Origin of the sequence: Chryseobacterium vrystaatense (genome assembly GCF_000737765.1) — a bacterium.
Classification (GTDB): Bacteria; Bacteroidota; Bacteroidia; order Flavobacteriales; family Weeksellaceae; genus Chryseobacterium; species Chryseobacterium vrystaatense.
This window is the reverse complement of the sequence record NZ_JPRI01000013.1, coordinates 1-57,671: the sequence shown is the minus strand read 5'-3', so window position 1 is coordinate 57,671 and position 57,671 is coordinate 1. Positions and strand designations below refer to the sequence as shown.

The following is a 57,671-nucleotide window of genomic DNA, read 5'->3' as shown; positions in this document are numbered from 1 at the left end:
CGCTAAAGGATCAGTTGCAAAATGCAGTCAAAAAGAAGAAAAAAGACGAACAGGATACGGTTGATAAAAAGATTAGAGCGTTTGAAAAGCAAAAAGAACTTTTTCACAGCCATCAGTTTTATCACCATCCTTCTTCAGGACAGTTTTTGACAGTTTATCAGGTCGCTAAAGATTATATAGTTCCGAATAATCACCACGATAATTTTTCAAAGACAGTTCACAGATATCATAATTTTCTCATAACATCATCTTTAAATTATCTTCATTCTTACAAATATTTTCATTACAATAACAAATCTTTAGATTATTGTTATTCTCAAGTCTATTCTGTAAGACCGCCACCCATAGTATAGAATAAAAAGGCATTTATTTTTTTCACATCTCAACAGACAATCGAGATAATTATTCTAATACTTTTATATGAAAAATAAAATATTTTTAATTCTATTATTAGTAGCTGTTAATTCAACACTAATTTTAGCTCAAAGCGCAGGTAAGTTATATCTGTCATCTGCAGGAACAGGGGTAGGCCGCGTTTATGATATTACGGGTAATACGCCATCAACTGTTCAAACCACATTGCCTGCTTCAATTACATCACCGGCATATTACAATGCAAATAACGGTGCATCTGTAAGTAATTTAGCAATTGGTTACGATACTACAGTCGCAAACCAACCGCTTGTTTTTATTAACTCCAATACTGCGGCAAACAGTCCAATATTAAAAAATGGAACTGCAACAGGACTTACCTTACCTGCTGGTCGTACTATTGGAGGTTTAGGTACCAATAATGTTTTAGGCAACAATTTCGGACAAGTTTTTGGTTTTAGCGGTAAAATCCTATACAGACTGTATCCAACTGTTTCTGCAGCTATTCCCATTACAGGTGATGCAATTTGGAATGCAAATGGTACTGGGGCTGCCGGCAGTCCTGTTTCAACTATTTTTGCAAGTGATACATTTTATGATTATCAGAATAATGTTTACACAATTCTTCAGCATCAGAATGGGACTACTTTTACCAGATATCTTTATAAAATAGCGATTAATGGAGCGGTAACCTCTGCTACAGCTACTCAAGTTGCGCAGATTACCGGACCGGTTGGGGTGAGAAATGCAACTGCAGATACAAGTACAACTACAAATGTTGGAAACATTAGAGGGAGTGCTTACTTGAACGGATTTGTATTTGTATCTTCAGGAAACGGAGATAATTCTGTTTTCATTTACCGTATAAATATTTCTACAGGATTATCGGAATATCTCAGTCAATACGCTTTAACAGGAATAAGCCTCTCAAATATTGACTTGGCATCGGTTGATTATTTTGTACCATTCACATTCAATTGTGGGGGAACAGCATTTCAGGGAGCCACTCCGTATAGGGCAGGGACTTCTTCTACCAGAACATTACGTATTCCTGTTTCAGATATTTATGGACCCGGAAACTATGTTATAAATGTAATTGGAACGGATTTTACAAATCCCGCACAATCAGTTACAGTAACTACGTCAACAACTTTCATTGATGTACCCATTACTTACAACGGGACAGGAGCTGCAGGATCAAGAACTCTTACCGTTGACCTGAATGGAAGTACAACAACATGTACTGTAACAGCGACGATAGAACCAGATACAGATATTGACGGAGTGGAAAACACCGTAGATCTCGATGATGATAATGATGGTATTACAGACTGTACAGAAAATGGTTTGGCTGCCGCATCATTCTTAAACAATTTTACTTTCGTCCCAAATAATAATGCTTCCGGAGTAAGTGCAAATATTGCACAGTTAACTCCGAATGCGGGCACACAAAGTGGTCAATACTGGTCAGTCGGAAAAGTAGATTTTACAAAAAGTTTTTCTTTTACTTTAGATGCATTTGTTGGAGAATTTGATGCGGGGGCTGACGGTCTAGCAGTTGTGTTTCAAAATTCTCCGGCCGGTACAGCCGCTATTGGAGGAGCAGGTATGGGGATGGGTGCAAAAGATATTGCTAACGGATTAGTGCTGGAATTAGATACTTATGATAATGGACCTGGTGTGGGAGATATTACTGCGGATCATGGCCAGATTTGGGATTCTGACAATCAGGGTGCCGGTCTTACAACTTCCGTTGATTTGGGTCAGTTGGAAAACAATGCCTATCATCCTGTGGTAGTTACATGGAATGCAGGTACGCAAACCCTATCATATACGGTTGATGGAATTACTGCGGGAACTCTTACAACTGCTAATTTTGCAAATACTTACTTTGGAGCGACTAAAGTTCGTTTTGGTTTTACAGCTTCAACAGGAGGGTCTACAAACGTACACCGAATAAGAATCAATGATTTCTGCAGTACTCCTATTGAGCTTGATACAGATAACGACGGGATATCGAATCACTTAGATACAGATTCAGACGGCGACAGCTGTCCTGATGCAATCGAAGGCTCAGAAAATGTAACCTATACGATGGTAAATTCTTTGACAGCTCCGACAAATCCAGGACAGATCAATGTAAGATTTAACGGAACAACAGCATACACGCCTTCTCAGATCATCAGTACTGCTACAGCAGCCAATGGTGTTCCTCAGGTTGTGAACAATGGTGCAAATAATAGCAATGCAAGTATTAGTCTTGTTGCAGGTGCAGCAGCTGCAGGTGTCGCAGATAATACAGGTACTTCTCCTGTTGCAGGGGTTGGTCAAGCTATTGGAAATTCCCAAAACTCAGCACTTAATGACTGTAAATGCTACAGAAATCCGACCACAACTTTAGGGACTGATAATGCTACGGTACACGGTATTACAGCATTTAACAGAGCAGGAGCAAATAATACAAACTGGCCAATGATCAGGAATAACGGGTGGACGGCTCTTGAAGCCAATACCAAAGCGTTTGTAATGAATAGAATGCCCGTTGCAACTACTACTGCCGGTGCTGTGATTGCTGGTGAGCCTGTAAATGCAGCGTTGACTGCTCCGGTTATAGCTGTTCCGATAGTTGGGATGACGTTCTATGATACAACCAATAACTGTATGAAAATAAATATAGATGGTACTCGAACGGGATGGAAGTGTTTTAACACGCAGTCTTGTCCTGAAGAAAATTAATTTTTAAAAATTGAAAAAAATGAAACTGATATATTCAATATTTTTAAGCCTTTCATGTGCGGCAATATACTCTGCACAGGTCGCCATAGGAAAAACAACTACACAGACGGGTGTTTCTTTAGAATTCGGAACAGGTAATAAGGGGTTGATATTGCCGTGGGTTTCGGCTGCAGCCAATGTAAGTTTAAATCCGGGAGCCACTGCGAGAGGCGGAGCTCTTATTTTTGACCGAAATGACAGCAGGGTTAAGCTTTCAAGAAATAACGGAACTTGGGTTGACCTTACGGTACGCACCACAGAATTACCTGCGGTAGGAGCAAATGTTGTAGTTACGGCTCCCATCCAGGCAAGTCCGGCTGTTGAGCAGTCCACTGCAAAAGCTCAGATTGGAGGTGTTTTTACGGATAACACTCCAGGAATTCTTGTGTTGGCTGATACCAATAAAGCGATGATTCCGCCTTTGGTGGCAGATCCTGCCAATACGATCAAAAGTCCTGCACCGGGAATGATTGTTTACGACACCGTTAAAAAGCTGTTTTGCGTTTACAACGGAACGGTCTGGTCTTACTGGAGAGCAGATAGCTAAAAGCGGATTAAATATTAAATTTTTACAACAACCACTTCATTATGAAGTGGTTGTTTATTTAAATTAAGCTGGTCCAATAACCCTAGAACTTTCCTAGTAAATTACGGCAATTAGTTACACTTATGTAATTAGTCTCATAAAATGATAATAACCTATGAACCAAAAAAGAATTTTAATTATTTTTCTAATTATTTCTATAATAATTGTATTATGTAATAATGTTTTTTTTAATGATATTTACTTTTGATAAAAATAAGTGTAAAAGTCATTAACTAAGTGTCAATTAAGTTCCACAGCTCAAAATTTTTTTCCATTCACATCAAAATAATTCAATATTTTTGGAGTTTTAAATTTAGATCACATTTTTAATTTTTATGAAAAAATCAATAGCTCTTATAGTTGCAAGTACTCTGTTCTTACAAAACTGCAAAGACGATTGTTATACCGTCCCTGAACCTACAGTTTTTGAATTTGTAAATTCTTCAGGCGAAAATCTGATTCAAAACGGAGTGCTTACCAGTAGCAACATTGTTGTACAGCAGGATAATGGAAATGGAAATTTTGCTGGAATTAATGTGGAAGTTCGTGATGATAAAAAGATTTTATTAAAAAATGTAGGTTTATTTGATGGTACGCGAAATTACAATGTTTATCTAACCTCGGATCCTATAAGAACTTTTAATTTTAAAATATCATCTAATCAACTAACGGGCGATTGTGATGGTTATGAAATTAATGAATTAACTATAGAAAATATACCTTCATCTGTTGATAATGGGTATTATAAAATAGTTGTTGATTAAATCAATTAGGTGAATTTTAATCATACATACTAGTTTTTCTTTTTCAAATATTTAGTTTTAGTGTTAGATGAGATTAAATTAAATCTCAAAAAACGATCAGTTCATTTTTTGAAACAATAAATCTACTGAATAATCTTGAGCAACACTACAAAATTATAGTTTTGTTTGGTTTCATTATTGCTAAGTTAGGATATGAGAAAGATTTTTTTGGTCGAAGACGATAAGGCAATTAGAGAAATTCTAGAGATAGTATTAACTTCGGAAAATTATGACGTACAATCTTTTTCCACTGCCAGTACTTTTAAGCAAAGAAATCTAACAGTAAATCCTGACCTCTACTTATTTGATGTAATGCTTCCTGACGGATCTGGAATTGATCTTTGCACTGAACTTAAAGAGGATTTCAATAACAAAGATGTTCCTGTTATCATTATGAGCGCCCATGCCCAACTGAAACAATTTAATAAAATCTGTCAGCCTGACGATTTCATCTCAAAACCTTTCGATATTGACCATTTACTTGCTAAGATTCAAGAGATTTTAGTTAAAAATTAAAAATCTTCGAAATCAAATTAATAGTTTATTAATTTGATCCCAAAAAGTTTATTACATTCCCATTTAAAAAATTGATAAATTTGCAAAAACTAGATTTTAATGAATATCCTTAAAAGGAATAATGTTACAATAAATGGAAAGGGTGAAAACGTTATTTTCTTTGCTCATGGTTTTGGCTGTGACCAAAATATGTGGCGTTATGTTTCCCCTGCATTTGAGGATCATTATACTACTGTTCTTTTCGATCATGTGGGTGCCGGAAATTCAGATCTTTCCTCTTATTCTTTTAAAAAGTATAGTCAGCTTGAAGGCTATGCAGAAGATATCGTTGAAATTGCAAAAGAACTAAAAATTTCCAACGCAGTTTTTGTCGGACATTCAGTAAGTTCAATAATGGGACTTATTGCCGCAAAAATGGCTCCAGAACTCTTCACAAAGTTAGTTTTAGTGGCACCTTCACCATCATACATCAATGACGAAAATTATGTAGGTGGTTTTAATAGGTCTGAAATTGATGAGCTTCTCGATTCATTAAACGACAACCATTTAGGATGGTCAGCAACAATGGCTCCCTTAGTTATGGGAAATCTTGACCGCAAAGAACTTGGAAAAGAATTAACCAACAGCTTTTGTAAAACCGATCCTGATATTGCTAAGCATTTTGCCCGCACTACTTTTTTAACTGATAAACGGGAGATTCTAGGTGATTTGGATGTTCCTGTTCTTATTCTCCAATGCAGTAATGATGTCATTGCTCCGATAGAAGTTGGACATTATATGCATAAGCAAATGAACGGAAGTAAATTGGTCATTATGAATGCAACAGGACATTGCCCTAATCTCAGTGCGCCCGAAGAAACCATTGAAGCAATAAGAGTTTTTTTAAATGACTAATAGCCAATCGAATAATTTTTCAGAGGATTTTGACGACTTTTTCGAATCTTCATTATGTGGATTTGTGATCGCTGATGGAAACGGGAAAATCACCAGAATCAATATGTGTGTAGCCCGTTGGCTCAACAGCAGTCCCGACCAGCTTACTGGAAAACGTATTTCTGATTTACTTTCAGTAGGTAGCAGAATATATTTTGAAACCCATCTGTGGCCGCTACTTCGCATACAGGGACACTTTGACGAAGTATCAGTTGAACTCACTGATACTGGAAAGGGGAAGTTTCCGGTTTATATCAATGGGTATGAAAGAAGAGACGAAAACAATAAACCTCTTTTTTTACGTTTCACCTTATTTCAGGCAACGGACAGACGTCTTTATGAGGAAAACCTACAGATGGCCAAAAAATTAGCCGAAACAAACTTAAATATTGAACAGCAACAGGCAGTCATTCGTGAACAATTTATTGCAGTACTTGGTCATGATCTTCGAAATCCGCTTGGAGGTATTATGAGTGCAGCTCAACTGCTGACAAGATCTGAATTAAGCGAACGCGACAAAAAGTTAATGAGTATAGTACATTCCAGCTCCAAAAGAATGTATGAAATGATTAACAACATTATGGATTTGGCTCGTGGCAGACTTGGCGGTGGAATTTCAATTAATCCGGTTACTGTTGATTTGGAACAGTTGCTCAATGAAGTAAGCAATGAATTAAAAGTTTCCTGGCCGGAAAGAATTATAGAATCTCATTTTAAAATTAATCATTCAATAGAATGTGATCCGGGGCGCATTTCACAACTGGTTTCCAATCTTCTTGCCAATGCTATAACTCACGGGGCATCTGATACTCCTATCATTCTTGATGCCGAAGCTAATGATGAATTTTGGGAAATTTCAGTCACGAACAGAGGTCAAAAAATACCGGAAGAAGCAATAAAAAACCTTTTTAATCCTTTTCACCGCGAAGGCACTGAATCGAATCAAAATGGTCTTGGACTTGGGTTATATATTTCATCAGAAATAGCAAACGCACATCACGGCTTACTATCTGTTACTTCAGACGAAAATAAAACATGTTTTACGTTTCGTGCTGTATTATAAAATTTTATATTGAGAGAAAGTTTATCAATAGATTCTGCAATATTTTTATAAAATCTCATCTCTTTTTTCATTCTTTACAATAGGGTTTGATGAAATTTGGTGAAATAGTATATTTTCAGATAATAATAAAATCTCAAAAAACGATTAGATTTTAAATTGCTGAATGTTTGGTGTGTTTTTAAAGTAGCAAGTTGCTATTAATCATTTAAATATATTAGTTATAATGATTATATAACTAAAACAATCTCAAAAAAATGATAATTAATTTTTTTACGAAGTATTAGGGATATAAATTGTATTTTAGGATTCATCAATTTAATTCTAAATAAAAATATTATGACTGAATTTACAAATAAATCTTTTGAATACACATATTTGGTGGCTGACTGTGAATATAAAATGAAGGTATTAATTGTATCTGCACCTGAAGATATTGAAATATCTAATATAGATACCGAAGAAGCAAATGGGTTTATCTTTAAAGTAGCTGTCAGCACTGAGCCACAAATTTCTCCAGAATATTTTGAAACGGCAAAACAATATGTTTTTGTCTTTGGCAGGGAAGGTGAGCATCGATTTGGTTATCTTGAAAATGGTAATCTAGTGGAGCCTGTTCAAAATCGCTTTATACAAGTTCTAATGCTAAACATACAGCAAATTCTTATGATTGCTGGGAATGAAGGACACTTTTTTGTCTGAATTTGGAAAAATGTTTTGACGAGTTTCAATGAAGAAGGTACAAACTGATTTAAAAAGATTAACAAATTAAATAGTCTCACAAAACGATGGCTTCTCTGGCTGAATATGAACGAGAGCTAATAAGAGAGAGAACTAACGCAGGATTGCAATCTGCAAGAGCAAGGGGTAGATTGGGAGGCAGGCCTAAGGGCTATAAAAAAGAAACAATTTCCAAATTGTTAGTTATGAGGTCTGTTTATAAAAATCCGACTTTGGCTCCGGAAGAAATTTATAAACCACTAGGCTTGACCAGAGCAACATTTTACAGATATGCTAAAATTCTTAACAATCATACGGATGAAGAAATAAAAGAAATGGGAATTAAAAAATAACTAATTTAAAATAGCTCCTTATATATGATGCATACTTACCGAGAAAGCAGATGTTAATAAAAATAATAAAAATAAATAAAAACGCATATCTTTGATCTAAATCACAACTAGCTGCAGCTAGCTATAAAATTTATAAATATGCCAAATGCTATTAATGTAACTCCTAAAAAATGGAGTAATATAAAAATTTTATTTGATGATGGAATATATTCTGTCATCTTTGGAAAATTTGAAAATACCCCTGATAAAATGGGTAAAAGATGGAATGACAACTACCCTCGACAAGGTTCGAGTGCAACATGGTACGTAGAATATGACAAATTTGTACCATCTACGATTCAAGCATTAATTCAATATTATGAAGCTAATCAGAGCAGAACTTCATCGGAAGATCAATATTTGAACGACTGCAGACAAATAATGAGTAAGCTATGAAAAATAAGCAGTATTTTAATGCTGCTTATTTTTTTGGTAAACTCGGTATTTTATTATCAGGGTAATCTTTGGCTACAAAAATATTTAAGCCATCATACCCAGTATGTTACTTTTAAGTTTGGTGCATATCCAATTTCACGCATAAAAATTGCGTGAACTTCTTCATGTACTTTTTCAATATCAGATTCCCGGGCAACTATGCAGTCGTGAAGCGTAAATAAAGGTATTTTCCTTTTATGTTTGACATTTATTTCACGAGCTATAATCTTTAACATAAAATAAGACTCTATTTGAAATAAGAGATAAGATAATCTTTTATGTACATGTGTGGTCTTTACTCCTTTTACCTTCATACTTTTAAATGCTTTTACAAATTTGTGTATAGTTGGAAATTCTTCAGAAAATATTGCTTGTTCTTGTTGATACTGAGAATTTTTTGCAAAAAGCATTGAAAGAAGCTTTCCCTTACTGTATTTTCTTAAGTCTATAATATCTCCATCAAAAGCTTTCTCATTTCTATTTTCATAGTCGGTTGCAAAGCCAGGCATATTTAAAAACTTAAACATAAAGTGATCATATACTTTATCATTTAATACAAGCTCCTTGAAATCCGCAACCTCTTTGCTAGAAAGGGATACAGAAGATTTTACTAACATATAAAGGGATTGTATGGCTGGGTTATTGATCTGGGATTGTACTGGTTTAGTTGTAGAAAGAGATAAAGAAGCCGAATTTACCGTTAAATCGAGCAAATATGATAGAAAAAAAGGGATTGAAGCCGATAAATCTACTTCTGCTAAACTTTCGTTGTCATATTTTAAGTGCTTTCTACATATCTTAGGAAAAGTAGTTATAGCGGTATGTAATCTGCCGTCTGTATTAGGTTTATGATAAAATGGGAAATATCCGTTTTTAAAGTCTACTACTTTTAATACGTTTGAAAGATATTTTTTATAGTTTCCAGTACTCTTGTAATCAACATAGATGTCTATTAAAGCAGATTGATGGTCAAGCTCAAACAATTTCAAATCAAAATAACCCCGTAGAAAATCAATTTTTTTCCTAACCTGATTATGTATAGTAACTTTTGTATTTTTCTGTATTTTTTTTACAAGCGCCTTCTCCCTAATGCTTATTATTTTCATCTGACCATCTCCCCAGTAATATTTTGGCAATCGATAAGAATAGGACCGGCCGGCTTCATAATTCATTCGATGTAACATTGGTCCTTCACCGTGAAAGCTCTCGTATAGATAATCTAAATGCTGTTTTGATCTCCTGTACAATCTCTGCATCAAAGTAGAAGCCCTTGGAATAAAATAATTAATTATTGCATTAATATCAGTGTTTTCATTTGTATTTTTTTTGAAGGATTCTCTGATTAACTCTGCTAAAAAGTAGTAGCAATAATCTTTACTGAATGCAAAATCTGGAGAGAATTTGGATAGTCTCTGCTCTAGATTTAGTGATGTTGGTATTGCTATGTAGTATTCTTCCATAATTTTTTTATGAAAAATACTAATTTCTGAAAACTAAAAAAAAAGATTTTATTATTTTTAATATTACCAAATTGGTAATATTTTTGTATATTTGTTTATGAGAATTATAGCTGTCAAAACGTTAAAATCATATATCGAAAAATTTTCAAAGTCGGAACAGCCTTTGTTAGCTTGGTACGATGAATGTTTAGCAGCCGAATGGAACAATCCAAATGAATTGAAAGTTCAGTATGGTAATGCATCTATAATTAACAGTAAGAGAGTGGTTTTTAATATCCATGGTAACACTTATCGACTTATTGTAGATATTGAGTATCGACTAAAAGTAGTATTTATCGTTTGGTTTGGTACTCATACAGAATATGATAAAATTGACGCTGAAAAAATTGAATATGTTAAAACTGATTAAAACTGAAGAACAATACGAAAGCTATTTAGAGAGAATTTATACCTTAATGCAAACAGATTTACAAGTTGACTCTAAAGAATCTGATGAACTGGAAATTCTTTCAATTTTAGTTAAAGGCTATGAAGAAGTAAATTATCCAATTGATAAACCGAATCCAATAGAAGCTATTAAATTTCGTTTAGATCAAATGGGTAAGGGAGAAGCATTTTTAAGTAAGATTCTAGGTGCTTCAAGAAAATCTGAGATATTATCTGGCAAGAGAAAATTAAACCTACCGCAAATAAGGAAATTAAGTCATGAATTACATATTTCAGCAGATGTACTAGTACAAGAATATTAGATAACCATCAACTCTACTGTAATTAGTAGAGTTTTTTAATAATTATAAATAGTCTGTTGGCTCTGATGAAATACATAAAACAAGCTATATTAAAATGAATTTAGCAGAATATATATTCTACTACAGCAAATAGATGAGCCTTTGATCCATATGAGATCTAAACCACTGTAAAACATATATTTAATTTTAAAAAAATCGTTTTGGATACACCTAAATATTTTAATTTTCCGATAACTCTTCTTAAGGGATTTCTAACAGATAGTAAAGCTTGTCTAGACAATGTTTCCTACTATTCACTATATCAGCATTCTATTAGCTTAGACCTTGGTGGAGAACTCGATAAATTCAAGTCTAGTGCATCATTTTATGAGATAAATTTACTTGACACGGAACTGGCATTTAGAGAAGGGCGTCGTTTATATGAAAATTCCCATAACGCCCCAAAGTGCGGCTTGAACCTAGATGTTTTTTTGGAATACCGAGATAATGAAAAATCAGAGTTTGAAAAAGTGACTTTGTTAGGCTTTTTAGCGATTAAAAGCATTTTAGGCAAAAAGACATATAGTAAAGTTGATAATAAATATTGGCTATCTAGAATGAGCGGAGAGTCTAAATCCAAGGAAATATCAGACTTAGACCCTAAGATCCAAAAATATAGCAACGAATATCAAACAAAAAAAATTAAAACTGAACTAAAACATAACTGGAGTTTAAAGACTTATAGTAGATATACACGAGGCTTCTACGTAAGTTTTAAGCTAGATTTAGAAGCTCTAATTTTTGAAGCTGAGAAAAAGCGTAAGACAGTGAAAGAAAAGCAAAGCAAGTTGGAGGAGAAGGCAATATTAGAAAAAGTGTTATCCAGATTAAATAAAATGATTTAGTTTATATTTTTAATTGATTATTTTATTATAACGACCTATATAAATATATTTTAATTAGATATTATAAAAATATATTGAAATAAAATATTTTATTATGTAGATTGGAAAAATTGTCGTATCTTTGTATAACAAAGAAAAAAATTATGAATAAAAAACAATCATCAGACGGCTTGTCTAAAATTGCCTCAGAAACTTTAAAAAATGCTAATGCATCTGATATTTCAAAAAGTTTAGCGGGATCGGTATTATCACAGTCGCATACTAACAACCAGACGAGTGGAAATATGGAAAGTGTTGCGTCAAAAGTTTTACAAAGTAATAAGTACAGCGAATTAACAAAGTCATTAGCTGCTTCTGTTTTGTCTCAGTCTAATGGTAAAAAATAATTAAAATATTAAAATTTCAACTTGAAATACGAATACTTTGAGTTGATAAAAGACAGAAGTCCTAACCTCTGACCGATAGGACTTCTGTAAACACTAGATGTAAAGTGGTTTTGTTAGAATGCAAACCACTTTTTGTGATACAAAAGTACTATAATATTTCTTTTTCACAAATTCGATTTCATTCTCGGGAATAATAGCTCCGCAAGCTGTTAAAATTAAACTTCATGCAGATGGAGCAATACTGCTATATATGACATAGGAGGTGCCTCAGAATGTATAATCAAATTTATAAAATCAATGTTAGTAGAAATTCAGAAAACTCAGTTTGAAGATTTGTTGAATAAATTATCAACAAATTTAAGTATTACCAGAACTCAGCATGAAGCAGCAGTGCAAAGTTACAAAGCTGTAGGTAAGTATTTGTCGTCGGAATCTTCACCTCTTGCAGATTATGAACCTTATGTAAAACCACAAGGTTCTTTTATTATTGGAACAACAATTCAATCTATTGAAGAAGACGGAGACATTGACTTAGATGTTGTTTGTGAGTTCAAAAGGAAAAAGATTAATTGGACACAATATCACTTGAAAAAGGCTGTGGGAGATCATTTGAAGGCTCATGGAACCTATGCGAATTTGTTGGATAAAGAGGGAAGAAGGTGCTGGACCCTGAAATATCGTGAAGAGGGTTTGGCCAATCAAAGGTATCATATGGATATTCTGCCAGCAGTAGTTGCTAATGGATATTCATTACTTCTTGAAAGCGCCTTCAATAATTTGACAAATGAAAATTACCAAGAGCTTCAGATTAGTATTACCGACAAAGAAAAAAGCAATTATTTTGTATCAACATTTCCTGAAGAGTGGTTGCAAAGTAATCCGTATGGCTACGCAAAATGGTTTATGAAAAGGGCTCTGTTAGTCGGTAATCAGTTCAAAAATTTATATTCCTTAAATGAGTCGGTAAAACCAACTCCGGATTACCAAGAAGAAAGGTTGCCGTTACAGAGGGTTGTACAACTTCTCAAAAGGCACAGAGATGTTTATTTTTCTAAGGAGCAAAATGATGATATTAGAAAACAAAAACCGATCTCTTGTATTATCACAACCTTAGCGGCAAGAGCATATAGAGGTGAATCTAATTTACTCGATGCCATGTGGGGTATAATCAATGGTATGAGTGATGAAATAGAATTCAAATACATACCTGAGTACGGAAAAGAAGTAGAATGGATATCTAATCCTGTAAATATTGCGGAAAATTTTGCAGATAGATGGAATGATGATAATTCTTACCGTCGAGACAATTTTTATCGTTGGTTAGAGCAGTTAAAAATAGATCTCCGCGATGCTGAGAATAAAACAGGTTTACAGAATATTTCAGAATCACTATCTTCTTCATTTGGGAAAAGACCGGTGCAAGATGCGTTTAATCAACTTGGAAATGAAATGAGAATATTGACCGAAGAAAATAAAAATACTATCAGCAGATCACTTGGTATAATTGGAATGGCTACAAAAGAGGTTAATGATATTACTAAAGTTAAACCTCATGATTTTTATGGATTGGATTAAACCGAGAAAACTGTCAGTTATAGAACAATTTGTTTCTTTAAAAAGATTATATCATGCAGAAGACTCAAAACTAGGAGCAAAAAGTTTTATATGGATAGGTTATTTGAAATCATCACCATTAGGAAATTCTTATAAAATAAAAATTATATTCGACAAAGATAATGGGCCTGATGTATTTGTAATTGATCCTGTCAAATTGCCTCTTGCTGAAGGAAAAACAAAATTAGAGCATGTTTATGATCAGCAGAAGCAAAGGCTTTGTCTTTACTATTTTGATGATAGAGGATGGAATAAAACGAAGTTGTTATCAAACACTATAATTCCATGGACCATAGAATGGTTATATCATTATGAAATTTGGTTAATAACAGGTGAGTGGCTTGGTGGGGGGAAACATCCAATCAAGAAAAAGTAAAGTTTAATTTGCAGAAGAAAAAGGTTAATTCAAATAATTATTTATAAAATATGAGTACAACATCTATCAATGCTAAAAATAAATATATGCTTTGGGCAATCTCTGGTGGGCGGTGCCAATATAGAGGATGTAATGAAATATTGCATACGGACATTTTAACAAAAAGAAACTTTAATAAATCTTATATAGCCCATATAGTAGCCGATGTGCCAGGAGGTCCAAGAGGTTGTGCTACAAGATCACCACTATTAGCAGATGATATCAAAAATTTAATGTTGTTATGCGATGCGCACCATAGGTTAATTGATAAGGATGATGTCAATGGTAATCCAGAAAGTTTACTTTTAGAAATGAAAGCAGAACATGAAAATCGTATTGCAAATGCCTGCAATATATCACCGGATAAGCAAAGCCATATTGTTACATTAAATTCAAATATTGGAACTCATACGCCCAATATCCATTATAGCATCATTAGTCAATCCCTATTGCCAGATTATTATCCAGCAGTTGCTTCTAATATAGATCTGGGTACCGTAAATACATTAAATAAAGATTGCGATACCAACTTTTGGAATATTGAGGAAGCAAATCTTCAGCAGAGATTTGATCGATTATTATTTCCCTTATTAAATAGCGGTGAAATAAAACACATATCTTTATTTGGTTTTGGTCCGATACCTATATTAATAAAATTAGGCACCCTATTAAATGATATTACTTCTGTAGACGTTCGTCAGAAACGAAGAAGTCCGGATACATGGAATTTTGATGATGATATAGAAACAATTTACAATTTTCCACCGACATCCAATGTAAAAAGGCAGGTTGCACTAAAAATAGAGCTTAGTGATAATATTGCTGATGAAAGAATTACCAGTATATTAAGTGATGATGTTTCAATATATAGTTTAAACATAGACCACCCAAACAATGATTTTGTAAAATCTAGAAAACAAATTATTGACTTTGGTAACAAGATGAAAGAAGCTTTTAGAGAAATAAAAAGAACTCATGGGCAAGATACCGTTTTAAATATATTTCCAGCTATGCCAATTTCATTAGCTGTGCAATTAGGAAGAGTTTGGATGCCTAAAGCAGATTTATCGATGAAAATATTTGATCAAAATTTAGCATTAGGAGGCTTTGTTGAAGCTCTTGAAATCAAACATTGTTAAAATATAACGACATTTTATATTAAAACTTAAATAATAATTATGACAACAACATATCATACAAATGGTAGAGTAAAATGGTCTTTAGGCACAGCTTATCATGACAATGGAAGAACAGCATTTTCATTGGGTACAGCTTATCATGATAATGGAAGAACAGCATTTTCATTAGGCACAGCTTATCATGACAATGGAAGAACAGCATTTTCATTAGGTACTGCTTATCACGATAATGGAAGAACAGCATTTTCATTAGGTACTGCTTATCACGATAATGGAAGAACAGCATTTTCATTAGGAACTTTCTACGATGAATATGGAAGGGTAGTAAATAATAAAAGCTTTAGCATTGCATTAGGAAAAGGTATTCAAATGCAAATTATTCCAACTATAAAAATTACAGTTTATGGGAGAAAAATTAATTAAAATAAAGTAGAAATGTTATATATGATGTATTTTCTTAGAGTGATAATAAGTCTCAAAAAACGATGGTCTACCTCAAAATAAAAAGTATCTAAACTTAGTTTTATATCGTATTTGCCTCGTATAAATAGTTTATCATCTATAAAAGTGTTATTGGTACGATAGTATTTATAGAATTCAAGATTATTATCAAAAAACTTTTTGAGCCTATTTAATTCTTCATTAAGAAATTTCTTAATTTGTTTTGCTCCATAAGGTTTTTTGGTTTCTATTTTATAAATGGTGTTATAAAAAATGAGCTTTGAAACAATCGCAGGTTTCTGATGTTTGAAAAAATGAATTTCTTCGGCTATATTCTTAAATCCTTTTTTTAGGACATACTCTTTTAAATCAGACAGATTTTGAACGATTAGTTTTATAATGGTTTCTATCTTTTGTATAGAGCAATCGGCATCACTCTCTAATTCCAGGATTGTTGTTTCCAATTTGTGGATCGATTTATTGAAATAATTTTCCATTCAGTTTCTGTTAAATTTTGATGAGAGATACACATACAAAAAGAGTATTTAATTTAACAATGCTAAAGCGTTTATTTCGAAGCCTATCCAAATAGCAACTTTATTCCGATGATTTGTTCGTCCCTCTTTAGCCTGTTTAGGTTCGTTTCATAAATTTGTTTGAATTTCAAAATAATTTATATTGCCCTTTCAGATTTTACGACAAAGCACATTTAAAAACGGTATCCGACTGGATTAACTGAATTTTAACCTAGGAAGAAAAATTTACTTTCCTTCCTAGGTGTGGTAATCATATGAGAAGTATGAGGGAACTCAATTTTTCAATGTTACTTTTATATAACAGGTATTAATTGAGTTTTCAGTCCGCAGTTTTCTGTTAATTCATAGAACAAGAAAATAATTTATCTTCCGTTATTCATTTGAGTACCCTGATTGGATTCTTCCTGTTTCTGATCATCATTTTTAATACCTCTTTCTTTGCGGGTCTTATTTTTGGAATCTGTCTTACCAAAATTGTAACTAAAGGTTAGCCCAAAAGAACGGAACGGGAGCTTCATATTGCTTTTTTGTGTATAGTCTGGTGTTAACACTTCCGTTTTAAAATGTTTGTTTTCAGTAAAAGGATCCGTTATATTCAATCCTATACTGGCTTTTTTATCCATAATTTCTTTTTTCAGGCCAATGGTCCACATACTGAACGAAGGTGAGGTTCCTTGGAAAGTACGCCTTGGGGAATTTACCATTAGAAACGTTTCTGCAGTAAATCCATCTCCTATTTTATAACTACCATTTATAAACGCTCGGTACATAAAATGGATTTTATCGGTTTCGGTGCTGATTCCGGTGTTAAACGGATTGCCTTTTGCTTCATAAGTAAACAAGCTGATATTACTTCTCAATGTTAAGTTTTTTATAGGTGAAAAAGAGAAAAACAGATTAGTTCCGAACGATTCACTCGTTCCGATATTGTCAAATGTGGTTAACGAAATATTTTGCCCTGGAGTTGTTGTATTGTCTATTTCGTTTACGCTTTCAATAACATCATTTGTTTTGCGGTAAAAAACAGCTACGTTGATCATCGAACGTTTTATAAAAGTAGAATAGCCTAGCTCAATATTATGTGAGAGTTCGGGTTTTAACTCCGGATTTCCCTGTTGCTGAACAATAGGATCGGCTGTATTTCTAAAAGGGTTTAAAAAAGACAAGCTTGGTCTTTGAATGCGTTGGTTGTAACTTAATTTTAAACTTGATGATTTGCCTAATTTTCTCGACACAACAGCACTTGGTAATACATTAGTATAATTATTACTAAAGGCATTGATGTCACCTACCGATTCTCCATCTAACTGGGTATGTTCTATCCGTATTCCGGCTTTCACTTGATAATGTTTGGCAAAATCAAAACCATAGGTCATATAACCTGCTACCACATCCTGGCTATAATCAAACTCATAAGAGCGATTATCAACCAGTTGGTATTCTCCATTGAAATCCTCTTTTAATAAAGACTTGCTGGTAATATCCCTCAAAATGCTTTTTGCACCTAACTCGAGAGTCGTTTTGCCAATTGGCTGTACATAATCTACCTGAAAAGTTAACTCGTCATTTTTACTCCTATTTTCTCCCTTTTCATTCAGGCGTGTACCTTGTTCAAAAAGAGTCAGATAATCTGTATTGTTATTATTTCTCGAATATTGACCTGAAAGCGTTAATTCTTGTTTAGGTTTTGCAAATTTCCGAGTATAATCTGCTGACCAATCAAAACCATTAAACGCAGATTCTTGATCGCGGTTTGATAGTAAAGTAGAAACTGTATTGTTTGGTGAGAAATATTGTGAAGTAGTATTTCCATCCATATTCATTCCAAATGTATTAGCAGAAATAGTTGTTGTAAACAGGTCTTTGTCTGTTAGATCATAATCTATTCCCAAAGATCCACGTAGTCCGGTACGAGTGGTTCTGTTTTCTCCCAGCTGTTTCAAAGTCGGTTCTCCAGAAGCTGTGTATTGTTCAAACTCATTGGTAATTGTTTGAGGCCACATTAAATTTCCTCCTAAATTAGCGACTATGCCAATTTTCCCTTTTTTCACGTTTAAGCTTGCATTCCCATTATTATGTCTGGTGCCGATTCCTCCCGAAACAGAGCCGTTTACACCAGGGATATCTTTCTTTTTAGTGATGATATTGATAATGCCAGAGGTGCCTTCGGCGTCATATTTTGCAGAGGGGCTCGTAATGACCTCTACACTTTTTATCTGATCTGCCGGAATCATTCTTAGTGCATCACCCATATTATTAGCCATCATACCAGATGGCTTTCCGTTGATCAAGATTCTGACATTTTGATCTCCACGCATCGAAACATTACCATCTATATCCACTGAAAGCATGGGGACTTTACGTAAAACATCTGTCGCATTGCCACCTGCAGAAGTTACGTCACGCTCAGCATTGAAAACCAATCGGTCAATTTTGTTTTCGATTATAGGTCGTTCGCCAGTAATTACAATCTCATCAAGCACGTTTGTGTTGATGCTCATCAATATTGTTCCCAAATTGTTGTCACCAGGCTTTAATGTGTAGTTTGAAAACACTTTTGGAATGTACCCTATAAAACCAATTGTAATATTGTATGTCCCCGGTTCTAAGTTTTCCAAAGAAAATTTTCCTTTCTCATCAGCAATAGTACCGGTTAATTTTTTAGCATCAGTAATCGGATGTACGGAAATGGTGGAATAATAAATTCCTTCTTTACTTATTGAATCTACCACGGTTCCTTTTATTATAGCTTTAGGGCTTTGAGCCCATACACTATGAGTAAGAGTTGTAAATAAAATTAGTGTAATAAATTGTTTTAATTTCATATAGATCTATATTTCGTTTTGCAAACTAAGCCTTTAGGGCATATTGTTTTTTTATGCCACAAACTTCCGAAAGCCTGTGTTCGCTCACAAAAATTATAGACGAAGGAGCCACTTTTGATCGTGAACTAGTATTATACTGCCTTATATAATTTGAGTAGATGAAAAAAAGAGAGGTATCATCCAAAAAAAGGATAATCTGTAAGAACAAAACATTGAAAACTACATTTTTTTCTAACAATTCTGAGTGAAAAATAAATTATTGAGGTAAGTCTGAAACCGACAAATACCTGGCAGTAAATTGATTAATTTCTTTGATTTTTATCTTTAATATAGACTTTGGTTACTTAATCCATAGATCCACAAATTGGTCATATTTATCTTTATAGGTAGCACCTACTGGGATTATTTTATCCCCGATTTTAACGCTGTTTTTTAAAAGTGCATCCACACGGGCAAAAGAAATAATATAGGAACGATGAATTCGGAGAAATCCACTTTTGGTGAGTTTCTCTTCCAACTTTTTTAAGCTCATCAACGAAAGCATAGGTTTAGCACCATTGACCAGATGAATTCTGATATAATCCTTGAGTCCCTCAATATATAAAATACTATTGATTTCCAATCGAATAACCTGTGAATCAACCTTTATAAATATAAATTGTTGGTTATCATATGATACAATATCAGCAGACTCGTTTCCTTGTTCGATTCGTTTTCTTACTTTTGAAATTGAAGTTATAAAATCTTCATAATCAAACGGTTTAAGTACGTAGTCAATAGCATCCACGCGATATCCTTCTAATGCAAATTCACTATAAGCTGTCGTAAAGATGATAAACGGTTTATGCTTACTGGCATCTGCTGCCAAAACCCTTGCAAGTTCCATACCGGTAAGATCTGCCATTTGAATGTCGAGCAGTAGTAATTGAACAGGATTGGATTGAATATAATTAAGAGCATCGATCGCATTGTCAAATTCAGCAACAAGTTCCAGAAAAGGTGTTTGTCTGACAAAGGAGCTAATCATATTCAATGCTAAGGGCTCGTCATCTACGGTTATACATCTAATTTTCATTTAAATCAATTTTAAGTTGCACCTCAAAGCCATCAACCTTATTTATTGCCAAGGAATACCTGCCAGGATAAATTAGTTCCAGCCGTCTTTCCGTATTCTGTATTCCGATACCATGGTTTTGATCATCATCCAACTTGTTGTCCACGATTTTTTCAAAAACTTTATTCTTTGTATAGAACACCAATGATTGATCTTTTTCTGTAATCCTAATGGTAATCGGACTATGTGTCTGTGTGCTGATGCCATATTTGAATGCGTTTTCTATAAAAGGCAAAAACAGCATCGAAGCAATTTTTTGATCAGGAGAGACGATATCCACCGAAAAATCAATTGAAACCTTCTGGGCAGATCGCATTTTCATCAATTCCAAATAATTGGAAATAAACTCTATTTCTGATGCAATAGTAGAAGATTGATTGGATGTGTTATATAAAACGTGCCGCATTATTTTCCCTAATTTTTTAAGAGCATTTCTAGATTGGTCAACATCTGTATAGGTCAAAGCATTTACCGTGTTGAGACTGTTAAAGAAGAAATGAGGGTTAATTTGTGATTTTAAAAACGAAAGCTCCATTTCTATCTTGTCTTTTTCTACTTGTAGGCGTTTATTCTTCTCATCTTGCCATTTTTTAATCAATATGCCAATAATATTGACACCAAGCACCAATATTTCAATCAAGAAAATATAGAAAAATACGGATAAATTGCCATGTCCCTGTTTTTTTTGGGTATTATGTAACCCAGCTATTTTTCTTATTTCCTCCGAAACATTGAGCAACTCATCCAACTTACTGAGAATTATAATAATCAATACACACGAAAGAAATAAAGTGAGATAGTATTGAAAATATTTTCTTTGGAAGAGTAATTTAGGTGCCAACCATTTTGTATTGAAATAAGTAAGTCCCAGCATCAAAATGAAAAAGAAAAATTGATTGACCCAATAAACAAAAGGCAATGCGATCCCATAAGAATGCGGAATCATAAGAAACAGTAATACTGCTAAGAGGGTTATACCCACTAAGGTTGTAACTGTATTTTGATTTCTTGTTATGATTTTCATAGGATGCTAAATTCCATTTTCTATTAAAAATTTACAAAATTTATCGACAAACTCACTGATTTTATGAGTGAGTATGCTATTTTGTTAAGTGAAGAAACTCCGGATACTTCACGTTTCAAAAATACACCTTCATGGTAAAAAATGAAAGATTGGTCTATTAGATTTCTTTCAAAGGTAGAAAAAATCTTCCTTTGCTTTTTAAACAAGACATAATGAAAGAGAATATCAAAGTGCTTATCTATTTAAGTGTATTTTTCTTATTATCAACACCTGCGATTGCTCAAAAAATGGGAAATGTTATCGGTACTGTGGAAGATATGGACACCCACGAGAGACTTATTGGAGTGAGTATTAGCGTTAACGGGACCTCGTTTGCTACGCTTACTGACAGTACGGGAACTTTTAGGCTTAACGTTCCTGTAGGCACCTATACGATTAACGCTTCCTCAGTGGGGTATCAAAAGTTTACACAATACAATATAGAAGTAAGCTCAGGCAATGACAGGATTATGCACTTTGAATTGCAACCGGAAGCGGCACAACTTGAAGGCGTTACAATCACAGTCAATAGAAGTGCTTCTGCAACTGCAACCGATATGATTACTCCTATGTCTGTCCAGAAATTGACATCTCAGGAAATAAAATCAAACCCCGGAGGAAATTTTGATGTTTCAAAAGTGGTACAAACGTTGCCCGGAGTCGGTTTAAGCAATGGTGTAGGTGAGCGGAATGATATTATCATACGTGGTGGTGCACCCAATGAAAACGTTTATTATCTGGATGGTATAGAAATACCAGTTTTAAACCACTTCCAGACACAGGGAAGTTCGGGAGGTGCACAGGGAATTTTGAACGTCTCGTTTATCGAGGATCTCAAACTGACAACATCTGCATTCGATTCGAGATACAGCGATGCATTGTCTTCTACCTTTGTTATCAATCAAAGAAACGGTAACCCCGATCGTTTGTCGGGAAATATTCGTGCAAGTATGACAGAAACCGCATTAACGCTGGAAGGTCCGCTTTCCCCTAAAACAACATTCCTGAGTTCTGTGCGTAAATCCTATTTAGGAATGCTGTTTAAAATGGTAGATCTCCCAATCCGTCCAGACTTTTATGATTTTCAATATAAAGTTAATCACAAATTTAATGATAAGACAACATTAACTGCTATTGGTATTGGAGCCATTGATAAGTTTGGATTTGCACCTACAAAGGAATCTACTCCCGAACACACTTATATTCTCCGTTCAACGCCTTATGTAAACCAATGGACTTATACCATGGGCTTTAATCTTAACAGAAAGATCGAGAATGGCTACATGAACTTCACCTTAAGTAGGAACATGTTCAATACAACATTGGATAAATTTGAAGACGAGAACAAAATTGAACAGAACAGGACTTTATTAATCGAATCAGATGAAGTGGAAAATAAGTTCCGTTTTGATTACAATAAGTTTGTTAACGGTTGGAAGTTTTCAGCTGGTTTGGATGCCCAATACGTAGGTTATAACGGAGATGTATTTAATAAAGTGTCTGCTGAGGTAAAAGATGAAGATGGCAATGTTGTAGCCCCAGAAAGAACCATCCAGTTCAACAGTAAGATCGACTTCTTCAAATATGGATTGTTTGCGCATGCTTCAAAACGTTTTCTGGATGACAGATTACTCTTATCGGGAGGTATCCGTACGGATATGAACAGCATGACCGAGACAGGAAATGATCCCTTGAAGACACTTTCTCCTCGTTTATCCGCTTCTTATCGTCTGAGTGACCAATGGAACTTGAATGCATCTGCTGGTACTTATTTTAAGGCACCTATATATACCGCATTGGGATATAAGGATGAAGCAGGTAATTTCATGAATAAAGATATGGACTATACCCGTTCAACTCATTATGTTCTGGGAACTGAGTTCTTACCAAAGAATTCACTGAGGTTCACATTGGAAGGTTTCTATAAGAGATATAGCGATTACCCTGTGTCTGAAACAACAGGAATTTCATTGGCCAATCAGGGAACTCAGTACGGATCGGTTGGTAGCGAACGCATATTATCGATAGGTATAGGAGAAACGTATGGAATTGAAGCTTTTATGCAGCAAAAGATGACTAAGAACCTTTTCTATCTGCTTAGTTATTCTTATGTAGTTAGTAAATTTTCGGGAGTAGATGGCGTATTAGCTCCTTCATCCTGGGATAACAGACATCTGTTTTCTGCAACTTTAGGGTATAAAATGAAAAATGACTGGGACTTGGGACTGAAGTATCGTTTTGCAGGAGGAAATCCTTATACACCATATGATCTGGCAGCCTCACAACAAAACTATTTGTTGCTGGGCCAGGGAATTCCAGATGCTTCCTTATTGAACCAGAACAGACTTTCCAATTTCAACCAACTGGATTTCCGAGTGGATAAGAAATTCAACTTTAAAAAGACATCGTTGGGCATATATCTAGATGTACAAAACTTATTGATGCAAAAAAATGAAACCAACCCGAACTTTACGTTTAAGCGAAACGAAGATAATACAGGCTTTGTGACTACCAATGGACAACCTATTACTGCTGATGGAAGCAACGCCATACCAGTTATTCTTTACAATAAAACTGGACATCCTTTACCTTCCCTTGGAGTAATTTTCGAGTTTTAACAGAAAAACATTTAATTAAAAATCAAAATTATGAACATTACGTTGTCAATTATAGTGGGAATGCTAATATTGTCAATTTCAGCCCCCTTTATTTCGGTTTATGCTGTTTCTCAAATTAAGAAAAAGAACCTTGATGTCCACGTCAAAATTCAAAAACGATTGTTCTGGACCTGTATTGTTGCACTGATTATTTTAGAAGTTCAAATAAGGGTTTCGGGTGGATCAGGCAGTCTCGTTTCTAACAGTAAATATACCGGGACGTTATTCTTTAATAGTTTATTGATTGCACATATCATAGGTGCGGTAATCACCTATATTTTCTGGGGAATTACTGTTTTCAGTGCTAATAAGAATTTGAAAAAGAAAAAAACATTACCAGGAAAATATTCGACAGTACACAAAAAGCTAGGTTACGGAACTATCATAGGTCTATTTTATACTGCTATAACGGCTGCTATTGTTTGTACCATGGCCTTCTTCTTGTGAATTTAATTTCTCATGAGAGAATGCGTAGTCCGTTAATTTTAAAGCAGTACAGGCAGAAACAGATGTTAAGGTCTCTTTTATTTATGCTATCACATTTATCAGGAGCAATATTCTTGTTGCTCATTTGAGAATATTTTTTGAATTTTGAAAAAAGTGACGGAAGTTAAAGGAGTGGAAAGATTTCTATCCACTCCTATTTTAACCCTAGAAAATCAAATGTGTAAACAATTCTTTCTGCTCGTTTAGATGCTGATAATTTATTTTTTTAGTTTTCATTTTTTGTTCCATACTATCTAAATCAGAACTGTATTTTAGTTCTACGCCAACAACAGCCGGACCTTCTTCGCGGTTGTTCTTTTTAGTGAACTGGAAATAAGTAATGTCATCATTTTCTCCTAAGACATCATTTACAAATTCTTTTAATGCTCCTGGTCGTTGTGGAAAGTTGATGATGAAATAATGCTTCAATCCTTCAAACATCAAGGATCGCTCTTTTATTTCTTCCATTCTTGTAATGTCATTGTTGCTGCCACTAACAATGCACACCACATTTTTACCTTTGATTTGGTCTTTATACGAATCCAAGGCTGCAATACTCAATGCACCAGCTGGTTCTACAACAATGGCTTCTTCGTTATATAATTGTAAAATTGTTGTGCAAACTTTCCCTTCAGGCACTAAGACGATGTCATCTAACGAATGTTGGCAGATTTCAAATGTTTTGTCGCCCACCCGTTTTACGGCAGCTCCATCTACAAATTTATCAATGTTCGTCAATGCAGTATTTTTACCGTTTTCCAACGATGTTTTCATAGAGGCTGCTCCTTGTGGTTCTATACCGATAAGGTTAGTTTCAGGACTCAATTGTTTAAAAACCGAAACGACCCCTGCTGCCAAACCGCCACCTCCAATTGGGAAGAATAAAAAATCAATTTTACATTTGCTGTCTTCCACAATTTCCAATCCTACAGTTCCTTGTCCGGAAATAACCAATTCATCATCAAACGGATGAACGAAAACTGCCTTATTCTTCTGGCTGAAAAGAAGGGCTTCGTTGTAGGCATCGTCAAAAGTATCACCTTTCAACACAACCTCTACATTTTCTTTTCCAAAGAGTTTTACCTGCTTTATTTTTTGTGCAGGCGTGGTAATAGGCATATAAATAACGGCTTTTATGTTCAGTTTTCTACACGCAAAAGCCACTCCTTGAGCGTGATTACCCGCACTTGCACATACAACGCCTAGTTTTATATCATTTTCGGAAAGCGAACTTATTTTATGATACGCTCCACGCAATTTGTAGGATCGTACAGGTTGTAAATCTTCCCGTTTCAAATAAACCTGAGCAGCAAATCGCTCGCTCAGGTTTTCGTTTTTCACAAGAGGCGTATGCACAGCCACACCTTTCAGGTTTTCGGCTGCCTCTTGTATTTTTGCTAAATGTATCATTTGGTTTGAGGTCTTAATTTTCGAACTTGCATTCCAGTTTGCCACAACTCACTTTGTTGTATTTCTTTGAGTTCTGCGTTGAGTTTTTCTCTGTAATCTGGCTTGCTGTTGGCTTCGATAACGATGGCTGCTTCTTTACCTGAAAGCACGTCATCATACAGTTCATTAAAAACAGGAGTGGTAGCTTCTCTAAATTTACCTTTCCAATCCAATGCTCCTCGTTGTGCAGTGGTACTGCAATTGGCAAACATCCAATCCATTCCGTTTTCGGCTACCAAAGGCATTAAACTTTGGGTCAATTCTTCTACAGTTTCGTTGAAGGCTTCACTTGGCGAATGTCCTCGCTGACGAAGCACATTATATTGAGCCTCAAAAACACCTGCGATAGCTCCCATCAAAACGCCTCGTTCGCCAGTCAAATCGCTGTATACTTCTTTTTGAAATGTGGTTTCAAACAAATAACCAGAACCGATAGCGATGCCTAATGCCAATGCTTTTTCTTCAGCTTTTCCGGTTGCATTTTGAAAAACGGCATAACTGGAATTTAAACCTTGCCCTTTTAAAAATAATGTTCTTAACGAAGTTCCCGAACCTTTGGGAGCCACCAAAAACACATCTACATCTTTAGGTGGCACGATACCTGTTTTTTCATGAAAAGTAACGCCAAAACCATGTGAAAAATACAGGGCTTTTCCTGTTGTCAAATTTTTTTTCATCGTTTCCCATGCTTGTATTTGCCCTGCATCTGATAATAAATTCATGAGTAAAGTGCCTTTTTCGCAAGCGGTTTCCACTTCGAAAAGAGTTTCATTTTCTACCCAACCATCAGCAAGTGCTTTGTCCCAACTCTTTGTCCCTTTTCGTTGTCCTACAATTACTTTTACGCCATTATCTTTCAAATTTAAGGCTTGTCCCGGACCTTGCACGCCGTATCCAATGACTGCAACAGTTTCGTTTTTTAATATTTCTCTTGCTTTCTCTAATGAAAACTCTTCTCGTGTTACGACATTTTCCATTACGCCGCCAAAATTTAATTGTGCCATTTTATATTGTATTATTTTTTTTAATTGATTTCTAATTCTTTTAAATAAGTACTTAATTCTTTCATTGGTTTGGTAACTGCTACTCTTCCTGAGCGGGCAAATTCCAGAATACCAAAGGGTTTCAATTTCTCAAATAAAACCTGTGTATCTGCTTTGTGCCCTGTTTTTTCAATGACGATAAAATCGGGATCTACGGTGAGAACTTTGGCACTATTTTCTCTAACCACTTGCTCTACATTGTTGGATTTAAGTTCTGTTGTTTTGATTTTATATAACGCAATTTCCTGATGTACTACTTCATTATCTTCGTGTACAAAGGCTTTCAGAACATCAATTAATTTGTCGATTTGCCCAACAACTTTATCTATTTGTTCTCTGTTTGTTCTCAAAACGATAGTGTAACGGTGCACATTTTTAACCTCTGTTTCAGAAGCGGTGATGCTGTCAATATTCAAATGTCGTCTTGTAAATATGATGGTGATGCGGTTGAGCATTCCGATTGTATTTTCCGTAAATATGGATACGGTAAATGTTTTGTTCATTGTTTCCATTTTATCCGTTTTATAATTATTGTAATCTTATTTCAGCTACCGAAGCACCTGTTGGCACCATCGGAAAAACATTATCTTCTCTGGCAACTTTCACTTCCAACAGGTACGCATTTTCTGTGTTTAAAAGTTGGTCTAATGCGTTGTTCAAGTCCTCCTGTCTTTCAACTTTTTGACCTTTGATGTTGTAAGAGGCTGCCAAAGCCACAAAATCAGGACTTTGAATGTCGGTAAACGAATATCTTTTTTCAAAGAACATTTGTTGCCATTGCCTCACCATTCCCAAATAACCATTGTTTAAGATGATGATTTTCACGCCGATATTATTCTGCATCATGGTTCCCAATTCCTGCAAGGTCATTTGAAAACCACCATCTCCAATGATAGCTACGACTTGTTTTTCCGGATTTGCCATTTTTGCTCCAATAGCGGCTGGAAGTGCAAAACCCATCGTTCCCAATCCGCCAGATGTAACATTACTTTTGGTTTGATTATACTGATAGAACTGTGCCGCCATCATTTGGTGCTGTCCCACATCGGTTACAACGATTGCATTGCCCTTGGTTTTTTGAGAAAGTAAATCAATCACCAAATCCATTCTCAGTTCATCTGAAAATTCCTTTTCTCTATTTTCTGAAAGTACCTGTAATTCCTTTTGCTTCGCTTGATGAAATTCATCCAACCAATTTTGATGAGTTTGTTTTTCTACCAAATCTGCTAAAACGGTTAGTGCTTCTTTGGCATCGGCTACAACAGGAGCATCGGCTTTTATGATTTTATTGATTTCGGCAGTGTCTATATCAACATGAACCACTTTTGCTTGTGTTGCATACCGGGAAACATCACCTGTAACACGGTCGTCAAAACGCATTCCCACGGCAAGCAACACATCGCACTCATTGGTTTTTACATTGGGTGCATAATTGCCATGCATGCCTACCATTCCAACAAATAAAGGGTGATGACTTGGAAAAGCTCCTAATCCCAAAAGCGTAGAAGCCACCGGAATACCCGTTTTTTCGGCAAAAGCCAATAATTCTTCTTCTGCATTGGAAAGCATAATTCCTTGTCCGACAATCATCAAAGGTTTTTTTGCCTCATTCAAAAACTTGGTTGCTGCTTGCACTTGATCTACATTCAATTTTGGCTTAGGTTGGTAGCTTCTCACCGATGTACACTTTTCGTAAGAGAAATCCAGTTTTTCAAACTGGGCATCTTTGGTAATATCCACCAAAACCGGCCCCGGACGACCAGACGAGGCGATGTAAAATGCTTTGGCTAAAGTGGGTGCTATATCTGCTGCTTTGGTTACCTGACAATTCCATTTGGTTACCGGCATCGAAATTCCCATGACATCGGTTTCCTGAAAAGCATCAGTTCCCAAGAGATGAGAAGCCACCTGTCCGGTGATGCAAACCAAGGGCGTAGAATCAATCAGGGCATCGGCTAAACCTGTAATTAAATTGGTGGCTCCCGGACCCGAAGTAGCAAATACAACCCCTGTTTTTCCTGAAGTTCTAGCATATCCTTGAGCTGCATGTATAGCACCTTGCTCGTGTCTTGTCAAGATATGATTTACTTCTTCAAGATGATGAAACAAGGCATCATAAATTGGCATGATAGCACCGCCTGGATAACCAAATATCGTTTTTACACCTTCGGCTTTCAGGCTTTGTATCACCGCTTCTGCACCTGTTATTTTTAATTCCGTTGTTTTCATTTTTTAATTATTTATCGGTTACACACCCCAATGAAGCACTCGAAACGCATTGTGCATATTTGTACAAAACCCCTTTATTTGCTTTCAATGGAGGTTGTTTCCATGCTGCTTTTCGTTTTTCCAATTCCTGTTCAGATACTTTTAAATTGATCGTATTATTTTTTGTGTCAATCGCAATCAAATCTCCATCATTTACCAAGGCAATTGTTCCACCTACAAAAGCTTCCGGAGTGATGTGTCCTACCACAAAACCATGCGTTCCACCCGAAAATCTACCGTCGGTAATTAAAGCCACTGAATTTCCCAATCCTGCACCCATAATTGCTGAAGTTGGTTTGAGCATTTCAGGCATTCCCGGTCCGCCTCTTGGTCCGCAATAACGGATTACTACCACATTCCCGGGTTTTACTTCTCCGTTTCGCACACCATCAATCACTGCATATTCATCGTCAAATACTTTGGCTGTTCCTTCAAAATAATCGCCCTCTTTGCCACTTATTTTAGCTACACTTCCCTCGGTAGCTAAATTTCCGTAGAGCATTTGCAGATGTCCATTTGCTTTCACTGGATTTTCCAATGGAAGAAATACTTTCTGACCTTCGGTTAAATCTTCCACAGCTTCCAAATTTTCAACAATTGTTTTTCCTGTAACAGTTAAACAATCTCTATGTAATAAATTGTGTTTCAATAAATATTTCATTACTGCTGGAACACCACCTGCTTCGTGCAAATCTTCCATGAGGTATTTTCCACTTGGTTTTAAATCTGCCAACACTGGAACACGGTTACTTACCTTTTGGAAATCATTCAAAGTCAATTCCAAATCCACCGAATGTGCCATTGCTATCAGGTGCATTACGGCATTGGTAGAGCCGCCCAAAACCGTTACCATGGTCATGGCATTTTCAAAGGCTTTTCGGGTCATGATGTCTTTGGGCTTAATGTCTTTTTCCAACAACACTTTGATGGCTTTTCCTGTATCAAAACATTCCATTTTTTTATTGCTGCTCAACGCAGGATTGGATGAACTGTAAGGTAAACTCATTCCCAAAGCTTCAATAGCCGAAGCCATCGTATTTGCTGTGTACATACCGCCACAAGCACCCGCGCCAGGACAAGCGTTTTTGATTATACCTTTGTAATCTTCATCGGAAATGGTGTTACTGAATTTTTTACCTAAAGCTTCAAAAGCTGAAACGATATTGACCGATTCTCCTTTCCATTTTCCAGAATGGATCGTTCCGCCATAAACCATGATTGCAGGACGATTTAATCTTCCCATGGCGATGATAGAACCAGGCATATTTTTATCGCAACCTACTACCGCCAATACAGCATCGTACCATTGGGCACTCACCACCGTTTCTATGGAATCGGCGATCACATCTCTGGAAACCAAAGAAAAACGCATACCGTCAGTTCCGTTTGATATACCGTCACTCACACCAATGGTATTAAATATCAATCCTACTAAATCCTCTTGTTGCACACCAGCTTTTACTTCTTTAGCCAAATCGTTGAGGTGCATGTTGCAGGGATTTCCTTCGTAACCCATACTCACAATTCCCACTTGTGCTTTTTGCAAATCGTCTTCGGTTAAACCTATTCCATAAAGCATGGCTTGTGCTGCAGGTTGGGTTTCATCTTGTGTGATGGTTCTACTGTATTTGTTGAGTGTTTTCATTAGTTTAAATTGAGCTGTTTTAAAGGTTCTCGTACCAAAAGTGAATAAGCATCTTGAAGTTTTTTACCTAAGGAATCATTCCAGTTTTTTGGAAATTGATAAGTGTCCACCGATAATATACCCACTACCTCGGCAGCCGTTCCGCAGTAAAAGGCACTATCAGCTTGAAAAAGATCTTCTCTGGTAAATTTTCCTTGATGCAGTTCCAGACCTAATTGTTCGGCTAACTCCAAAACAGTGGCTCTGGTGATGCCCGGAAGGATGTTTCCTAATTGAGGCGTGAATAGTTTTCCGTCTTTTTCAAAGAACAAATTTGCACCCGGACCTTCGGCTAAAAATCCATCGCTATCCAAAAGCAAGGCTTCGTCGAATCCATTGTCTTTTGCTTCGTTGGTTGCCAAAATCGAATTGACATAATGACCGCAGACTTTCGCTTCAATGTGGATGGATTTTGGATGTGGACGGCAATAGGAGGAAACCGTTAATCGTAGTAATTTTTCTCCCAAATACGCTCCCCAGTCCCAAGCGGCAATCATCACCGAAACCCTGGTAGGTTTTGACAAACTCATATTTTGTCCACAATACACCAATGGTCGGATGTAAGCATTTTTTAAATTGTTTTTTTCCAGTAACTCGTAAGTAGCTTGGACTAACTCTTGAACAGTGCAATCGAAAGGGATTTTTACCAATTCGCAGGATTTTTTCAAGCGTTCATAATGTTCTTCGGCTTTAAATACTTTAGTTCCATTTTTGGTTTCATAAGAACGAATACCTTCAAATGCACCGTAGCCATAATGAAGCGTTTGACTGTACAAATCGGTTGTAGATTCGTTAGCCTTTACAAATTTTCCGTCCAAAAAAAGGACTGTTTCGTTGTTTGAATACATATTTATTTTTTTTATTGAGTTGATAATTGATTTTTGGGAATAAAAAAAGCCTTTCCCGAAATGAGAAAGGCTTACAATTTGGCATAAAGCAGCATCTCTCACGGTGGCGAGCTAATAATAATGCTGATAATAATAGTGTTGTTATATGATTTCATTTTGTTCTTTTTAGTTTAATGTCAATAAAAAAAGCCTCCTGATTTCTCGGGAGGCTTTCAAATATATCTTTTAGATTATATCAAAATTATTCCTCCCCGGTATGTGAAATCACACCCGCAATAATAATAGAAGAAATAATAATTGAATTGTACATTTTTTTTCTGTTTTCAAGTGCAAATATAGCTAGTAATTTTTACACCCACAATTTTTTTATGCTTTTTTTAATGTGAAGTTTCTATGTGCTGGATACGTTGGAAAAAATAGCACATTGTAAGGTGGGTGTTAGTTGATCTGATGTCACTTACAAAATGCGAAGTATTAACAGATTTATTTTTATTTAATTCCATATCTATTTTTATATGTCTTTATGATTCAAACGATTAATTGACACTTATGTCTTTTTAAGTGTTAATAAGACATTTCAACAAAAATCAAATGTGCCAAATTTGGGTTGGCTAAAATTTTTCCGTGCCAGTGTTTGTCTTTAAGATATTTCTGTTATGTCTTGTTAAATTGCGCTTCTATTGAACCAAATGCTGTAAGTTTGGGTCATTCTTAATGCGTTCAATTTCGTTTTTAACAACATTCAGGATGTCTGATTTTATCTGCTTGTAATTACTCTCAATTTCCTGCTTCATTTTATCCTCGCCCTGCTCATTTACAAAAGACAAGATTTGCGGTATCTTTTGATAGGCTTCGGTTTCGGTAGCTACCTTTTCATTATCTACTACTATTTCAGCGTGAAATATCTTTTGCTCGATACGTTCATCGAAGTTATCCGATACAGAACCGACAAACATACCTTGTGTCAATGTTGAGATTTTGGATGCAGGTATCAGACTATCCAATTGCGTAGAAATAGAAGTTGATTTATCATTTCGGTTAATGGTCAAACTCTGGCGTTTTTGCAATACTTTTCCGAACCGTTCCGAAAGGCTTTTTGCCGTTTCGCCAACAACCTGACCACTAAAAATATTACCTACAGTATTTTGGATAACTTTAGCTTCCTTGTCTCCGTAATCCCGTATCAATTGAGAGAAATCCTGAAAGCCCAGACAAACTGCTACTTTATTGCTACGGGCGGTTGCAATAAGGTTATCCAGCCCTCTGAAGTAGATTGTTGGCAACTCATCTATGATAACCGAACTTTTTAATTGCCCTTTTTTGTTGATGAGCTTTACAATTCTGGAATTGTACAATCCCAATGCTGCGGAGTAGATGTTTTGTCGGTCGGGATTGTTTCCTACACAAAGTATTTTTGGTTCTTTTGGATTGTTGATGTCTAAAGAAAAATCATCGCCTGTCATTACCCAGTACAATTGTGGAGAGATCATTCTTGACAACGGAATTTTAGCCGATGCTATTTGTCCTTGCAACTGGTCTTGTGCGCCACTTTGCCACGCATCCATAAAGGGCGATAGGTAGTTTTCTAAATCAGGATATGATGTCAAAATAGTAAATACGTCCGAATACTTTTTGTTCAGTAATTCAATAGCGTGAGGAAATGTACAATACTTGCCATCCTCATAGATTTTCAGATACCAAATAATAGCAGCCAAAAGAATAATTGGGCTTTCCACGAAAAAATCCCCTTGCTTTTGTATCCACGACCTGTTGAGGTTTAGCATTATGGTATATGCTGCTTCGTAAGCATCTGAAATGTCCGTCATAAAGTCGGGATTGAGTGGATTGCAACGGTGGCTCTTACGTGGGTCGTCAAAGTTAATGACGTAAAATTTGGGCTGAACTTTGTACTTATCCCGATGCTTTAGTAAATGATTGTAGGCAATGGTTGAAAGGTCATCAAACTTGAAATCGTAGATGTACATACTGAAGCCTTTCTCTATCTGTTGCTTGATGTAATTGTTTACGATTGCATACGATTTTCCGGAACCCGGAGTACCCAACACGATTGATGCCCTGAAAGGATTTACGATGTTTATCCAACCGTTGTTCCATTTTCCTTTGTAGTAAAATTTGGTGGTAGGTTAACGGAATATTCATTTTCCATCAGCTTTGTTTCTTGCTGAAAGCTCTCGTTCTCATTATTAAAAACATCATCCATTAGGTTAGTACGGAGCAATCGGCTCATCCATACGCCTGCCATCAACAAGGCGATATACCCTAATGAGATAGTAAGGATATACAGAAATGTGCCTATTACCGGGGATAGCTTTAACAACGGTGTGTTCAGGAAGAATAGCACAAAGCCAACACCCAAAGCCACATAAATTTTAGACCAGGTTATCTTCTCATTCTTTACGCCCTTTGTTCCTAAGCAACTCAAAGCCAACAAAACCAAAGCGAATACTTTGGTATATAAGGTATGTGAAAACAAGCCCGCCGTTCTGTCGAAATTGCCTAGTATCTTGTTGATTACTTCCAACGTCCAGCCGCGTTCTAAAAAGAAACCGTAACAAAACCAATAAAGGTGCATCAGCACCAAAAGAATACTGACTGCCCGCATAAAAGCCATTATCTTGGCAAGCCCTCTTAAATCGTCTTCTCCCTGCATTATTTTAAGTTTTAATGTTCGGGCGTGAATTTAAAAGCTCTATGGAGTGGCTATAAGAATGTGGCGGTCAATGGCTGTGCGTGGCTGTGTTTTGTAAATTCCGGTGATATTGACCACCCAATTTCAATTCAAAGTGACCAGGTAATTTCGGTTTAAATTGACCACCCTTAATTTTGATAAAAACTCTTGTTTTTCATGTGTCAATTAGTATTCAAATATAATAAATAATTACTCCCTGTTAACTCCTCTCTTTTTTCTCATAGATTCGCCCTGGAGTTCCAGGCGGTGAGACTGATGGATAAGTCTGTCCAGAATAGCATCAGCAATGGTCTTTTCACCAATAATGTCATACCAGCCCTGCACCGGGATCTGCGATGTTACAATGATGGATCCGTTGTTGTGACGGTCTTCTATGATCTCCAGAAGGGTTATCCTGTTGGCACTATCCAAAGCCTGAAGACCAAAATCATCAAGGATGATCACATCCTGTCTTTGTATTTTTGCTAGTTCGCGCAGGTATGACCCGTCTGCTTTTGCCATTTTTAATTTGGCAAACAGCTTGGAAGTATTAAAATAACTGACCTTGAAGCCTTCGATACAGGCCTGGTAGCCCAACGCAGTTCCCAGGTAACTTTTACCCACACCTGTACTTCCTGTGATCAGGATGTTCTCATTTTTTTCTACGAACTCACATCCTGCAAGACGCATTACCAGATTACGGTCGAGATTGCGGGTGTCATCGAAGTTGACACTTTCAATACTGGACTTGTAATGGAACTTTGCATTTTTGATGCTTCGCTCTATGCGCCTGTTGTGCCTCTCATCCCATTCGGCATCGATGAGCATCGATACAAACTGGTCGAGGGTATAATGGTCTGTCCTTCCGCTTTCAATAGCGGTCTTAAAGGCATTGTGCATGCCGTAAAGCTTCATTTGCTTCATTTTGCTCACTGTCGGTTCGTTCATAACTGTTGGTATTAATGATAATATTGTTTTCCTCTGATGTTGCCGTGATCAGGCAGCTCCTGCTCCTTTTCTTCTTTTTCCGGATCGATCATCTGATCCAGATTGTTCTCCAATATCTTCTGCACGGTCTTAAAGCTGTAGATCTTAAAATCCAATGCCCGTTTACAGGCACCAATCAATCGTTCCCTGCCTACTTTTTTTTCGAAGTTCAGGATTCCCAGGCAGCTTTTGTAAGCCTGCTCGGGATGATTCCGACTGTCGATAATTTGGAGGATATATTCTCCCACTGCAGTATCAATACTGTTGGCCCAATCGATAAAGCGGGCAGCACTCCATCCAGCAACGAACTGGTGGGTGCTGGCTAAATGTTCTGTAATGGTCGTGTAGACATAAGGCTTGTAATTGCGTCTGTGCATCGCGATTCTGTTGTATTTGTAGTAGATCTCCACGGTGGAAGATGTATATAGGATCTTGATCTTCTTCTTGATATACTGGTAAGGAACACTGTAGTAGTTCTTATCCCGGCTCAACTGTACGTGCCCGTTCTGCATCACTGTTGCAAAGGATTGGTACCTGATCTCAAAACGACGCTCGGGCAGTGGGCGCAGCTGCTGCTTCTCGTCCTCTAAGAACAGCTCGTAGCGGGAGTAAGGACGTCCTGTGAGCTTGCGTTTGTTATGGGAGTCCAACAGATCCCAGATCTCACTATTTAGTTCATCCAGGCCGCAGGATCCCTGTTGAAGGTTGGCGTAGATTCTTCTGTACAGGATCTTTACCGCTCCCTCTACCAAGGATTTATCTCTCGGCTTGTAAGCCCTGGCAGGCAGGATGGTCGTTTCATAATGTTCAGCCAGATCGGCAAGGGTCTCGTTGATGGTGGGTTCAAAACGGCTGCTTTTGATCACTGCGGATTTTAAATTATCAGGAACGATCGCTGCTGGTGTGCCTTCAAAAAAGCGGATGGCATTTTCTACAGATCGTATAAAATCTTCCTTCTGCTGGCTCATAGAGGCTTCAGCATACGTGTACTGGCTTGCTCCCAGAATAGCTACAAAAAACTGAACTTCTTTAAGCTCCCCGCTTTCCTTATCAATAATGGAGAGTGTTTTTCCTGCATAATCGACGTACATCTTATCACCGGATTTGTGATTCATATGCATCACCGGGTTCACACGCTTGCCCCAAATCTTGTAATGATGCCGGAACTGTGAACTCTGAAAACCATCAGGATGCAGTACAAGATATTGCTCCCACATATGATGGATAGTGATTCCTACCTTTTTGAGCTCACGTTCCATCTTTGGGAAAAAATCGTACAGGGACTGTAGTTTGGGGCTGATGGACTCCACGGTGGTATTGGAAAACAAAAGTTCCAGCTCGGCATCTGTCTTGGCATTGATCGCATCAAGGTTTAAGCCCAGAATCTCGTATAACGAGATGTATTTCTTAACGGTATTTCTGGAAAGGGATAAATAGCTGCTTATAAATAACTTGCTCTTTCCATTGCTGTAGAATTTTATGACTTTTCTAATTTTACTCATGTCTGTTATTTTATTTGCCATGATCCGCTTTTTTTAACGAATGTATGACGCTAACATCATGAAAAAATCAAGTCGTTTTTATCTCAAATATAACCCAGATAACAGGTGGTCATTTTGGACCGGAAAGTGGTGGTCACTTTGCTCCGAAATCAGTGGTCAATTTACTCCGAAATTAGGTGGTCAATTTGACCGTCTTTTCCACGTTAAATCAAATAAAGTAATAGGGAATTTAAAACCTGAAAACACTTATAAAGTCAAAGTAAAATATTCGATTAATTATTTACAGCGTAGGCATAAAGTTGACAAAGATAGTTTGGAACATATTGAGACAATTTATTTAAACAGCGTTTTAGATAAAGAGTTAATGGAGGATGCCTATAATAACTTGAAAAAAGTTATAAAAAAGGAAGAAATGAAAATGACTGACATTACAGGGCTTAAATTTTTAGCAAGATGGCAGGAAGAAATTCAAAAGAGTTATGAAAAAACCTCGAATTTCAAGAATTTTCCGAAAGGATATCCTAAAGTTATTACCTCAGAATAATGCTGAATGTTTGGTGTGTTTTTTCTTAATCATGTTTTTTGACAGAATACTTTGCTGAATGTTTGAAGTTTTTTTGCTGAATGTTTGGTGTGCAATTGCTGAATGTTTGGTGTAAAGTATAACTTTTTCTTAAAATGTGTTAAAATATTTAATAGTTTGCTGAATGTTTGAGGTATAACTCAATATTTTTAGAACCGTTCCAATGCTATGAATACAAAAGGCTTACAGCTTCCCGTAAAAGTGATTTTTTTGTGCTGAATGTTTGGTGTGATAATTAGCCTTTTTTGCTGAATGTTTGAAGTGTATTTGCTGAATGTATGAAGTTTATTTGCTGAATGTATGGTGTCAAAAAACCTGTGAAACCCCATAAATAAAGGCTTTGCGACACTCCTAAAAGTTATATATAAAGACATTTTAAAGTTTAATATAAAAGGAAAGTTAGTGTATAGATATAAAAAGTCATAGATAATTTAAAAAAGTCCAAAGAGATAATAAACTTTATCTTAAATCGAGAGATTTTTTTTTAGTTAGGGGTCAGTCGACGAAAAGTAAAAAAAACAGGGTTAAGGATAAAATCTATCATATTTTTTGCTTTGAATAGATTTTATATATTAATCAGAAATTTTTGTTAATACCTAACACTATATGGCGTGGCAACAGTCTTTGTGTGTATAAACTCTCACTTATATTATTTATTGAGTATCTCTGAATACTGTTTGAATTTAAAAGATTATTGCCCTGAATAAAAATACTCATATTATACTTCTTTAAAGTATAGTTCGCTTTAATATCCCAAAACTGAGTAGTTTTTTGAGCTGTATTTCCAAATTTATAATATTCTACAAGAGACTCAATCCTAAACTGTGAATTTATAGTAAAATAAAGGTTCAAAAAACCTTTTTGATCTATGTATTTGTTAGAATTCACTTTCGAAGAAATAGTATTGAATGCCCATTCATAACCGCATTCATAGTTAATAAATTTTGTCCAGCCTGATTTCATTTCAAAAGCTGCCTTCCAATTGATAAATTTAGTTTTTATTAAAGGTTGATTATTTACACTATTTTCATAGCCCGATTGCATATAAGAGCTTAAAATACTCAATCTTGATCTTATAGGCTTTAAGTATTTTCTTAATTCTAAGCTTGCAGATAAATTGCTATTATTCTTTACCAAAATTGTTTGATTAAAAGTGTAATTAGGATTTACAATCATATTATTAGACAAATAATCTCCACTTTTGAAAAAATTAATATTGAAATTAAGATATTGAGACATTTGCTCTCCCACGTTGTAGCTAAATCCTAAATTACAATCTTGCAAAACAGCAAAATTTACATTGCTCTGTTTAAAGTTTCTGTTTCCCTGATAGATATAGTTAGTATAAACATCGTTGATACTGACTGTGGAAAATTTCCTTCCTGCATTCAAATTAAAATTTCCTATTTTTCTGTTTTGGTAACCAATATTTGCTAACGGAGAAACATAGAAACCATTCTGTTTATTTTGATTTAAATCAGAATGAATCATTTGATTTAAAATGGTAAAACCATAGCTCCAATTTTTTACTTTTTTGTTATATTTAATCTGAGCAAAAACATTATTCTGAACATAATCTGTATGATTAATAAACTCTGATTTATCAAAACTTATCGCTTCATTATTTGAATTAAAAATATGAAGGTTTGAGCTTAAAAAATCTTTTCTGAACTCGTTTCCTAACTGTAATTCCAGGCTGTGTTCTTCTGCATACTTTTTAAGATAAGAAAGTTTTAATCCCCCAAAATTCATTTTAGAATCAATAATCTGATTTATTTTTTGAGCATCAGGATTGTTTAGTATTTGAGAAAAAACATCATTTTCATCAGTAAAATCATATGGCCGGTTTTGAAAAATATATCTTGCTACTGCTACTAAAGCTTTGGATGAATCTATTTTCTTAGTGTAAGTCAATCTATTTTCGTTGGCAAAAAGTTCATTCTTTCCAATTTGATTATTCAACTGTTCATTAAAAAGAAAAATATTATTATTATTTTCATTTAAGGATGAAACTTTATTATAGAATTGTAAGTTTGAGTTATTTTTAAAGTCTTTTGAAAGTTCTACCTTCCCAACAATATTTCTGTTATTTTGCTTCCATATTTTATCCTCACTATTAATAAAATCTAAACCGTTAAAATTAAATTTATAAAAAGAATTGATATAGTTTCTATTTTCTATTTCATTAAAAATAGTTACAAACTTTAATTTCCAATCGGTTTTAAAATTATAAATATAATTAAGTGAAACTAACTTATCATTGTTAAAATTAGTGCGCTTATCATCAAACTGAAAGTTTTTTTGATGAAGATTAATTATTGATAGTGTGTTAATATTGGTTCCAACATTTTCAACATCATTATCCGAGCTTGGATTGGTTAAGTATTCTACACCCTTCATTTCATTTAAACCCAAATTATTGGCATTCAGAAGAAAATAGATTTTTTGTCTCTTTGTAAAGTTCATCAGATTGAGTTTTCCCTGTCGCATATCTTCTTTATAACTTGTAGAAGCTAACAAAACATTTCCAAACCACTTACCTTTGGCATCTTCTTTTAATGTAAGATTAAGGGCAATACTTTCTGAAGCTTCAATATTTTTGAGAAGCTTATTTTTTGAATAATTTTTAAGAACCTGAACTTTATCTAAAGGTTTGGAAGGCATATTTTGGGTAAGTGTCTGATAACCTCTTTCAAAAAGATCATCATTTTCTATCATCACCCTGGAAACCTCTTTATTTCCGAATTTTATTTTACCATCACTAAGAACAGTAATTCCCGGAAGTTTTTTTAAGAGATCTTCTACATTTTGCTCTGTTCCATTAGAAAAATTTTTAGCAGAATATTCTATAGTGTCTTTCTTAATCTTGATCGGCGAAGTTCTGCTAATAACTACTTCCTTTATTTCTTTTACTTTATCAGTCTCAAGAATAATGGTTTTAAAATTTTTGCTTTCACCTCTTTTAATTATAGAAACAGGGAATTTCTTAGAAAAATAGCCCATCGCAGAAATATTCAGATTAAAATTTCCGAATTTATCCGTATTAAGCAAAAAACTTCCGTCTTTATCACTAAAGACGAAAGTTATTATATTATCCTGTGAATCGGTAAGAATCACATTGGCTCTTGAAACCGCCTGTTTATTTTCTGACCATACTAAACCTTTTATCTCTGTTTGAGCAGAGATTTTAAGAAATAATATGATGAATAATAAACATAAATACTTCATTAAGGCTTTTTAGACTCTTCCCATTCGAAAGATTTTTCTATCTTAAAGTCTCTTTCTTTGGAAGAACTCACTACTATTGTTCCAGCTGGTCTATTTGCTTCAACTTTTGACTTAATATCTTTTAAGTAGTTATTTTCAATATTTATATATTCTTTATAATCAATGTACTTAGACTTTTCTTCAGGAAATGAGAAAAGAAGTTTAGAATTAATGTCAATTTTCTGTGGAAAATTTAATACAATCTTAGCAGCTTCATAGGTAAACAAGTTATCTTTATCTGAAACTTTTAAAATTACACCAGGTAATCCTCTAAACTTTAAAGGACCTAAATCAACTGGCAAATCGGTTGTAAAGTAAGCAATAAAATCTCTTCCTCTAAATTTCCCTAAAGCTTTATGACATTTATATCCTAAGATTATTTCCGTATCTTTCTGAATAATATTCCAATCAATTTTTTGATAGTTGTCTAACGTAAAAAGAATCTCCTTAGTAAAAGAATTATCTTTTATATAAAATTTTTTCTCATCCAGTGAATTTTTTATAATCTGGCTGCTCCTAATTTTTTCACTATTAGTCAAAAAATCATTCACTTCTTCCAAACTTCCTCTGTAGCTAAAAAAAATAGACCATTTATCTTGAAAAACAAGTATATTTTTTTCATAAATTTTTTCATTACCACCAGCATCATCTATGATTTTATTGTAAACAATAAAATTGTTCTGTGCTTTGAAAAAAACACAGAACAAAATCATAATAAATTTAATATATGCTGTCATTAATAATTTGCAGGGCAATCGCCAAATCCTGTCATCATTCTTGTTACTTTAATTAGTAACCCTCCTTCACCCGCTTCACTACAACCACTTCCATAAGCTTCGTATGATTCTTTAACTGTACCTACGTAATTTCCACAAGTATCGTATTGTCTTGTATGTGTTGCAATTGTACAAGAAAATAACACTCCATTCACATAGTTGTAGGTTGTAACTTGTTTTTTGTCTCCTTTTTCCTTCGTTACAACTTTTGTTTCCATTTTATGTTCAGAAACATTAGGTACTGAATTATTCGCTAAAGCAATCCCTGAAATTCCAACTGTTAAAAACAACGCTAAAATAGTTTTTTTCATAAATTTAATATTTAATGTTAGAATCCAAATATAGAAAAATAATTCATGCGAAAAAGATTTTTTTTCACTTTTTAATGTTCTACAACAAAGGGAGTTAACATAATATTAAAAGTTTATATTTGTCAATAATATTAATTTTAAGGTAAGTAATAATTATACTTTTCTTAGCGATCTAAACTCTCCTTTTTTAAGTTTGATACGTTCTTCCCAAACATAATCTCCGGTAAGGTGAATATGTTCCCATCCTAAAGGAGAAAGATATTGAAGTAACTCTTCATTAATCTCTTCGCCCTGTTCTTTCAGGTGCTGCACTGCTTTTTCAATATAAACAGTATTCCATAGAACAATAGCAGCAGTTACCAAATTAAGACCGCTTGCCTTATACCGTTGATTTTCAAAGCTCCGTTCTCTGACTTCTCCAAACCTGTTAAAATATACGGCTCTTGCCAAAGCATTTCTGGCTTCCCCTTTATTAAGTCCCGCAGTAACTCTCCGCCTAAGTTCCGGACTCATGTACCAGTCGAGCATAAATAAGGTTCTTTCAATTTTACCCAATTCCCGCAATGCTACTGCAAGTCCGTTTTGCCTTGGATAGCTTCCAATCTTCTTTACAATCAGTGAAGCCGTAACAGTTCCATTTTTTATGGAAGCAGCCAATCTTAGGATCTCATCCCAGTTTTGAATAATTTTTTTACTGTTAATTGTACCTCCTATATGTTCTGATAACGCAGAATAACCGGTAGATGCTTCAGGAATAAAAAGCTTCTTATCATTCAAATCTCTGATTCTTGGGGCAAATTTAAATCCCAATAACTGCATCAAAGCAAACACATGATCGGTAAACCCCGAAGTATCTGTATAATGTTCTTCTATCTGTACATCAGATTCATGATAGAGAAGCCCGTCCAAAACATAGGTTGCATCCCTTACTCCCACATTAATAACCTTGGTATGAAAAGGTGCGTATTGGTCGGAGACATGAGTGTAAAACTGAACTCCGGGACCGCTTCCATATTTAGGATTAATATTTCCGGTTCTTTGTGCATAGCTTCCGGTGGCAAAACGCTGACCGTCCGAAGAAGATGTTTTTCCTTCTCCCCAGTAAGAAGAAAATGGATGCGCGGATTGAACATTTATAATTTCCGCTAAAGCTGAAGAATACGTTTCATCGCGGATGTGCCACGCCTGAAGCCAGGAAAGTTTTGCGTAGGAAGTTCCCGGAGAAGCTTCCGACATTTTTCTTAAGCCTAAATTGATGGCATCTGACAGTATTACAGTGAGTAAAAAGTTTTTATCATTACTTTTATTTCCTGATTTCAAATGGGTGAATTGATCTGTGAAGCCCATCCACTGATCGACTTCTTTCAAAAGATCTGTGATTTTAATGAGAGGAAGCAAACTGTATATTTTTTTTCCTAAAACTTCAGCTTCTTCAGGAACTGTGTTTTCAAGAGGTTTAATCTTTATCCTGTCATTAATAATAGAAGAGTCCGGAAGTTCATTGCTTTCGATAAGTTTACAAACGATTTGTATTTTATTGGAAAGAAGTTCCATCCGTTCCGAAAGAAACTCTTCTACATTCAACGCTACGTCCAGAGGAACCCCATTCTGATCTCTCATTTCAGTAAATCTGTCTGAAGGAATAAGATAATCTTCAAAATCTTTGTACTGTCTTGAACCCTGTACCCAAAGATCTCCGGAACGCAGATGGTTCTTGAGTTCAGAAAATATACACAGTTCATAAAACTTTCGATCAATACCGTTCTCCGTAAATACAAGTTCTTCCCATCTTTTTCTTATAAAACTTGAGGGTAGCTTTTCCGGCAGTCTTTTTATTTTTCCTTCATATAAATCTATCAGAATATTTATTGCCTTTAGAATATCTTCTGCCACAGGAGCTGAACGGAGTTCCAATTCTTTCAAAAATTCTCCACCATATTTTTTGATCGTGAAATATTTATCGGATATAAAATAAAGTGAATCAAAATTTTGTTTAGCGGTTAAGTTCTTGGCTTCCAAAATACTTTGAGCCAGAGCTTCCCATGAAATAACCGATTCAACAGCATCGAAAGGATCTTCTCCAGTTTCTCTGGCATCAAGAAGTGCATTTCCAATTTTAAAAAATACACCGAGCTGTTCTCCCATGGATTTTCCGGATTCCTGCATTTTTTGAGCTTGTGTATTCTTGGCATATCTGAACAAAGAACCGATGATTTTATCATTCATTTCTATAATTTCATCGATAATAGAAGCTTTGGTTTCCAGAAGTATTGCGACTAAAGTTGCGTATCTCCGGGATTCTTCGAAATCCCTTAGATGTTGTGGTGTCATCTGCCTGCCTTCTCTGGCTATTTTCAACAACCGTGTTTGATGAATATCCTTACCAATATCTTTTGGAAGATCAATGTCTTTAATAGTTTTCAACCTCTTTATGTGCATCAATAAAAATTTTGAATTGACCGCCTGTGGGGATTGCTTCAGCCAATTTAGTTGACTGATGCTGCTTTTTTCCTGTAAGTTGAGAAGAGTATCTAATAACTGTTTTTGATGATTGGACAATACAGAACTCAGGGTATCATGAATTTGCTTTTCTGCATTAATTAAGGCTTCTGAGCATATTTTCTGTACAACAGATATTCTAGGTATCAATATTTTAGCATCTCTCAAAAATTTTACTAACTGCTGCGCAATTAATATTCCTTTATCTGTTTGTAAAGTAAATTTTGTTAAATTGAATAGAGAATCAGTATAGTAAGTTGAAGAGAAATTTTCATATCCATAGTTTTTTCTCAAAATATTTATATGATCCTGGCGAGTTTCAGCCAAATTATCATAATCCTTCCAGTGGCTTTTATCTATTTCTAGCTGATTACATAATAGATCCAATATTCTTTCATCTGGAATAAATACAGTAGGAATAATAATTCCGGGAAATTTCATGTAGCTAAGTAAAACTGATACTCTAATATGATTGGTTTTTCCTCTGCATGATGCCTTAATGAAAATTATATCGTCATCTGAAAGAGAATAGATCCTTATAAGTTCTTCTCCAGACTGAGGAATATTTATTAATGAAGTAAATTCTTGTTCTGTTATAGATTTTCTTAAAGCCATAAAATAACATTGTAAAAATGACCGTTTTCAATAAAGTTATAATTAAATAAAAATACATATTTATATTTTACTTTTTTATATAGAATAATTTAATATTTATACCTTTAATTTTAAAATAGCTTTTATGTCAAAGAATGTAGCTTATCTAAGGGTATCAACAGCTGACCAGGATCTTGAAAAAAATAAAGCAGAAATTTTATTTTTAGCGAATGACAAATCTTTAGGTAAAGTAGATTTTGTAGAAGAAAAAATCTCCGGAAAGATTCACTGGAGAAAACGTAAAATTGGTGAGATCATAGAGGATTTGCAAAAAGGAGATACTATCCTTTTAAATGAATTTTCCAGATTGGGACGAAGTATGCTTGAATGCATGGAAATTATTTCTATTGCGACAGAGAAAGGCATTAATATTTATACTGTCAAAGGAAACTGGCAACTTGACGATACCATACAAAGTAAAGTGATGGCAATGGTATTTTCTATGGTATCAGAGATTGAACGGGACTTGATTTCCAAAAGAACAAAAGAAGCGCTGCAGACAAAAAAAGCAAACGGAATTAAATTAGGTAGACCAAAAGGACCAGGAAAAAGTAAACTTGATACTCACAAATTGGAAATAGAAGCTTTACTTAAAAATGGTTCTACCAAAAAATTTATAGCAAAACGCTATAATTCGACTCCGGCGAACCTCCATAACTGGATAAAAAAAAATAAAATACAGGATTCCCCAAATTAGCTTTATAAATTTATCTATTAAAAATTAAATTTTAATAGATTTTATCCTTAACCCTGTTTTTTTTACTTTTCGTCGACCGACCCCTAAATGTTTTGACGATTAAAGCGGCTACAGCTGCCGGAACTATGGGTGGAACAAAAAGCGCGGTTGTTTTATCTGCAACTGATCAAACTTTAGTATCAAATGCTCCGCTTGGAAGTGCCTTAACACTGAATTTAGACTATACCATTCCAGCGGTGAAATCATCGTCTTCTGATATTTTAGGTAAACCAGCCGGAACTTATACACAAACAGTAACTTATACTGCGACGGCTTTATAATATTTTTTTTCATATTAATATTTTGTGATTTGGTGTATCAAAGGCTTCCTACAGGAGGCCTTTGATTTTGTATGTATCGATATCAGTATAGAGAAAATTCAAAATCCGGAAATAAGTATCTATTAGTTGTAGTAGAAGCATGTTTTTGGACATTTAAATCTAATTAATACATCACACCAAACATTCAGTAAATTTATTAAGCCGTTTTATATCTTTTTTAAAATTATCAAATTTCAAATACCTCTCCTCTCTTCGTTACTACGATTATCTAGTATATGAAATCTAACATCAAAATTATGATAATATACTAAATATTATAAATATATAAAATAAATTATTTTTAATATTTAATTATTCAATAATTAATATTATTTTTCCTTTTTACCTCTGAATAAAATAATTCTTAATATGGTAGGCTATTTTAAAAATTTATATAGCATTTAAGCTAAAGCTTTATTGGAACTGAAATTAAGATTGGTTATAATATAGTAAATAAAAATGGTTAATAAAATAGATTATTTTATTAATTGTGAATATAAGTTTATTTGCTATATTTGATAATTGTAATTATTTAATTTATGTCAGTTATTTCAATTATTACTCAGAAAGGTGGTGTAGGAAAGACTACAACAGCTATTCATGTAGGTGCAGCATTGGCGCAGAAAAAAGGAGTAAATGTTTTACTCGTTGATTTTGATAGTCAAAAAAACTTATCGATGGGATACGGGATTGAAGATGACTATCCTTATACTGTCAGAAATTTCTTGGATAACACGGGAGATTTTCGATTAAAACACCATGGCAGTTCTAATGTATACATTTTGGCAGGCGATGCCCTTCTTGAGGAAGAAGAGAATTATACTCGTGAAACTTTGAAGAAGAATCTCGGTAACCTTTTAGAGCAGATGCCTTTTGACTACGTTTTAATTGATTGCCCCCCTAGACCATTGATGAAAAAACTTACTTTGGGTGAAATGGCTCTTTGTGCTTCAGATTACGTAATGTCTCCAATAGAAGCTGAGCAATATTCTTTTGCAGGTATTGATAATCTTTTGCCAGCCTTTATGAATATTAAAGAAAATTATAATCCAGAATTAGAATTTTTAGGATTCTTTTTTAATAAGGTACTTACCAATACGGTTAATTTCAGAAAATATAGTGAAATGATTAAACAGGAAAAGGATGCTAATGATTATTTTTTCAAAACGTTCATACGTCAGGATATGAATATTGAAAAAGCTAAGCAGGAAGGTAAAAATATTTTTCAAATAAGTATGGGAAGTAGAGCTGCAGAAGATTATAAAAGTTTAGTAAAAGAAATAAAATCTAAAATCAAAAAGTATGAAAGCTAATTTATTTAAAAACTTCAAAACATTAAAAGAGAAAGAGGATGAGAAGAAGTTGGCTGATGATGTAAAAGTGGATAATGTCTCCGTAGTTGAAATTCCGGGAGAAGATTTAAAAATAGAAAATGAGTTAGATATTTCGAGTGGGAATATTACTACGAATGTAAATGGTAATAAAGAAAAAACCAATGATTCTATTACCGAGGCTTTTAGTTCGAAGCCTGTTGAAAAGAAAAGACCAATAAAAAAAGAGATTCTTGAAGCTCGAGCATCTTTACAAGAAAATAATAAAACTAAATCCGAGACATACTCTAAGAAAATAAATATAGATCAAGGTAAAAGGACTTTTACAGTGTTTTTAAAACCTGATTCGCTTGAATTTATTAAAGATCTTGTTTTTTATAAAGCTACTGCAGAAAGACAGATTTTTTATAATCAATCTGAGGCAATTATTGAATCTTTAGAGTTGATTATGCCTACATATAAGTCAATAACTCCAAGACCAGATTTTATTCGTGAGCAAGAAAAGACTAAAAAAGGAGGTAGAAAAAGAAATTCGGATGAAGTTTATGATGCTACCACAACGATATATATTCCTGGACAATATTTTGATTTTATAAAAGATGTTACCTACAACAAGGTAGTAGAAGGTAATTTGTATTTTAAGGATTGGGATTTACTTGAATCAAGTATCACTAAGCTAAAAAAGAAATACGGAGACAATATCCAACCCCGACCAGACTATATTCGTGAGGATGAAAAACTAAGAGGAAGAAAATCTAAAATAGATTCTTAATGGATTATCTAATGAATTGGGATAAAATAAAAACTGAAATAGACATTGAGCAATATTTTTTGTTCAAAATGGGAAGTCTATTCAGTTTTGATAAGTATAAACAAGCTTATATATCAGTTCAAAATGGAAAACACGGAGACATTATCCGTTTTTTTACCCATGAAAGAACTGGAGTAAAGATGTATTATTCTATTGTTTTCCAAGATAGCGGAGACATTATCCAATTTATTAAAAAAAGAATTCTTCAAAATACCAATGCATCTCCAGAGGAAATTAATCGTGAGTTAAAAGATTATTTGGGTTTAGGAAATATAAAAGATATTCCTAAAAAAGAAACGATATATTTTCAAAAAAACAGTCAGCCAAATGAAACAGGTTTTAAAGTTTACGGAAACATTATCCAAAAACTAAACCAACATTATAAATATCTAATAGGCTTTAGGAAGCTATCGCAAGAGGTTTTAGAGTCTGATTTATTCAATAATATATTTTTCACTTACCAAACATATGCTAACGAGAGTTTAGGATTCTATCTTAAGGATATTCATGGGGAAATCGTAGGTATTAACAGGATTCAGACACAAGAAAACGAATTCTTTAATAAGAAATGGTTTGACAAAAATTCTCAGAATAGAGTAGGGTTCACCTTTTCAAATAAATTAGCAAATACGGAGACATTATCCATTTTTGAAAGCGTTTTTGATGCGATAAGTTTTCATGAAATGTATAAGTTAGACTCCATTCAGTATTGCTCTACTAACGGAGAACTGAGTTTTAGGAAATCTCAACTTTTACACAATTATGTTATTCAGAATAATTTTAACAAAGTCATTTTAGGGAATGATAATGATTTAGCCGGCAATTATTTTAATTTAAATATCATTGGAACTTTCATAAAAGAAATTACCAAAATTAGTAAATCAGAGAACAATATTTGTATTGAATTACAAAGTGTTACAGAAAGGAAAAAAATAAATATTCTGCTGCAGTTTTTCAAAAAATCAAATTCTAAATTCATCCTGGATGATGATACCGAACTTCCACAATCTTATTTTACGGAAACATTATCCGGAAATATAAATGTTTATTTTTTCATTATTCCTAATGAGCTAGAATCTATTCAATTTTTTGTAGGTTTGCTTATGCGAGCCTGGGATTTAGAAAGTATAATTACAATCTATCAGCCTATTCATAAAGATTTCAACGAAGACCTTATTCAATATAAAAACACAATTCATGGCTAAAAAAGAAGCGCAACCATCTGTAAAAAGAGAAATGTTAACCTCAAAACCTAGAAAGAAAGTACTTATTTCTAATGATTTTCGGGAAATTTTAATTTCGCAGGAAACATCTATTATCGAGCAGAGAATTATTACTATGATTCTGTCTGCCATTAAAGATGAGCAGTCTATGTTTATTAGTGTGAAGCCTCCAATTGCAGATTCTACCAACAAACAATTGTCATTTGATGATTATTTTGAAGGCTGGGCACATCAGGGAGTTATTGATTTTTCTGTTTCTATCAATGATTTGAATCCAGGTAGAAAGATGAAAAATTCTGTGATACAAGAGGCATTGGTTAATATGACTAATATAAATTGGCTAAGGCTTAAAGATGATACTATCAATGGATATAAGGCGGTTCCTTTCATCTTAGAGCCAAGTTGGAATAAGAAAAATATTTTTTTCAAAATGGATAAAGCTGTAATGCAGCATCTTTTGAACATGTCTCAGTATTATTCTATAAAAAAAGATCTGTCTTTTAACACATCAACCAACAATACCCTTCGTTTCCTAATGTGGATTGTAAAATTTAATAAATTAGGAGGAATTGTGAAAGATTACACACAGCTGTTAAAAGAACTCTTTATTCCTTTAAATAAGTATGAGGGTCATTATCGCTTCGAAAGAGATTTTTTGGTACGTGTAAAGGCTGATTTAGATAACTTTAATGATATTAGCTTCAACTATAGTTATAAAGAAGGCAACTATCACTTTGTAATTTATAATACACAGAATGCTGTTGGGGTTGATGAAAAATTCCCAACGCTTGACCAGCTTCAAATTGAGAGAGCCTTAAAATATCTAAAAAAACAAAGAGGTTTGGATGATCAACAGGTGAGGGTGATGAAGAAGCTGTACGAGGTTAAAGGATATAAAGAACTATCTAAGCATCTTAAAAGAAAAATAGAAATAAATTTGAAAGGTGAAGGCTATATTAAAGCTGTTTTTGCTCTACTTGAACAAATTTAGGATAATGTCTCCGTAAATGAGGATATTGACTCCGTAAAACAAGATAATGTCTCCGTAAAACGAGATAATGTCTCCGTATTTTTGGATAATGTCTCCGACTTTTTGGATAATGTTTCCGTCTAAGTAATTTTAAAACAGTCCTAACTACCTATTAATAAAGGGATTTTCTTTTTCTTTTTTCCTTCCTTAATTATTTTAATATTTTATAAGTATTCTATTTTTAATAATAAAAATAAGAAATGTTAATAAATAATAAGGGGAAAAATAATAACAGGAGCATTGTAGACGCCTCTTACTATAGAATAATTACTTATAAAAATTGGATAATGTTTCCGATAATTATTAAATTCCTAAAAAAGATAACGTTTACTTTTTTATTAATATAATATATAAAATAACATATTGTATTAATGGAATTTATTTTGTATATTTTAATTGTTTACTTTTCATAAAATATAAACTGAAAAATTAATTTAAATTTTATCACTGATAATCAATTAGTTTAAAATTTATTTAATTAATGTCAAAATCAATTCGTCAAAAGAAAAATCAATAATTTATATTTGCCTCAATAAAAATATTACGCAAAGCGTAAGCTATCATATTGGATAAAGAAAGCCGCTAACTTTTAATTTACCCCAGACATGATAGACTTACGCCTGCGCCTCAAATACGGGGCGTGGGCTGAGTCTTTCTGGGGTTAGGTTCTTAGCGGCACCTCTTTATCGGATTGGCTTCGGTTCCACGCCTTTGTTATTTCTAAACCTGATATCTGGCGCCGGTATCATTCAATTCTTAATTAATTATGTCAGTATCTAAACTTGCACTTTTTAGTGTGATGCATTTCTTATGCAGTTTTTTCGATGTAAATCTTTTCTTTAGAAAAGAAAGGTTAATTCAAATGTATCAATTGTTTAATTCAAAATTTTATCATTATGGATAATGAAAGAAATGAGAATGGTAGATTTAAAAAAGGTAGGAAGCATCCTTTAAAACCTGCACATGAGATTCAGCAGATATCAGATGCTATGCACGGTAAGACATACAGATATCTTGGTAGAAAGTCATCGGATAATAGATATGGATTATTTGAATGTTTAGTTCACAAGACAACTTTTGAGCAGATTATCTCCATACACTTGAACGGACAAACTCCAAAGAACTGTACCCAGTGTTATCACAAAAAACTGAGTGATATTCAGAAGAGAGTTCAACGAGAGTGGATTGGCAACCGCAAGAAGCATCCCCGATATAGAAGTAATCAGGCAATTACTCAGGCAAGTAATGAGAAATTTCTTGGAAGATATAAATTCTTAGGCAGGTGTGAAGATTTCCGCTACGGAAAATTTGAATGTCAGCACAAAAATATTCTCACTCAAGTTATCTATCAGCACACCAAAGGAGTTCATCCCATGGGATGTAAAGAGTGCATCAATGAAGTCAGAAATTTTCCGAAGAGAAGTGATGAAGAAATCAGGATGTTAGGTTATCAGCATTTTGAGGGAAAAGTCTATTTTCTGGGCAGATTAAAAACTAAAAAGCATTACGGAAAAATTATCTGCCGGGAGCATGGAGTTTCTTTTGAGCAGTCGATAACAAATTACATTAAGGGTGTAAGAGGTTGCGTTTTGTGCAGAAGAGAATCCAGTAAATTTCAAAAAGCAGTATTCAATTATTTGAAAACTCAGTTTTCTGAAGATGATATTGAAACAGAAAAGAAATTTGAAGATTGTAAAAATTTTTATCAGCTGCGTTTTGATTTCTACATTAAAAGTAAAAATCTGTTGATTGAATGCGACGGAATTCAGCATTTTACACTTCAGGATTATTGGGGCGGGGAAGAGGGCTTCAAGGTTCGTGTTTTTAATGATGAAATTAAAAATGATTACACGAAAAAAAATAAAATTCATTTTGTAAGAATTGCCTTTTACGAGCAGAACAAAATCGAAGAAATCATGCAGAATATACTTGTCCAATTTCACACCGGACAGTCAATCTATAGAATTCATAATAATAAACTGCCTGAATAAAATAAATATCTCCAAAATTTTTTGGAGATATTTATTTTACATTATCCCTAAAGATTAATCTGCATTTTAATTGCGAGAAGTTTGTTGTTTGAAATTCTGAAAATTAAATTTGAGATTATTTTTTATGATTATCTGCTGCATTGTTTGCTATATTTATCTCATTTAATACCAGAGCTTGCAATTCATCTTTTGGTAGTAATAGCTGATATTCAGCGACCCCAATAGGTTTATTTATGTCTTGAAGTGCTATTTCTACATCGAGATGGTCTTTGTCGGCACAAAGTATAATACCTATAGAAGGGTTTTCGTTTTCTCCTTTTTCCAGTTTATCGAGCAGCGAAAGATAGAGATTCATTTTTCCTACATATTCAGCCTTAAAACTTCCAATTTTTAGTTCAATTGCTACTAGGGATTGTAAGCCTCTATGATAAAAAAGCATGTCAACAAAATATTCTTTGTTGTTATATTCTAGTCTGTATTGATTTCCTATAAAAGAAAATCCTTTGCCGAGTTCTAGTACAAAAGCTCTTATTTTAGCTATTATTCTACCTTCCAGTTCCAATTCTTTAACAGGTTCCGTAATACCTAAAAAGCCTAAATTATAAGTGCTTTTAAATACTTCATTAGCATATTCAGCACTCAATTCGGGTAGGGTAGAGCGGAAATTATTTGTCTTAAGTTGACTTTCTGCCCTGCTATAAGTATCCATTTTAATAGCATTGAGTAATAAATCTCTTGACCATCCTTTTTCTACTATTTCATTTGCATAAAACTCTATGGCAGAAAGAGATTCTATTTTGTCTAGTAATAATAAATTATGTCCCCAAGGTAAAACTGCTACGCTCTGTAGCAGTTTTGAATCTGCCATATAATATCGTTCATAAAAACGTTTCATATTCCATAGATTACGAGGCGAAAGTCCCATATCAGGAAATTCATTTTTGAGGTCAACAGACAACTGTTTTACGACACCACTTCCATAGCCTTCTTCTAATTGTTTTTCAAAAAGTAATTTTCCCAAATTCCAATATACAGAAGTAGCAGAACTACTAATTTGCTTTGCAATAAATGTTCGCGCATTTTGGATCTGACTAATAGCTGCACTTAGAATCTCACTATAATCTGAATCATTTATGTTTTTTTGAGAAATATTGCTCATTTTTTTATTCTTAACTGACATTTATACTGCTCCAAATTTTTAATTTTCACCAATACAAATTATTTAAAAAGATTTACAGTTTTGCTAAATTACAAAACAATTATTTATACTTATAGCTTCAATAATTATTCAATAATTTTACAATTTTCTCCAATAAAAAATTCAGATTACTATTCGATATTTTTAATTTCAAACTATGTAAAATCTGACAAAAAATTACTTTTCAATTCTGTGATAGAACTTACAAAATATTTACGAAAGATTATTTCTGTAGAAGATTATGAATGTATCTTATTAGAGCAAAATAATCCTCATTTTGGTTGAAAGAAAATTTCTGTAATTTTTATGATTTCTATCTTCGTTTTTAGAATGAAAGTAGACTTTTATTATTGAGTTAATTTTGGAAAAAACTTCCAAAATTTCCAAAAAAAAGAAAACAAATTTTGCTGAAAATTGACAATCTAATTTTTAAAAAATCTAAAAAAAACTAAAAATATGTCAGCAAAAAACTAAAAAAAAGAATATCCTTTTTTAATAATGAATCAAAATTTAATTTGAATTTCAGTTAAAATATAAGACTATAATTACACTTAAATTTTCTTTCAAAAATCTAAGAAGATAAAATTTTAGTAACTTCTACATTAAATATTATCCGTTTGTAATGATTTACAAACGGATTTTCATTGACACTTTTCTTTGATTTTTATATCATTTTTAATTAATGTCAAATATGATGCATGGTTTTTTAATATGATAATTTAACTTTACTATATATTAAGGAAGCGAGGTGCTAAAATGTCATGACAAAATTACAATTCACTTTGTTACTTTTCATATTGACCTGCATTTTAGAACCTCGCCCTGCGGGGCAAATAAGAAGAAATTTCTTTACGCTTGCGCTAAAATTTTCTAGTTTAAAAAAATGAATTAATCAAATTATTAGAATAATGAACAACAAAAAAGAAGAGCCTAGAAATAAAAAAATTGAACTTAGAGTTAGTGAATCTGAGAAGATAAAATATCAAAAAAAAGCAGCAACTTCCCATCTTACTATATCAGAATATTTGAGAGAATTTTTAGAGAATGGACAAGTCAATATTGTTGAAATTGATAATGGAAACGATGCTCAAAAAATGATTTATGATGAAAGAAAAGTATTGATAGGAATTGGAAGTAATCTCAATCAATTGACCAGGTATACCCATCAAAATAAAAAACTTCATCAAGATATAGAAATGTTGATTGAGGAATTAAAAAGTATATTAATTAACTAGTTTTTATGATTATTAATGCAACAACCGGTACCGGATTTTTAGGAGCTATTTCATATATCCATAAAGAGCATGAGAAGGATTTTTCTCAGGAACAAATGCCTAAAATTTTAGAAGAAAATATGGTTTTCGGAACGGTCCCTGAACAAGCATATTTGATGCGAAGTATTGCCATTAGAAATGCAAAAAGTAGTCGTCCAGTTTTACATTTATCGATAAGTTTTCACCAAGAAGAAATCATTAGTGAAGTGACCCGTGATTTAATTTTTGATAAAATATTGGAAGAATTAGGAGCCACCAGAGATAATAATCAGTTCATTATTGCTCAGCATTTTGATGCAGCTCATGAGCACTATCATATTTTACTCAACAAAGTTGGTTTTGATAGAAGTAATATTAATACAAGTTACATTGTAAATAAATGTCAAGTAATAGCAGATAAAATTGAGAAAGAAGTTGATCTCAGAAGAACTCCGGGAAGAACTATTATTTATGACCCAACCAATCCAAAAGGATTTCGATATACTACTCCGGAAGAGAGAAATAAAAAAGAAATATTTTTAGATAAAAGTGTAGGTGTTAGAGATGTAAAAACATTTCTCAAGAAGACTATTGATTCTTTAATGCAACAGACTTTTAATGTAACAGATTTGCTTAAAAAATTAGAGAAAAATGGAATTGATTGTAGGGCGAATTTTAGTAAAGATGGAATTTTAAAAGGTATTTCTTTCAAATACAATAATCAATCTTACAAAGGAACTCAGATAGGATTAAAATCTAAAGAAATAGAAAATTTTTATGTTCAAAAAAATCAATATTTAATAGTTGAAAAAACTTCTAAGAACTTTACAAAACCTGAAAATATTGTAGAAAAATCGGCAAAGGAAATTTATGAAGAAACAAAAATAGAGTTTACAAAGACAATAAGAAAATTAGAAAAAATGCTCTACGGTTATAAAAATGCTACTCAAAAAGTGGCTGATAAAATTATGGCTGGAGAAATTAAAATAGACGCTTTAATTAAAAACCTGGAAGATTCTAATTTTAAGATAAATAATCAAACGAGTTTTTATGAAGGATTTTCTTTTGATACTGATATTCTCATTCGATGGATGGAAAGAAATATCGCTAGTATAGAAAAACAAAAAAAAGAATATGAGCAAAAAATATTAGAGTATAACAATCTTATGAATCAGCCTAAAAAAGAGACTTCATTTTTAATGTTTTTTGGAAATAAGAGAAAAATTAAATCTGAAAATGAAGAGCTGGATCTAAAAAAACAAATGGCTATCATTCCAAAATTAGACATTTCTGGTATTGGTAGTGAAGTTAGTATTCAACAAGAGATTAATTTGGAGATTAAAAGATACAGAGATAGATTACAAAATATTGAAACCAAAGAACGAATTAGAATTGCTCAGGAAGAAGAGCTTAAGTTAAAACAAGAAGCTGAGAAAGCTCTTTCCAAGGCTCATGTGGACAAATATCAAGCTCATCGTGAGAAGTTTGTGAATTCTGAAGATTATAAAACAAATTTTTTGGAATATTATGAACATGAGAGTATCCTTAAAGACCTATATTGGTTAGATAAACATTTTAGTGATTTAGAAACTGAACATGATAAAATTGAGTTTTTAAAAGTGAATTTTAGTCTTAATGATAATGAAGCATTTTATTTAAGTGAGAGATTTTTCGATTTGGATACTAAAGTGAATTTGATAAAAAAGCAAATAATTAACTCGCTTCCAGACCGTCTCATTAGAGAGGGAGAAAATGATAATAAGATTAGTAAAGGTATGAGGTTGAGATAAATAGTAAAAATGCGGATTAAAATTTCGATATTAAATTGATTGGATAAACAAAGCCAATCACACATATTTAGAAAGAAAAAAACAACGGAAATAGTATATAAAATAATCCGAAAGATTAAGATATCTTCCGGATTATTACTTTGATTGATAGTTTATCTATTGATATTATGCCCATCATTATTAGGCGTGAAAGGTGAAAGTATCAATGTAAAACTATTTTCGCTACTTTCAAATAAAGAAACTGAAGAACCTAATTTTTTTTCTGTTATCCGAATAATTTCTTGCTGAAAAGATTCTATATTAGCCACTTCATAATGGTCAATAATTATATATCCTGTCTTATTTTTTAGATTATTATAATTTATATCTACATAATTAGAATAATTTCTCAAGTATACCTCATTTTTCAAATTTTTACAGCTTCCCGATAAAGAATATTTTAAAATATAATCTCCTTTCGAAAATCTCATCTGAAAAAACATACAGTCATCAGATATTCTGTTTTCAGTTAGAAAATAATTTTCGGATTTTCCAATCTCATCATCGTACTTTTTGCATTGAATAATGGAAAAGATAATTACGATTCCAAAAATTATAAAATTTAATCTATTATTTATCATAATCTTGCACCCAAATATATACTTTAATGGTTAACAAATGTTGATGTTCCCAAATGATTACCAAAGATTTTTTTTGCTGAAAATGTAGTTGTGTTATTATTTTTCACTCAAAGTCATGAGACTTTGCCTAGCGGGACTCAGGTTAATAATGAAACCCAACTTCCTAAAAAAATTGGGTTTCATTTGTTTATCGTGTACGAGCGTGACGGTCGCACAATCGGGGTTCTTTCAGTTCTACAGATATATAACTGCCAAGACCTGATTTTTCAAAATTTCTCTTAGAGGCTGTTTAAATTTTATTGAGTAATAATTTTATGGCAGATAATTTGACCATGTTTTCAGAACTTTCCATTAGAAGTTCATAATTCCTGCATAATCTTCTATCATTATCAAACCAAGAAAAAGTACGTTCTATAATCCATCGTTTATGAATGGGCTCAAATTCTC

The 57,671-nt window shown here is 33.9% G+C and carries 49 protein-coding genes and 2 pseudogenes (1 of these 51 running past the window's edge); 30 read left to right on the top strand and 21 right to left on the bottom strand.

All coding sequences use genetic code 11. From position 1 onward, the window contains the following. The 10 genes from IW16_RS25250 to IW16_RS25205 all read left to right on the top strand — a co-directional run. Positions 1-353: the 3' portion of a hypothetical protein gene (locus IW16_RS25250; protein ID WP_131328000.1), read on the top strand. It extends 328 nt beyond the left edge of the window; 353 of the gene's 681 nt are visible here — the last part of the coding sequence; its start codon lies beyond the left edge, outside the window; its stop codon occupies positions 351-353. Positions 354-420: 67 nt separating this feature from the next. Further along, positions 421-3,108, top strand: a complete 2,688-nt coding sequence (locus tag IW16_RS25245) for an L-type lectin-domain containing protein (RefSeq protein WP_034751580.1) — start codon at positions 421-423, stop codon at positions 3,106-3,108. Positions 3,109-3,127: 19 nt separating this feature from the next. Then, positions 3,128-3,694, top strand: coding sequence for a hypothetical protein (locus tag IW16_RS25240; protein WP_034751576.1), 567 nt, complete (start codon positions 3,128-3,130; stop codon positions 3,692-3,694). A 374-nt stretch (positions 3,695-4,068) separates the two neighbouring features. Next, entirely contained in the window at positions 4,069-4,497 is a 429-nt protein-coding gene (locus tag IW16_RS25235; RefSeq protein ID WP_034751574.1) for a hypothetical protein, read from the top strand. A 192-nt stretch (positions 4,498-4,689) separates the two neighbouring features. Continuing rightward, positions 4,690-5,052 (top strand): response regulator transcription factor, encoded by a 363-nt coding sequence (locus IW16_RS25230; protein ID WP_034751572.1) that lies wholly within the window; start codon positions 4,690-4,692, stop codon positions 5,050-5,052. 99 nt (positions 5,053-5,151) lie between these two features. After that, positions 5,152-5,946, top strand: a complete 795-nt coding sequence (locus IW16_RS25225) for an alpha/beta fold hydrolase (RefSeq protein ID WP_034751569.1) — start codon at positions 5,152-5,154, stop codon at positions 5,944-5,946. Then, positions 5,939-7,048 carry a PAS domain-containing sensor histidine kinase gene (locus tag IW16_RS25220; RefSeq protein WP_034751566.1) on the top strand — a complete coding sequence of 370 codons (1,110 nt, stop codon included), beginning with the start codon at positions 5,939-5,941 and terminating at the stop codon, positions 7,046-7,048. The genes IW16_RS25225 and IW16_RS25220 overlap by 8 nt, the downstream gene beginning before the upstream one ends. A gap of 336 nt (positions 7,049-7,384) precedes the next feature. Then, positions 7,385-7,747, top strand: coding sequence for a hypothetical protein (locus IW16_RS25215; RefSeq protein WP_034751565.1), 363 nt, complete (start codon positions 7,385-7,387; stop codon positions 7,745-7,747). 86 nt (positions 7,748-7,833) lie between these two features. After that, complete coding sequence (locus tag IW16_RS27290) at positions 7,834-8,118, top strand: recombinase family protein (protein ID WP_084694622.1); 285 nt, start codon at positions 7,834-7,836, stop codon at positions 8,116-8,118. Positions 8,119-8,256: 138 nt separating this feature from the next. After that, on the top strand, positions 8,257-8,553 hold the full coding sequence (locus IW16_RS25205; RefSeq protein WP_034751562.1) for a hypothetical protein: 297 nt from the start codon (positions 8,257-8,259) through the stop codon (positions 8,551-8,553). Between the two features lie 92 nt (positions 8,554-8,645). Here IW16_RS25205 and IW16_RS25200 read toward each other — a convergent pair whose 3' ends face one another. After that, entirely contained in the window at positions 8,646-10,052 is a 1,407-nt protein-coding gene (locus tag IW16_RS25200) for a hypothetical protein (protein WP_034751560.1), read from the bottom strand. A gap of 97 nt (positions 10,053-10,149) precedes the next feature. Here IW16_RS25200 and IW16_RS25195 point away from each other — a divergent pair, with 97 nt between their 5' ends. The 8 genes from IW16_RS25195 (at position 10,150) to IW16_RS25160 (ending at position 15,662) form a co-directional block, all read left to right on the top strand. Next, entirely contained in the window at positions 10,150-10,461 is a 312-nt protein-coding gene (locus tag IW16_RS25195; protein WP_034751558.1) for a type II toxin-antitoxin system HigB family toxin, read from the top strand. Beyond that, on the top strand, positions 10,445-10,801 hold the full coding sequence (locus tag IW16_RS25190) for a helix-turn-helix domain-containing protein (protein ID WP_034751556.1): 357 nt from the start codon (positions 10,445-10,447) through the stop codon (positions 10,799-10,801). Before IW16_RS25195 ends, IW16_RS25190 begins: the two co-directional genes overlap by 17 nt. A 200-nt stretch (positions 10,802-11,001) precedes the next feature. Beyond that, the gene (locus tag IW16_RS25185) at positions 11,002-11,685 is read left to right on the top strand and encodes a hypothetical protein (protein WP_034751554.1); all 684 of its coding nucleotides are present in this window, start codon (positions 11,002-11,004) and stop codon (positions 11,683-11,685) included. 143 nt (positions 11,686-11,828) lie between these two features. After that, entirely contained in the window at positions 11,829-12,071 is a 243-nt protein-coding gene (locus IW16_RS25180; protein ID WP_034751552.1) for a hypothetical protein, read from the top strand. A 297-nt stretch (positions 12,072-12,368) separates the two neighbouring features. Next, positions 12,369-13,646, top strand: coding sequence for a nucleotidyltransferase domain-containing protein (locus IW16_RS25175; RefSeq protein ID WP_034751550.1), 1,278 nt, complete (start codon positions 12,369-12,371; stop codon positions 13,644-13,646). Further along, on the top strand, positions 13,633-14,061 hold the full coding sequence (locus tag IW16_RS25170) for a hypothetical protein (RefSeq protein ID WP_228377000.1): 429 nt from the start codon (positions 13,633-13,635) through the stop codon (positions 14,059-14,061). Before IW16_RS25175 ends, IW16_RS25170 begins: the two co-directional genes overlap by 14 nt. A gap of 50 nt (positions 14,062-14,111) precedes the next feature. Further along, a complete protein-coding gene (locus IW16_RS25165) occupies positions 14,112-15,239 on the top strand; it encodes an SAVED domain-containing protein (protein ID WP_034751547.1) in 1,128 nt (375 codons plus the stop codon). 39 nt (positions 15,240-15,278) lie between these two features. Continuing rightward, positions 15,279-15,662 carry a YadA-like family protein gene (locus IW16_RS25160; RefSeq protein WP_034751544.1) on the top strand — a complete coding sequence of 128 codons (384 nt, stop codon included), beginning with the start codon at positions 15,279-15,281 and terminating at the stop codon, positions 15,660-15,662. Here the strand turns inward: IW16_RS25160 and IW16_RS25155 are convergent. From IW16_RS25155 to IW16_RS25140, 4 genes are all read right to left on the bottom strand, one after another. Next, the gene (locus IW16_RS25155) at positions 15,659-16,144 is read right to left on the bottom strand and encodes an RteC domain-containing protein (RefSeq protein WP_316931950.1); all 486 of its coding nucleotides are present in this window, start codon (positions 16,142-16,144) and stop codon (positions 15,659-15,661) included. The genes IW16_RS25160 and IW16_RS25155 overlap by 4 nt on opposite strands. Before the next feature lie 434 nt (positions 16,145-16,578). Then, positions 16,579-19,041 carry a TonB-dependent receptor domain-containing protein gene (locus tag IW16_RS25150; protein WP_051890786.1) on the bottom strand — a complete coding sequence of 821 codons (2,463 nt, stop codon included), beginning with the start codon at positions 19,039-19,041 and terminating at the stop codon, positions 16,579-16,581. 340 nt (positions 19,042-19,381) lie between these two features. Beyond that, on the bottom strand, positions 19,382-20,116 hold the full coding sequence (locus IW16_RS25145) for a LytR/AlgR family response regulator transcription factor (protein ID WP_034751541.1): 735 nt from the start codon (positions 20,114-20,116) through the stop codon (positions 19,382-19,384). Continuing rightward, positions 20,106-21,179, bottom strand: coding sequence for a sensor histidine kinase (locus tag IW16_RS25140; RefSeq protein WP_034751539.1), 1,074 nt, complete (start codon positions 21,177-21,179; stop codon positions 20,106-20,108). The genes IW16_RS25145 and IW16_RS25140 overlap by 11 nt, the downstream gene beginning before the upstream one ends. Positions 21,180-21,391: 212 nt before the next feature. On the opposite strand from IW16_RS25140, the gene IW16_RS25135 reads away from it, so the two are divergent. Both IW16_RS25135 and IW16_RS25130 read left to right on the top strand, forming a co-directional pair. After that, positions 21,392-23,836, top strand: coding sequence for a TonB-dependent receptor (locus IW16_RS25135; protein ID WP_034751535.1), 2,445 nt, complete (start codon positions 21,392-21,394; stop codon positions 23,834-23,836). A gap of 30 nt (positions 23,837-23,866) precedes the next feature. Beyond that, a complete protein-coding gene (locus tag IW16_RS25130) occupies positions 23,867-24,322 on the top strand; it encodes a DUF420 domain-containing protein (RefSeq protein ID WP_034751532.1) in 456 nt (151 codons plus the stop codon). 204 nt (positions 24,323-24,526) lie between these two features. Here IW16_RS25130 and ilvA read toward each other — a convergent pair whose 3' ends face one another. From ilvA to istA, 9 genes and pseudogenes are all read right to left on the bottom strand, one after another. Beyond that, positions 24,527-25,771 (bottom strand): threonine ammonia-lyase IlvA, encoded by a 1,245-nt coding sequence (gene ilvA, locus IW16_RS25125; protein WP_034751529.1) that lies wholly within the window; start codon positions 25,769-25,771, stop codon positions 24,527-24,529. Continuing rightward, positions 25,768-26,814, bottom strand: coding sequence for a ketol-acid reductoisomerase (gene ilvC / locus IW16_RS25120; RefSeq protein ID WP_034751526.1), 1,047 nt, complete (start codon positions 26,812-26,814; stop codon positions 25,768-25,770). Before ilvC ends, ilvA begins: the two co-directional genes overlap by 4 nt. Positions 26,815-26,834: 20 nt before the next feature. Further along, positions 26,835-27,356, bottom strand: a complete 522-nt coding sequence (gene ilvN, locus IW16_RS25115) for an acetolactate synthase small subunit (protein WP_034751613.1) — start codon at positions 27,354-27,356, stop codon at positions 26,835-26,837. Between the two features lie 25 nt (positions 27,357-27,381). After that, the gene (gene ilvB, locus IW16_RS25110; RefSeq protein WP_034751523.1) at positions 27,382-29,082 is read right to left on the bottom strand and encodes a biosynthetic-type acetolactate synthase large subunit; all 1,701 of its coding nucleotides are present in this window, start codon (positions 29,080-29,082) and stop codon (positions 27,382-27,384) included. A gap of 7 nt (positions 29,083-29,089) precedes the next feature. After that, complete coding sequence (ilvD, locus tag IW16_RS25105; protein WP_034751520.1) at positions 29,090-30,766, bottom strand: dihydroxy-acid dehydratase; 1,677 nt, start codon at positions 30,764-30,766, stop codon at positions 29,090-29,092. Beyond that, positions 30,766-31,653: a branched-chain amino acid transaminase gene (locus IW16_RS25100; protein ID WP_034751611.1), complete on the bottom strand. Its 888-nt coding sequence runs from the start codon at positions 31,651-31,653 to the stop codon at positions 30,766-30,768. The genes ilvD and IW16_RS25100 overlap by 1 nt, the downstream gene beginning before the upstream one ends. Positions 31,654-32,330: 677 nt before the next feature. Beyond that, positions 32,331-34,324, bottom strand: a pseudogene (gene mobC, locus IW16_RS25095) (conjugal transfer protein MobC). Between the two features lie 228 nt (positions 34,325-34,552). Then, positions 34,553-35,290 carry an IS21-like element helper ATPase IstB gene (gene istB, locus IW16_RS25090; protein ID WP_034751516.1) on the bottom strand — a complete coding sequence of 246 codons (738 nt, stop codon included), beginning with the start codon at positions 35,288-35,290 and terminating at the stop codon, positions 34,553-34,555. A gap of 11 nt (positions 35,291-35,301) precedes the next feature. After that, positions 35,302-36,852 (bottom strand): IS21 family transposase, encoded by a 1,551-nt coding sequence (gene istA / locus IW16_RS25085; protein WP_034751512.1) that lies wholly within the window; start codon positions 36,850-36,852, stop codon positions 35,302-35,304. 37 nt (positions 36,853-36,889) lie between these two features. On the opposite strand from istA, the gene IW16_RS25080 reads away from it, so the two are divergent. Beyond that, positions 36,890-37,375 (top strand): hypothetical protein, encoded by a 486-nt coding sequence (locus tag IW16_RS25080; RefSeq protein ID WP_131327998.1) that lies wholly within the window; start codon positions 36,890-36,892, stop codon positions 37,373-37,375. Between the two features lie 615 nt (positions 37,376-37,990). Here IW16_RS25080 and IW16_RS25075 read toward each other — a convergent pair. The 4 genes from IW16_RS25075 to IW16_RS25060 form a co-directional block, all read right to left on the bottom strand. After that, positions 37,991-40,642: a beta-sandwich domain-containing protein gene (locus IW16_RS25075; RefSeq protein WP_034751506.1), complete on the bottom strand. Its 2,652-nt coding sequence runs from the start codon at positions 40,640-40,642 to the stop codon at positions 37,991-37,993. After that, the gene (locus IW16_RS25070) at positions 40,642-41,418 is read right to left on the bottom strand and encodes a GLPGLI family protein (RefSeq protein ID WP_034751503.1); all 777 of its coding nucleotides are present in this window, start codon (positions 41,416-41,418) and stop codon (positions 40,642-40,644) included. The genes IW16_RS25075 and IW16_RS25070 overlap by 1 nt, the downstream gene beginning before the upstream one ends. Then, a complete protein-coding gene (locus IW16_RS25065) occupies positions 41,418-41,768 on the bottom strand; it encodes a hypothetical protein (protein WP_034751501.1) in 351 nt (116 codons plus the stop codon). The genes IW16_RS25070 and IW16_RS25065 overlap by 1 nt, the downstream gene beginning before the upstream one ends. A 153-nt stretch (positions 41,769-41,921) precedes the next feature. After that, entirely contained in the window at positions 41,922-44,882 is a 2,961-nt protein-coding gene (locus tag IW16_RS25060) for a Tn3 family transposase (RefSeq protein WP_034751498.1), read from the bottom strand. Positions 44,883-45,006: 124 nt separating this feature from the next. Between IW16_RS25060 and IW16_RS25055 the strand changes: the two genes are divergently transcribed. The 7 genes and pseudogenes from IW16_RS25055 to IW16_RS26005 all read left to right on the top strand — a co-directional run bounded on the left by IW16_RS25055 (position 45,007) and on the right by IW16_RS26005 (position 52,363). Then, complete coding sequence (locus tag IW16_RS25055; protein ID WP_034751495.1) at positions 45,007-45,618, top strand: recombinase family protein; 612 nt, start codon at positions 45,007-45,009, stop codon at positions 45,616-45,618. Between the two features lie 80 nt (positions 45,619-45,698). Further along, positions 45,699-45,938: pseudogene (locus tag IW16_RS25050) on the top strand (peptidoglycan-binding protein LysM); the annotation flags it as partial. 578 nt (positions 45,939-46,516) lie between these two features. Then, positions 46,517-47,290, top strand: coding sequence for a ParA family protein (locus IW16_RS25045; RefSeq protein WP_034751492.1), 774 nt, complete (start codon positions 46,517-46,519; stop codon positions 47,288-47,290). Next, a complete protein-coding gene (locus IW16_RS25040; protein ID WP_034751490.1) occupies positions 47,280-48,080 on the top strand; it encodes a hypothetical protein in 801 nt (266 codons plus the stop codon). Before IW16_RS25045 ends, IW16_RS25040 begins: the two co-directional genes overlap by 11 nt. After that, positions 48,080-49,324: a toprim domain-containing protein gene (locus IW16_RS25035; protein ID WP_034751489.1), complete on the top strand. Its 1,245-nt coding sequence runs from the start codon at positions 48,080-48,082 to the stop codon at positions 49,322-49,324. The genes IW16_RS25040 and IW16_RS25035 overlap by 1 nt, the downstream gene beginning before the upstream one ends. After that, complete coding sequence (locus IW16_RS25030) at positions 49,317-50,333, top strand: replication initiation protein (protein WP_034751488.1); 1,017 nt, start codon at positions 49,317-49,319, stop codon at positions 50,331-50,333. Before IW16_RS25035 ends, IW16_RS25030 begins: the two co-directional genes overlap by 8 nt. Before the next feature lie 935 nt (positions 50,334-51,268). Continuing rightward, entirely contained in the window at positions 51,269-52,363 is a 1,095-nt protein-coding gene (locus tag IW16_RS26005; protein ID WP_051890785.1) for a PDDEXK family nuclease, read from the top strand. Between the two features lie 115 nt (positions 52,364-52,478). On the opposite strand, the gene IW16_RS25020 is transcribed toward IW16_RS26005, so the two are convergent. Then, on the bottom strand, positions 52,479-53,543 hold the full coding sequence (locus tag IW16_RS25020; protein ID WP_228376998.1) for a PDDEXK nuclease domain-containing protein: 1,065 nt from the start codon (positions 53,541-53,543) through the stop codon (positions 52,479-52,481). A 926-nt stretch (positions 53,544-54,469) separates the two neighbouring features. On the opposite strand from IW16_RS25020, the gene IW16_RS25015 reads away from it, so the two are divergent. Both IW16_RS25015 and IW16_RS25010 read left to right on the top strand, forming a co-directional pair. Next, a complete protein-coding gene (locus IW16_RS25015) occupies positions 54,470-54,796 on the top strand; it encodes a plasmid mobilization protein (protein ID WP_034751487.1) in 327 nt (108 codons plus the stop codon). Between the two features lie 5 nt (positions 54,797-54,801). Next, positions 54,802-56,604, top strand: a complete 1,803-nt coding sequence (locus IW16_RS25010) for a relaxase/mobilization nuclease domain-containing protein (protein ID WP_034751485.1) — start codon at positions 54,802-54,804, stop codon at positions 56,602-56,604. Between the two features lie 152 nt (positions 56,605-56,756). On the opposite strand, the gene IW16_RS25005 is transcribed toward IW16_RS25010, so the two are convergent. Together IW16_RS25005 and IW16_RS25000 are read right to left on the bottom strand one after the other, a co-directional pair. Beyond that, the gene (locus tag IW16_RS25005; RefSeq protein ID WP_034751484.1) at positions 56,757-57,224 is read right to left on the bottom strand and encodes a hypothetical protein; all 468 of its coding nucleotides are present in this window, start codon (positions 57,222-57,224) and stop codon (positions 56,757-56,759) included. Between the two features lie 289 nt (positions 57,225-57,513). Continuing rightward, positions 57,514-57,639 carry a hypothetical protein gene (locus IW16_RS25000; protein ID WP_262485519.1) on the bottom strand — a complete coding sequence of 42 codons (126 nt, stop codon included), beginning with the start codon at positions 57,637-57,639 and terminating at the stop codon, positions 57,514-57,516. Positions 57,640-57,671: the final 32 nt, after the last annotated feature.

What these genes read in the sequence shown, in the direction of transcription:
- IW16_RS25245 (WP_034751580.1), top strand. Translation starts at nt 421, where the DNA reads ATGAAAAATAAAATATTTTTAATTCTATTATTAGTAGCTGTTAATTCA.
- IW16_RS25240 (WP_034751576.1), top strand. Translation starts at nt 3,128, where the DNA reads ATGAAACTGATATATTCAATATTTTTAAGCCTTTCATGTGCGGCAATA.
- IW16_RS25235 (WP_034751574.1), top strand. Translation starts at nt 4,069, where the DNA reads ATGAAAAAATCAATAGCTCTTATAGTTGCAAGTACTCTGTTCTTACAA.
- IW16_RS25230 (WP_034751572.1), top strand. Translation starts at nt 4,690, where the DNA reads ATGAGAAAGATTTTTTTGGTCGAAGACGATAAGGCAATTAGAGAAATT.
- IW16_RS25225 (WP_034751569.1), top strand. Translation starts at nt 5,152, where the DNA reads ATGAATATCCTTAAAAGGAATAATGTTACAATAAATGGAAAGGGTGAA.
- IW16_RS25220 (WP_034751566.1), top strand. Translation starts at nt 5,939, where the DNA reads ATGACTAATAGCCAATCGAATAATTTTTCAGAGGATTTTGACGACTTT.
- IW16_RS25215 (WP_034751565.1), top strand. Translation starts at nt 7,385, where the DNA reads ATGACTGAATTTACAAATAAATCTTTTGAATACACATATTTGGTGGCT.
- IW16_RS27290 (WP_084694622.1), top strand. Translation starts at nt 7,834, where the DNA reads ATGGCTTCTCTGGCTGAATATGAACGAGAGCTAATAAGAGAGAGAACT.
- IW16_RS25205 (WP_034751562.1), top strand. Translation starts at nt 8,257, where the DNA reads ATGCCAAATGCTATTAATGTAACTCCTAAAAAATGGAGTAATATAAAA.
- IW16_RS25200 (WP_034751560.1), bottom strand. Translation starts at nt 10,052, where the DNA reads ATGGAAGAATACTACATAGCAATACCAACATCACTAAATCTAGAGCAG.
- IW16_RS25195 (WP_034751558.1), top strand. Translation starts at nt 10,150, where the DNA reads ATGAGAATTATAGCTGTCAAAACGTTAAAATCATATATCGAAAAATTT.
- IW16_RS25190 (WP_034751556.1), top strand. Translation starts at nt 10,445, where the DNA reads ATGTTAAAACTGATTAAAACTGAAGAACAATACGAAAGCTATTTAGAG.
- IW16_RS25180 (WP_034751552.1), top strand. Translation starts at nt 11,829, where the DNA reads ATGAATAAAAAACAATCATCAGACGGCTTGTCTAAAATTGCCTCAGAA.
- IW16_RS25175 (WP_034751550.1), top strand. Translation starts at nt 12,369, where the DNA reads ATGTTAGTAGAAATTCAGAAAACTCAGTTTGAAGATTTGTTGAATAAA.
- IW16_RS25170 (WP_228377000.1), top strand. Translation starts at nt 13,633, where the DNA reads ATGGATTGGATTAAACCGAGAAAACTGTCAGTTATAGAACAATTTGTT.
- IW16_RS25165 (WP_034751547.1), top strand. Translation starts at nt 14,112, where the DNA reads ATGAGTACAACATCTATCAATGCTAAAAATAAATATATGCTTTGGGCA.
- IW16_RS25160 (WP_034751544.1), top strand. Translation starts at nt 15,279, where the DNA reads ATGACAACAACATATCATACAAATGGTAGAGTAAAATGGTCTTTAGGC.
- IW16_RS25150 (WP_051890786.1), bottom strand. Translation starts at nt 19,041, where the DNA reads ATGAAATTAAAACAATTTATTACACTAATTTTATTTACAACTCTTACT.
- IW16_RS25145 (WP_034751541.1), bottom strand. Translation starts at nt 20,116, where the DNA reads ATGAAAATTAGATGTATAACCGTAGATGACGAGCCCTTAGCATTGAAT.
- IW16_RS25140 (WP_034751539.1), bottom strand. Translation starts at nt 21,179, where the DNA reads ATGAAAATCATAACAAGAAATCAAAATACAGTTACAACCTTAGTGGGT.
- IW16_RS25135 (WP_034751535.1), top strand. Translation starts at nt 21,392, where the DNA reads ATGAAAGAGAATATCAAAGTGCTTATCTATTTAAGTGTATTTTTCTTA.
- IW16_RS25130 (WP_034751532.1), top strand. Translation starts at nt 23,867, where the DNA reads ATGAACATTACGTTGTCAATTATAGTGGGAATGCTAATATTGTCAATT.
- ilvA (WP_034751529.1), bottom strand. Translation starts at nt 25,771, where the DNA reads ATGATACATTTAGCAAAAATACAAGAGGCAGCCGAAAACCTGAAAGGT.
- ilvC (WP_034751526.1), bottom strand. Translation starts at nt 26,814, where the DNA reads ATGGCACAATTAAATTTTGGCGGCGTAATGGAAAATGTCGTAACACGA.
- ilvN (WP_034751613.1), bottom strand. Translation starts at nt 27,356, where the DNA reads ATGAACAAAACATTTACCGTATCCATATTTACGGAAAATACAATCGGA.
- ilvB (WP_034751523.1), bottom strand. Translation starts at nt 29,082, where the DNA reads ATGAAAACAACGGAATTAAAAATAACAGGTGCAGAAGCGGTGATACAA.
- ilvD (WP_034751520.1), bottom strand. Translation starts at nt 30,766, where the DNA reads ATGAAAACACTCAACAAATACAGTAGAACCATCACACAAGATGAAACC.
- IW16_RS25100 (WP_034751611.1), bottom strand. Translation starts at nt 31,653, where the DNA reads ATGTATTCAAACAACGAAACAGTCCTTTTTTTGGACGGAAAATTTGTA.
- istB (WP_034751516.1), bottom strand. Translation starts at nt 35,290, where the DNA reads ATGAACGAACCGACAGTGAGCAAAATGAAGCAAATGAAGCTTTACGGC.
- istA (WP_034751512.1), bottom strand. Translation starts at nt 36,852, where the DNA reads ATGGCAAATAAAATAACAGACATGAGTAAAATTAGAAAAGTCATAAAA.
- IW16_RS25080 (WP_131327998.1), top strand. Translation starts at nt 36,890, where the DNA reads ATGAAAAAATCAAGTCGTTTTTATCTCAAATATAACCCAGATAACAGG.
- IW16_RS25075 (WP_034751506.1), bottom strand. Translation starts at nt 40,642, where the DNA reads ATGAAGTATTTATGTTTATTATTCATCATATTATTTCTTAAAATCTCT.
- IW16_RS25070 (WP_034751503.1), bottom strand. Translation starts at nt 41,418, where the DNA reads ATGACAGCATATATTAAATTTATTATGATTTTGTTCTGTGTTTTTTTC.
- IW16_RS25065 (WP_034751501.1), bottom strand. Translation starts at nt 41,768, where the DNA reads ATGAAAAAAACTATTTTAGCGTTGTTTTTAACAGTTGGAATTTCAGGG.
- IW16_RS25060 (WP_034751498.1), bottom strand. Translation starts at nt 44,882, where the DNA reads ATGGCTTTAAGAAAATCTATAACAGAACAAGAATTTACTTCATTAATA.
- IW16_RS25055 (WP_034751495.1), top strand. Translation starts at nt 45,007, where the DNA reads ATGTCAAAGAATGTAGCTTATCTAAGGGTATCAACAGCTGACCAGGAT.
- IW16_RS25045 (WP_034751492.1), top strand. Translation starts at nt 46,517, where the DNA reads ATGTCAGTTATTTCAATTATTACTCAGAAAGGTGGTGTAGGAAAGACT.
- IW16_RS25040 (WP_034751490.1), top strand. Translation starts at nt 47,280, where the DNA reads ATGAAAGCTAATTTATTTAAAAACTTCAAAACATTAAAAGAGAAAGAG.
- IW16_RS25035 (WP_034751489.1), top strand. Translation starts at nt 48,080, where the DNA reads ATGGATTATCTAATGAATTGGGATAAAATAAAAACTGAAATAGACATT.
- IW16_RS25030 (WP_034751488.1), top strand. Translation starts at nt 49,317, where the DNA reads ATGGCTAAAAAAGAAGCGCAACCATCTGTAAAAAGAGAAATGTTAACC.
- IW16_RS26005 (WP_051890785.1), top strand. Translation starts at nt 51,269, where the DNA reads ATGGATAATGAAAGAAATGAGAATGGTAGATTTAAAAAAGGTAGGAAG.
- IW16_RS25020 (WP_228376998.1), bottom strand. Translation starts at nt 53,543, where the DNA reads ATGTCAGTTAAGAATAAAAAAATGAGCAATATTTCTCAAAAAAACATA.
- IW16_RS25015 (WP_034751487.1), top strand. Translation starts at nt 54,470, where the DNA reads ATGAACAACAAAAAAGAAGAGCCTAGAAATAAAAAAATTGAACTTAGA.
- IW16_RS25010 (WP_034751485.1), top strand. Translation starts at nt 54,802, where the DNA reads ATGATTATTAATGCAACAACCGGTACCGGATTTTTAGGAGCTATTTCA.
- IW16_RS25005 (WP_034751484.1), bottom strand. Translation starts at nt 57,224, where the DNA reads ATGATAAATAATAGATTAAATTTTATAATTTTTGGAATCGTAATTATC.